Origin of the sequence: Proteiniphilum sp. X52 (assembly GCF_003712195.1) — a bacterium.
In the GTDB taxonomy this organism is placed as follows: Bacteria; Bacteroidota; Bacteroidia; order Bacteroidales; family Dysgonomonadaceae; genus Proteiniphilum.
The window spans coordinates 57672-115342 of record NZ_RDSD01000013.1 but is presented as its reverse complement, the minus strand read 5'-3'; the positions used below and the strand labels follow the sequence as shown (position 1 = coordinate 115342).

Sequence of the window (57671 nt, the reverse complement as noted above, 5' to 3'; positions counted from 1 at the left end):
TGAGCAGACCGAAGAAACAAGCACAGACAGCGATGGACTGTTATAATCGGGACATATGTATGGACCCATAAAATTCATTGTCTCATTAAACTTTTTGATATATTTTAGTCAATACATAGCAAGATACCGTTATCAAATGAAGATGATTACGAAACCGAAAGGTTCCATCTCGTATAAATAGTTTAATCACAAAAATATGACAAAATGAAAAGAATTCTATTCTTCACTATGATTGCCATTTTCTCCACGGGAAGTATTCTCGCGCAGAAATCGGCTCTTAGAGATGCTAAAAGAGCATTAGGACGAGACGATCTGAAAGAAGCACGCACATTGATCCAGCAGGCCTCCACGAATCCGGAGACCGCCACTGATCCGGAAACATGGAAAGTGATGGGGGATATTGGCAATAAAGCTTTCGACAATGAGAGAACCAAAACCATGCTGAACCAGGAGGCTAAGGAGAAGGTGATGTATGATGGACTCCTGGAGTCTTATCAACCTTATCTGAAGGCCGATTCACTGGCTGAACTCCCTGATGACAAAGGTAAAGTGAGAAACCGGGTACGCAAAGATATCAGTAACATCGTGCGCGCCAATCATCCTTTTTATATCAACGGGGGAGTCTATTACAACGAACAGAAAGACTATAAGAAGGCGGCGGATTTCTTCGAGATTTACTGGAATATACCCGCGTTGCCCATGTTCGAAGGTCAGAAAGACGCGTTCGTGTTGGACAGCACCTATCAGACTATCAAGTATTACGCCATCATTTCCGCCATCTCTGCCGAGCAGCACGAAAGAGCTTTGGCTATGCTGGAACGCGTGGCTAAAGAACCGTTCATTGAGAACAGCGTATATCAGGAAAGTGATATTTACGAGTTGATGGCAAGCGAATACGAAAAATTGGGTGACTCTGTCAAATTTGTTGAAACACTTTATCTCGGTGCCGAAAAATTTCCCAAAAGCAAGTATTTTTTGCCCACCGTGATCAATGTGCTTATTCGGAATGGGGAAGGTGATAAAGCAATGGGATATCTCGATCAGGCCATTGTTAACGATCCGTCCAACTCGTGCGACCTGAACAGTGTGAAGGGAGCACTCCTTGCCGAAAAGGGAGACTATGCCGCTGCTGAGGCCGAGTATAAGAAAGCCCTGGCACAAGATCCCAATTGTGAGAGAGCCCTGGAAAACCTTGGAAGGAATTATATTATTCAGGCGCAGGAAATAAAAGAAGAAACCGCTACCTTGTCCAGCAGACAACAGCAGCTGGAAAACGATAAAAAAACAGTGGAGTTATACCAGCAGTCACTTCCTTTATTGGAAAAATTGGAACAAGTTACAAAAGCAAGGAATGCTTCGCAGCAAGAAGTGAATGGAGTGCTTATGTTGCTTAGGAATGTATATTATAATTTAAGTGTATTGGGAGTCGATAAGTCCGCGCAACTGAAAGTTATAGAAGATCAACTCAATTTGGAGAATTAAATAATTCGAGTTTCGCGTCTAAGCTTGAAATGTATGCAACTAAGTTGCAACCATACCACGCTGGAGCCCGGTATCGCACCGGGCTCTTTTCTTTTGCATTTTTTTATTCCGTCATTGTCATGGGAGAATCACGAATCCATCTATCCTTTGAAGCGGCGGGGACCGGCCAAGCGAAGAGAATGGGAACAAGCGAGGAGAACGCCAACAATATATTAAACATAATAGTTATTATAGGAAATGAATTGGGTTATTTTATTGGCTACCGGCATATTGACCCATTGACACATTTTTATTACTTTTGTACCCATATATCCGGACAAGATATCCGGACAAGATTAAAAAATAAATTCGTGTACGCGATCTATCACTTGGAAACAACTAGAAACAACAGTAATCCAACCAAAGTGTGCGGTAAGAGTACCGGCCTGTTTTCATCATAAACGAAATCCGAAAAAATTATCCAATATATAAAATGAATGACTGACAATCAAAGATATATACAGAGAGGAGTTTCGGCATCCAAAGAAGATGTGCATAATGCCATCAAGACAGTCGATAAGGGCATTTTTCCGAAAGCATTCTGTAAGATCGTACCTGATTATTTGGGTAACGATCCTGAATATTGCAATATCATGCATGCCGACGGTGCCGGCACCAAATCATCGTTAGCCTATATATACTGGCGTGAGACCGGCGATATTTCCGTATGGAAAGGTATAGCACAGGACGCATTGATAATGAATATAGATGACCTCCTTTGCGTGGGCGCCACCGATAATATCCTGCTCTCTTCCACCATCGGCAGAAATAAAAATCTGATCCCGGGAGAGGTGATCTCGGCCATCATTAACGGCACCCATGAATTGTGCGAAGAACTTTCAGGACTGGGGGTGCATATTTATCCCACAGGCGGTGAAACAGCCGACGTGGGTGATCTTGTACGTACTATTATTGTGGATAGCACGGTTACCTGCCGTATGAAACGCTCCGATGTCATTGATAATGCCCGCATTCAGGCCGGCGATGTGATTGTCGGACTTTCCTCATCGGGACAGGCAACCTACGAGAAACAATACAACGGCGGTATGGGCAGCAACGGGCTTACTTCGGCACGCCACGACGTGTTTGCCAATTATCTGGCACAAAAATATCCGGAGAGTTATGATGCCTCCATCCCCGCCCACTTGGTCTATTCCGGCCGGATGAAGTTGACGGATGAAATGGATGATCTGGGGATTGACGCCGGAAAACTGGTGCTTTCCCCTACCCGCACCTACGCTCCTGTCATATCTCTGATAATCAAAGAATTAAGGCGGCATATTCACGGAATGGTTCACTGCTCCGGAGGAGCGCAAACCAAGATACTCCATTTCCTGGGAGAACGACTCAAAGTGGTGAAAAACAACCTATTCCCTCTCCCTCCGCTCTTTGACCTGATCCAAAAGCAGTCCGGCACGGCATGGGACGAAATGTACAAAGTATTCAACATGGGGCACCGGATGGAGATATATCTCTCTCCCACACACGCGCAACAGGTGATGGATATCTCCCGCTCGTTCAATGTAGACGCCCGGATTGTGGGATATGTCGAAAAATCGGATGTCCGTGAACTGGTGATCGAAAGTGAATTCGGACAATTCCGTTACAGATAAACACTATATGTCGCAAAACTCATTACTTGATAAATTAGAGCATTTGGTCACCCGCTTCGAAGAAGTGGGAACATTGATTACCGATCCGGAAGTGATTTCCGATATGGATCGTTACGTGAAACTGAACAAAGAATACAGCGACCTTCAAAAGATTGTGGAGGTGCGGAATGAGTATAAGGCCGCGTTGGAGAGTATCTCCGAAGCGAAGAATATTCTGGCCAACGAGTCGGATGCCGATTTAAGGCAACTAGCCAATGAGGAACTCATGGTTCATACCGAAAAACTACCCCTGTTGGAAGAGACGATTAAATGGTTACTCATTCCCGCCGATCCCGAGGATGCCAAGAATGTGGTGATGGAGATCCGTGGCGGTACCGGAGGCGACGAAGCCGCCATTTTCGCGGGAGACCTTTACAAAATGTACACCAGATATTGTGAAGGCAAGGGGTGGACCACTCAACTGGTCAGCTTTACCGAAGGTACATCCGGCGGTTATAAAGAAATCATTTTCACAGTGAGTGGTACCGATGTGTATGGTACGTTGAAATATGAATCGGGCGTGCATCGCGTGCAACGTGTACCGCAGACAGAAACCCAGGGGCGCGTGCATACTTCGGCGGCTACCGTGGCCGTATTGCCCGAGGCGGAAGAATTCGATGTGGAACTTAATCCGGCCGATATAGATTTTCATACCGCCCGTTCGAGCGGTGCCGGCGGGCAGAACGTGAACAAGGTGGAAACCAAAGTGCAGCTTACCCACCGGCCGTCGGGGATCGTGGTAATCTGCCAGCAGGCCCGCTCACAGCTCAAAAACAGGGAGATCGCCATGCAGATGCTGCGCACCAAACTTTATGACATAGAACTCTCCAAACGGCAGGGGGATATCGCCTCACGACGAAAGACGATGGTCTCCACGGGCGACCGGTCGGCCAAGATCCGTACTTATAACTATCCCCAGGGACGGGTTACCGATCACCGTATCAATTACACGATTTATAACCTGTCGGCCTTTATGGAGGGTGATATACAGGGTGTTATTGACCAGCTGATGGTGAGCGAAAATGCGGAAAGGATGAAAGAGGCGGAATGATAACGTATGGTTTCTTTCCTGCTTGTCCAATAAAATAATTTAAGAATTGTATACCCGCAATGCGAAACAACGTTCGACGACCGAATGCGAGTCAATTCCATGCACCGAAATAAAAAATACAATAACCGTATAAAATATATGACCAAACAACAACTCTTTGCACAGATCCGCAAGAAGCAATCCTTCCTCTGCGTGGGACTCGATGCGGATATAAAAAAGATTCCGGATCACCTGCTGGAGGCGGAAGATCCGATCTACCAATTCAATAAAGCCATTATCGATGCCACAGCACCTTACTGCGTGGCTTATAAGCCCAATCTCGCCTTTTATGAGAGCGAAGGGGTGAAAGGATGGATGGCGTTTGAAAAAACCGTTGCCTATATCCGCCAGCGCTATCCGGATCAGTTTGTCATTGCCGATGCCAAACGAGGCGATATCGGGAATACCAGCCAGATGTATGCCCGCGCTTTTTTCGATGAAGTGAAAGTGAACGCGGTGACGGTGGCTCCTTATATGGGAGAAGATAGCGTAAAGCCGTTCCTGATCTATTCCCAACGGTGGGTGATCCTGCTTGCTCTCACCAGTAACAAGGGATCGCATGATTTCCAATTGACCGAGGACCGTGAAGGCGAGCGCCTTTTCGAAAAAGTACTGCGTGTCTCGCGGCAATGGGCGACCGATGAGCAGATGATGTATGTGATAGGCGCGACCCAAGGTAGACTCTTTGAGGATGTGCGGAAGATCGTGCCCGGCCATTTTCTGCTGGTTCCCGGCGTGGGGGCGCAGGGGGGGGCGTTGGAAGAAGTGTGCCGGTACGGAATGAACAAATGCTGCGGCCTGCTGGTTAACTCTTCACGGGGAATTATTTATGCCGATGACGGTGAGGATTTTGCTTATGCTGCCGGACAAGAGGCGAGAAACCTACAGCAGGAGATGCGGGAGATGCTCAGGAAATATCTGTAGACCCAGGATTATCCGGAAAAATAATTCTGAAAATTATACCCATATCGCGCAAAAAACTATTTCAAAATATCTCTCAGATGAATATGTTTCAGAAAAGGAAAATTATCAATGATCCGGTGTTCGGATTTATCCATATCCCGAATGATTTCATCTATAAGATCATTCAGCATCCTTTTCTGCAACGGCTTAACCGTATCCGGCAACTGGGATTGGCACCCTTTGTATATCCCGGTGCGCAACATACCCGCTTTCATCATTCTATCGGAGCAATGTTTCTGATGGATGAAGCTCTCAAGACGCTGAAAGAAAAAGGGCACGATATATCGAAAGAGGAAACCGATGCCGCCTTGACGGCTATCCTGCTGCACGATATCGGCCACGGCCCCTTTTCGCATGTGTTGGAACACACCCTGGTCACGAATATCCGCCATGAGACCATCTCGTTGCTGCTTATGGAGCGGATGAATGAGGAGTGGCATGGGCGCCTGCAAATGGCTATCGATATTTTCACGGACAATTATCCCAAGCGGTTCCTTCACCGGCTGGTGAGCGGACAACTGGATGTGGACCGGCTCGATTACCTGCGCCGGGATAGTTTCTTTACCGGCGTGGTGGAAGGAAATATCGGTTCCGCCCGTATTATCAAAATGCTCGATGTGAAAGAGGATAAACTGGTTGTGGAATCCAAAGGAATCTATTCCATTGAGAACTTCCTGATGTCACGACGACTGATGTACTGGCAGGTCTATCTGCACAAAACCGCGGTGGCGGCGGAGAAGATGATGATCAATACGCTTCGGCGCGCCAAGGAGTTATCCATGATGGGCGAAAAACTGTTCGCCTCCCCTGCTCTCTCCTATTTTTTGTCGAAAGAGAGCACTATGGCTGATTTTAAAGATAATGGAGAGGCTTTACGGCATTTCGTTGACCTGGACGATAACGATATCTGGTCTGCGCTGAAAGTATGGGTTACGAACCCGGATACGGTATTGGCGGTGTTAAGCGACGGTATGGTTAACCGCAGGCTGTTTAAAATTGAGATCACTGAAGAAAAGAGCAGTGAGGAAAAAATGTCAGCTTATATGGCGTCGTACATGAAAAAATTCGGTATTACCGCGCGCGAAGCGGCCTATTTCCTTTCGTCGGATATGCTGACGACTGACATGTATAGCGAAGAAGACGACAGTATCGATATCATCTACAAGAACGGTGAAGTGAAAGATATTTCCAAAGCGTCGGATATGCTCAATATCGAACTGCTGTCGAAAAAAGTAAAAAAATATTATTTCACCTACCTGAGAGATTGATTATCTCTCTATCTATCCATTTATCCTCTATCGCGCGAAGCATATCATTCCTGTTTCGCGTTGGGCACAAAGAACACCACAACGATGCAGCCGACAATCCCGAGGGAAATGATTACCCATCTGAGTGTGCCGGGACCGATTACTAAAAATGAGGAAAATAACACCATAATCGACATAAAAGCAAGCACACCTGCTTTTCCTCTCCGGGTAATGCCTTTCCGGCGTTGGTAATTTTTGATCTTGGGACCTAATATTTTGTTGTTCAACAGCCAGTGATATAATTTTGGGGAACTTTTGGCATAGAGGAAAGCCGATAACAGCGCCAGGGGAGTTACCGGAAGACCCGGCACCACGATTCCCAAAATGGCAAGTACAAGTGAGACCGTACCTCCAATGACATAGAGGAGACGTATGATTCTGTTTTTTTTGATCTCCAGTTTGACCTCTTTTTCAGATACGGCGATGGAGAGATCCTGTGAAACAGGACGATTATGCAGACCCGGAATTTTATCCATAAATGTATTCCTTTTTAGTTGAACTTAAAAACCAGCCTACCCTGCAAAGCAAAGAGTGCTTTGGGGGCTTGGCTTATTTTTTCCATAAGAGATTGAGGAGGCAGTGTTGGCCACGAACCCGGCTTAAATCACCAGCCTATGGTGGCGGATAGCCGGATTTAAGTATTTCCACACTCATAAGAAAAACCTGAACTGCAAATTTAGGCAAATAATATGGTATAGTGATGAAAGAACCGGATAGATTTTAATATGGAGTTGTTGGAAACATAATTCTTTACACCTATCATTCTTTTATCCACAAAACCTCATAACTGCGAAAGTGATAAGAAATTGCGACGGAGTAATCGTGTTGGTCAGAGAGAATCAATGAATGGGGAATATAATTTTTGTACTTCACTGAATTTCCCTTATCTTTGCGGATATTGTTAAGGTTATGAAAAATCTGTTTTAAATATAAATGATGGCTTCTACAGAGGGAAAGAAAAAAAACATCCGCTTGCTTTTTGTTTGTCTTGGGAATATCTGCCGTTCACCGGCTGCTGAAGGCATTATGGCGACTATCGTGGAGAAGTACGGCCTGCAGGACATTATTGAAGTGGATTCGGCCGGTACTTCCGGATGGCACGAAGGTGAACTCCCCGATGAGCGTATGCGGTCGCATGGTGAAAGAAGAGGATACACCTTGGATAGTCCCGCCCGAAAATTCAGAAAATCCGATTTTGATGATTTCGATCATATCCTGGTGATGGACAGGCAGAATTTCACCAATGTGAGAGGAATGGCTACGAGTCAGCGGCAAACCGATAAGATCCATATGATGACCGAGTTCTCCCGACAATACACTCATCACGATCATATTCCCGATCCCTATTACGGAGGAGCATCAGGATTCGAGCTGGTGCTCGACCTGCTGGAAGATGCCTGCGAAGGGTTGCTGCAAGCCATCAAAAAGAAACACAGCCTTTAGAAGACAAAAAACTGGCCATATTCGTGGTTGTATCCAATAAAATTATAAACGATTGACTTACCCGGAGTAGACGGCCAATTATCCATATCATAATGCCTTTTCAACGGAAGTGTTTCCCTTACCGATACTATTTTATGATATGAGAAGTAGGTGAAAAGGATCTATCTACAAAAAAAAACGGCTGAGAAATCAACCGTTTTTCCCTACCCTTTGTTCCGGGCATCAATAAGTCATCTTCGGTTCTATTTTCCCCGCCTCTTCAATCATTTTGGTGAGCTGTCCCAAAGACGGCATGCGGCGAACCAGTTTCTTGACTTCGTTTACTTCCTGCATTTTGGCAAACAGGTTTTCGGCATTCCGATTCCGAAATTCTTTCACTGTATCCACGCCGGCTGCCTCCAGCAGTTCTGAAAATTCCGGCCCGACACCGGGTATACGAAAAAGATCGGCATGGTTGGTCCATTTCAGGATGAATTTTTCATCGATGCCTGTCTCTTTCGCCATAGCGGCACGACCGGATTTACCGGCACATTTTTCGAGTAAGCTTTCTGGGGTGGTGACACCGGCAGCCCTCAACTTTTGCCCGTAAACAGGACCTATTCCCTCAATTTCTTCAATTTTGTAAGCCATAACGAATGATTTTTATAGGATTTAACTTCAAATTGATTCCTGCCCAAATATAGTCACATTTTTGAAGTCACAGACTCAGTTCTGTTCGAGTTTCAGGGAATGTGTGGAAAAAATACCTACAATTTCACACCACATACAATGAACTGATGGATTCGTTGTTGCATACCCTCATGATGGAGTCGGCAAACATGTCGGCCACGGAAAGTATTTTTACTTTTTCCGATTTTTGGGAATAGGGAATGCTGTCGGTGAAAATGATTTCTGTCAGTTTTGACTGGTCGACCCTCAGGGAAGCAGGATCGGACATCACTGCGTGGCTGGCAATAGCCCTCACCGAGTTGGCCCCGTTCTCCATGATAAGGTCGGCCGCCTTGGTAATGGTGCCGGCAGTATCCACAATATCATCGATGAGGAGCACGTCCATACCCTGCACATCACCGATGATCTGCATGTCCGATATCTCATTGGCTTTCTTCCTCAGCTTATAGCAGATCACCATCGGGCATCCGAGGAATTTGGAGTAGGCGCTGGCACGTTTGGTGCCCCCCACATCGGGAGTAGCGATGACCATATTACGCAGGTCGAGCTGTTTGATATGTTCTACAAAAACGCCGGAAGCATAGAGGTGGTCCACCGGTGTGTTGAAAAAACCCTGGATCTGATCGGCATGAAGGTCCATCGTAATCAAACGGTTGATTCCCGCGGCAGCCAGCATATCGGCGATCAGCTTCGCTCCGATACTTACGCGGGGCTTGTCTTTTCTGTCCTGACGTGCCCAACCGAAATAGGGAATTACAGCGACAATCGATTTTGCTGAAGCGCGTTTAGCCGCATCAATCATCAGCAACAGCTCCATCAGGTTGTCGGAACTGGGGAAGGTGGATTGGATAAGAAACACCTGCTTGCCGCGGATCGACTCTTCATAGGAAACAGCGAATTCCCCGTCGGCAAAGTGTTCAATGATCATGTTACCCAACGGGCAACTCAGACTGTTACATACCTTTTCCGCAAAGTAGCGTGACTTAGTGCCCGAAAAGATTTTAAATGGTTTCTCCTGCATTACTGATAGTTTTCTGAAAAATAATTATTTGGATCTTAATATGATTCTTCTCTCTAAAGCAAATAGCCTACTGAAAATCCCAACAAAAGTACAAAAAAGTCAACTTAATAAATAATATATTAAGAAACTGTTTTGAATTTTACGAGTAATTATTTCACGCTTATTTTTCCACTCTTTCATATTGTTTTTTGCTCTTTTTCGCGCCTTTGAACTTTCATTTCTTTTAAGTGGCCCGCCACATTTCAATCAATGAAAATCCAAATCCATCAAAAAATGGCTAAAAAACAATGGATGAAAAAATTCAAAACAGCATCTAAGAAAAAGAAATTCTGTAAATTTCTCCCGAATAGGGATCGAGTGAAATTCTGACCGGTGAGCCCGACATGAATGGCAATTCTTTGCCATTTTCGTGTAGCAGAGGTGTCAAAACTCCCCTTCCTGTATCCGTTATTTCGAAAAATGTGAGAGCATGTCGAGGAATATGCACGGTGCACTCCTGTATGGCGTCATCGAAATTGGTGATCACCAGCAGCAGCTCTTTTTTGTCACTCCGCAGAAATGCAAAGAGACGGGAGGAGTCGAACTCCCGGTTTTCATAATTCGACGGCATCAGGTCGTAGAAAAGGCCGTCGGCAAGGGCTGCTTCCTTGTTGCATAAGGTGATCAGCCGCCGATAGAATTGCTGTAACTGCTTCTCCTCCCCGGAGAGTAGCGCGTCATCCCATCGGCCGTTGTTATTCCATCGCCGCAGCGTGTCTACCGACCAATAGTCGAAGATGGTGGTACGTCCGTCCCTTCCGCTGAATCCCTCTTCATCCATTCCCCTTTCTCCCAGCTCCTGCCCGGCATATATCATTACCGGATTGGTATTGACGCAACAAGTGGCGATCATGGCGGCTTTCCCCTTGCTTCCCTCCTTTAGGAAATAGTCGGATGCCAGCCGTTGCTCGTCATGATTCTCCATGAAATTGAGCATCCTGTGCTGGATATCGCCCACATCGTTTAAGGCGTAAGTGATGTCGGAAGAGGGCCTATGGCCGCGGGAGACATCTCGCAACACATCATACAGTCCCACTTTATCGTAGAGATAGTCGAAAACATTGTCAGCCAGAAAATCGCGGTATACCGAAGGGTTGTATATCTCTGCCAGGAATATGATATTCGGGAATTGTCCTTTTACCTGAGGGATTGCCCACCGCCAGAAAGCCAACGGTACCATCTCCGCCATGTCGCACCGGAAGCCATCGACATCCTTTTCTGCCCAGTAGAGGAGGATATCCCTCATCTTTATCCATGTGTCGGGAATGGGATCAAAATGCGGTTTTCTCCCGTTCAGGTAATCCACTCCGTAATTGAGTTTCACCGTTTCATACCAGTCGGACTGGGTCGGTCGGTGGGAAAAACAGTCGTTGCCGGTCGCTTTCGCGGGAAACTCATTGTATGCGGGAGCGGTCGATTCCCTGTGTGAGCGGTGTATTTCTAACGGTTGACCGGGGATGTAATAAAAGTTGTTTTGAGGCGAGAAAGCCTGTGAGGTATCATCTCCTTCGCCAAAGTCTTTTACTCCACTCGGCTTGTTGACGGAGCGGTAATTCCTGGCCACATGGTTGGGCACGTTATCGATGATCACCTTCAGGCCGGCGGCATGTGTCCGCCGGATCAACGCCTCGAATTCCGCCATCCTGCCGGGGACATCCACCGCCAGGTCGGGATCAACATCGTAATAGTCCCTCACCGCATAGGGCGATCCTGCCTTGCCTTTGATGATCTCCGGGTATTCCGCCGGCAACCCGTACGCGGTATAGTCGGTGGTGGAAGCATGGGCCAATACCCCTATATACCAGACATGGGTGTAACCGCTTGCTTTTATCTTTTGCAATACGGTATCGGAAATATCATTGAATTTTCCTGTTCCGTTCTCTTCAATGGAGCCATTGGTTTTATTGTCGGCGGCCTTATTACCGAATAGTCGCGGTAACAGCTGATAGATAAACATTTTCCGGTTCATGAGACGTTTGGGTTTTCGGCAACACAGGCATTTTCCGGGTGTTGTGATTCATTCCACCCTTTGATCCATTGAAGCTGTTCACGTACTTTCCTGGTGAGTGCGTAGTGCCTGTGGCATCTTCTCACGATTTCCAGCGATTCGTCTTTATTCATTGCCTCTATGGCGCAATGATATCCTGCTTCCATGATCTTTAGCTGATTCTGCAGATCGAATATGGAGTACTTTTCTATTCCTTGGGTCTCGATGAGTATATCACAATAGGCCTTGTCGATGAGGGTGTTGGAGTTCGACATCAGATTAAATGTCCGTTCCAGCATCCTGCGAATATTGGTTTTTTCCGGAGGAGGCAGGATGAGGGATACATTTACCCCGATCACATATTTACAATTTTTCCGGATGACCGAGACAGGGAAATTTTTCAGCAGTCCCCCATCCACATAGGGTACATCATGGATCACCTGGGGCTGGAACACGATGGGGATGGAACAGGAGGCCACTACCGCTTCCACCAGATCGTCGCCATGGGAGAAGGTGACGGTGCAAGCCCTCTCCCAGTCAGTGGTCACCACATGGAAAGGCATCTGGAGTTCCTCAAAACGTTTGGCTCTGAGGTTTTTCTTTAAAAACTTGTGCAATCCGGTACTTTTGAAAAAACCGGCTGTGGGAATGGTGAACTCGACAAATTCACGGAATTCCCTTTTACGGAAGAGTTCCACAATCTCATCCGGATGGTAGCCGTCGGCATAGAAAACGCCGGCGAGCGCTCCCGCGCTGGTGCCCGCGATCACATCGGGTTTCAATCCGCATTTTTCCAATACTTTCAATACGCCGAGGTGGGCGAACCCTTTGGCACCGCCTCCGCTCAGGGCATAACCTAAATAATGATCGTAACTTTTACTGAAGATTGCCATGATCTCATCTCCTTTCCGATGTTTCGTGACACAAATATGGGACTTTTTTTCGATTATTCCTTGCCGATTGTCCACTTATTCACGTTTCGCAGGTAAGTTTGAAACCTATGCAGGAGTGAGCCGACAGGGATTAATGGCCGAACTGTCCGCGGTGTAATTCCTCCCATAATTGTCGTATCGGTTTTCCCAATAGTGGATGAATAAGATCGGGCGCGATTTCGCGCAAAGGATCCAGGACGAAAGAGCGGGTATGAAATCGCGGATGTGGAACGGTCAGCTCAGGCGTATCGATCACCAGATTACCGGCCAATATCAGGTCGATATCTATTATCCTGTCCGCATACCGCCCGTTCTTACTTTTGTGGCATCTGCCTATCTCTTTTTCAATGTCCCGAGTGATTGCGAATAACTCATAAATATTGATGTGGGTGGACACTTCGCACACACCATTCACGAATATGCTCTCCGATTGAAATCCGACGGGGGATGTCAAATAAAAAGCGGAAAGGGAAGTAATCTTTCCTATCCGCTCCTCAATTTTATCCAAAGCCTCGTCTATATTTTTCTGCTTGTCGCCGAGGTTGGATCCTAATGCCAGGTAAACGGTATACTCATTCATTCCGTTCATGCGATTTAACTAGTATGTCGGGCGCGGAAAACCTACCCTTACGAGGTTTTGAACACTAATCCACAATCAGCATTGCATCTCCGTATGCCCCGAAAGCATATTTCTTTTTGATGGCCTCTTCATACGCGTTCATCACCTTTTCATATCCTCCGAAGGCGCAAGCCATCATCAGTAATGTGGAATAAGGCAGATGAAAATTGGTGATCAAGCTGTTGGTGAGTGTGAAGTCATAGGGAGGAAAAATGAACTTATTGGTCCATCCGTCCCTTGGTTTGAGGTGGCCGTCGGTACTGACAGTGGTCTCCACCGCGCGAAGCACGGATGTGCCGACCGCACAGATATTTTTCTCCGCGTCTTTAGCCCTGTTCACCTTTTCACACAATTCCTCGGTAATAATCATCTGTTCCGACTCCATCTTGTGCTTGGTCAGGTCTTCCACATCGATCATTCGATAAGCACCTAAGCCGTTGTGGAGAGTAAGAAAACCGAAATCGATATCCCTTATCTCCATTCTTTTCATTAGTTCGCGGCTGAAGTGCAGACCTGCGGCAGGAGCCACCACCGCTCCCTCATTCTGGGCAAATATATTCTGGTATCTGTCCACATCCTCCGGTTCCGCGCTCCGTTCCAGATACTCCGGAATAGGGGTTTCCCCGATCGAGAACAACTGCTTTTTGAATTCGTCGTATGGGCCGTCATAAAGAAAACGTAAGGTGCGGCCACGCGAAGTGGTGTTGTCAATCACTTCCGCCACCAACTCTTCATTTTCCCCGAAATATAACTTGTTACCGATACGTATCTTGCGTGCCGGGTTGACAAGCACATCCCACAGATGTTGGTCGGGGTTCAACTCCCTCAACAAGAAGACCTCTATCTTGGCGCCGGTCTTCTCTTTGTTTCCGAATAAACGCGCGGGAAAGACCTTGGTGTTGTTGAAAATAAAGAAATCCCCTTTATTGAAGTAATCTAACACCTCTTTGAAGGCCTTGTGCTCCAGTTGGTCCGATTTCTTGTGGACAACCAATAACCGGGCTTCATCGCGATGTGCCGTAGGGTATTTCGCGATAAGCTCTTCCGGCAAATTGAATTTAAATTGAGAAAGCTTCATAAGTTAAAAAATCCTGTATCAATTATATTTTATCCGTCCAAAAACTGATCTACATCATCTATATTCAGACAATCATCCACCGTTACATCCCCCACCCTTGTACGCCGTAAGCCGGTAAGGTGCGCGCCGGTCTCCAGCGCCTTGCCGATATCCCGGGCCAACGCCCTTATATAGGTGCCCTTACCGCATACCACACGGATGGTGATATCCGGCATATTATAAGAAATCAATTCGATACTATCTATAACCAATAATTTGGGTTTTAGTTTAATATCCTCATTTCTTCTGGCCAACTCATATGCCCTTTTTCCATCGACCTTGACAGCCGAAAAAACAGGTGGAACCTGTTCTATGGTGCCTGTGAAACGGCGAAGCACATCCTCCACCATCTTTCTGGTGATATGGGCCGTGGGATATTCGGCATCGACCTCTGTTTCGAGATCGAACGAAGGGGTGGTTGTTCCGAGGCGAACATGCGCGATATACTCTTTCGTCTCGGCCTGTAATGACTCTATAAGCTTGGTCTTTCCCCCGGTGCAGAGGATCATCACTCCCGTGGCCAGCGGATCAAGCGTCCCGGCATGCCCCACCTTCAGTTTCTTTATTCCCAGCCTGCGGCATAATTTGGCGCGGACAACCCTAACCACCCGGAACGAAGTCCAGTGTAACGGTTTATCGATATATAGAATTTCACCTTCGATAAAATCCATGTCTTTTATACCATAGTCAGGCTTACACCTGAAAAAACCAAAACGAGTAGTATGCCACCTACAATGATACGGTACACACCAAAAGCCTTGAACCCATAACGGGTGAGAAAATCAATAAAAAAGCGGATAGCCAGGATTGCCACCGCGAATGCTGCCACGTTACCGATAACGAGCAGTAACATATTCTCCTTCAGCAAGTCAGCGCTGACAGGATCTTTCAGCAGTTGATAAAGCTTGTATCCTGCCGCCGCCGCCATAGTAGGTACGGCCAGAAAGAATGAGAATTCAGCGGCATTCCTGCGGGTAAGTTGGGTGGTCATCCCCCCTACAATGGTGGCCATGGAACGTGAAACACCGGGAATCATGGCGATACACTGGAAAAAGCCTATCGTAAGCGCCCGCTTCCACCCTATCGATTGTTCCTGAGACGGCTTGTTGAACCATCTGTCCACGAATAACATAAAAATCCCCCCCAGCACAAGCATTACTGCCACCACAGTTACATTTTCGAGCAGTCTGTCGATCTGATCACCGAGAAGCAAACCTATCACTCCGGCCGGTATGACCGCAATGAACAGTTTCCAGTAAAAATCGAATTTGTAAATGAACCGGGTCAGGTAAGTCCACATCCTTTTTCCGGCAGACATGCCACGCACTGCTTCTTTATCGAAGACAATCATCGGATTAAGACGAAAAAAACGTTTCCAGTAGAGGACTATTACCGACAGAATGGCACCGAACTGAATAATCACAGTGAATGCTTTCACAAAATCAGTGCTCTCCATTCCCAGTAAGGCCTGGGTGATGATCATATGGCCGGTGGACGATACCGGAAGAAACTCTGTGAGCCCCTCCACAATTGCAATGATGATTGCTTCTAATATGCTCATGGATAATATGTTTTCAGTATCCGGTGATGGGATTATTTTCCGGTCACGCTGCTTTTTTCTTTCGAGGGATACAGAATGCCGACTACCATCAGCACAAAACCGGCAAGACAAACCACGGGAGCCAATTTTATTCGCCTGGCGCTGAAGATATCGGGTTCAAATCCACCTTCAAAAGTAGTGGCCGGCCCTGTCATCAGGAGAAAACCGGCAATGATAAGAAGAATGGCGATGCCACAGATAATCAGGTTTGTTTTACTTAAAGCAATACTTTTTTGAGACATATTGGGTGATAGTTTTTATACATAATACAACTGGTCCGACTTCATTTTCACATATCTGTTGACCGCGAAAGCAGTGGCTATGGTGGAGATAACCACTCCCAGCAGAATCACGATGGCGAATATGATGATCAACTCCATCGAGTTGACAATGGGTTGTATTTCAGCGTACTCTCTGCTGAAATAGGTGATGATGCCAAGGATAATCAGATTTGCGATAATACCCGCGATGATGCCCGTGAAAATGTTATTCACCACGAATGGCCGCCTGATAAAGCTGCCGGTAGCCCCCACCAATTTCATAGTATGGATGATGAACCGTTTTGAGTAGACGCTCAGGCGGATGGTGTTACGGATGAGCGTGAAGGATATCAATAACAGTATGGCGGCAAGAACCAGTAAGACAGTCATCACTTTCGAGAGATTGTCGTTGATCAGGTCAATCGCCTCCTGCTGGTAGAGCAGGTCTGTCACATTGCTATTCTGCCGGATCACCTTGTTGATGACCGCGATACTGTCGCTGTTGGCATATTCCGAATGGAGAAAGATCTCAATACAGTCCTGCGCCGGATTGTACCCCAGCAGTTCTTCCGGGTCTTCACCCAAATCCTTGATGAGTTGCTCCTTGGCTTCTTCCTTGCTGATAAATCGTGATGACTTGACGAACGGCCGGGCATCCAGATGATTCCTGATCTTTGATATCTCGGCATCCGACACCTCTGAGGAGAGCATTACGTTAAAACTCATGTTCTCCTTTACAAATCTGGACAATCCGTTTCCCATGAAAAGAATCAGTATGGTAATCCCCAACAACACCAACACCAGCGAGATACTGATAGTGGAGGTGATCTTAGCGTTTAAGAATCGAGCGGTAGACACCTTTTTTTTGCCAGTCATACGAGTTACAGATAGTGTGCAAAAACGCACAGAATGCACTTTTTCCAAATAAACTGCAAAGTAATAAAAATTATCGCAGAAAAAGGAACGTATGTGAAATATTAAGGTCTTTTCACTATCGTGGTTTTTTTGTCGTGGCCCGCCATAGTCTTGGAAAAATAGACAGTGTCTTCATTCCCATGAAAAATCACTTTCCCACTCTTCTCTCCACTTTGGGGGTAAGCCCCATATCCGCGGCTTTTTTTAACATAAACTGAAAAGCAGCTTCCCGTTCGTTAGGTATCTCCCCTTCCAATATGGCTTCTTTTATCGCGGATTTCAGCAAGCCAATCTCACGGCATTGGGGAAGACCGAAGATCTCCATGATCTCGTTACCATCCACCGGTGGCTGGAAATTACGTACCCGGTCTTTCTCCTCGATCTCTTCCAATTTCCCGCGCACGATCTTGAAGTTGTTCAGAAACCTGCGCACTTTCTCGGGATTCTTCGATGTGATATCAGCTTCACACAATGTCATCAGGTCGTCGATATCGTCGCCGGCATCAAAGAGCAGGCGGCGCACCGCCGAGTCGGTCACCACCTCCTCCACCAGTTGCATGGGGCGCATATGGAGTGATACCATCTTCTGCACATATTTCATCTTTTCATTCTGCGGCAATTTCATCCTCCGGAAGATTTTAGGCACCATCCTCTCCCCTATGAAATTATGGTTATGGAAAGTCCAACCCAGCCGTGGATCCCATCTTTTGGTGACGGGTTTGGCGATATCGTGAAGAAGCGCGGACCAGCGCAGCCAAAGGTTATCCGTTTGCCGCGCGATATTATCCAGCACTGTGAGCGTATGGTAAAAATTATCTTTATGCCCCACTCCATCTTTCGTTTCGGCTCCTTTCAGGGCGGTCAATTCGGGGAAAATAATATCGAGGAGACCTGTCCTTTCCAATAGAATGAATCCGATGGAGGGTTTAGGTGAGAGAATTATTTTGTTAAGTTCATCGATCACCCTCTCCATCGAAAGGATGCTTATACGCTCCTTGTTCCGGCCGATGGCGTCGAATGTGTCGGGATAGATATCAAAACCGAGTTGGGAGGCGAACCGGATGGCGCGCATCATCCGCAGGGGATCGTCGCTGAAGGTGATATCCGGATCAAGAGGCGTGCGGATGATCAAATCCTCCAGATCCTGCATCCCGTGGAAAGGGTCGGACAATTCCCCGTATCGCTCCCTGTTCAGAGAGAAAGCCATGGCGTTGATGGTAAAATCACGCCGCCGCTGGTCATCTTCCAGCGTGCCGTCTTCCACGATAGGTTTACGGGAATCCAGCCGGTAAGACTCTTTCCGGGCACCCACGAACTCAATTTCATACTCTTTGTACTTTATCTGCGCCGTGCCGAAATTTTTAAAAACCGAGATCCTGCTTTTCTTACCCATCTTTCCCAGTTTTTCCGCCACTGCTTTCGCCAGTTCGATCCCCTGGCCGACCGCTACCACATCGATGTCTTTCGACGGGCGGTATAGAAAGAAATCACGCACATAACCGCCGATCAGGTAGCATGCTACTCCCATCTCATCGGCCGTTTCCGAAATCAATCTGAATATCTTCTTGTCTAAATGCGCCTGTATCTCTTCCCTGGATATCTCCATAAATAATAATAGTTTTTAGCCCGGTTTGTCGTCATTCGCCATGTGCCCGTATTGTTTGACGGACACGTTTCCTTATTGGATGTGGAATGTACGTTAGACCGAAATGATTACATTACAGTGTATTATCTGTTACGAATTGCAAAATTACAATAATTGTGCTTTATAACAGCTTTTGATGAGGAATATATTTGTAATTTTGCAGAGGTAAACAAGGCCGCAGGGCAATCCTCCGCGTGCATAAAATACTATTATTGAGATGCGTTTTTCTTTTCAGGCCACCGTAGTGTTCTTTTCCGTGCTTCTCCTTTTTTCCTGTTCGGGAAAAAACAGAGGAGCAAAAGAATATCTTTCCCAAGCGGGAAAAGCATATCAGGAAGGCAATTATCCGCTGGCCAAGTTGAAGATCGACAGCATTAAAATTCTTTTCCCTAAATCTTTTGATGAAATCAACGCCGGATTCGCGCTTATGCAACAGATACGCATGGCGGAAAACAGGCGAAATATTGTGTATTGCGACTCGATGCTTGGTGTAAAATACGCCGAGCTCAATGGCAAACTCAGCCGTTTCGATTATGTGCGCGATGAGCGGTACCAGGAATTCGGTGAGTACTACCCCAAGGCATACCCGCATCAGTCGTCTTTAAGCCGAAACGGCTTGCGTTCAGGTGTTCGGGAAAAAGGGGTGCTCTTTATCGAAAGTATCCTTTCGGGGAGTACCGTCAGGCATAATAAGGTCAAGGTGAGCACTGCCGACGGAAATTATGCCGAGACGCTGCCTGTTACTTCCGACGGGTTGAATTACCGGTTCAACACACAGGACAAGGCCTATGAGATTGTCCGATACAGTGGAAACAGTGAAAACGGAGTTGCCGGATTTATCTATACCTTCCGGAATCAACCGATCTCCATTCAATTTATCGGTAAGCGGAGTGTCACAGTCACAATGACCGATGCCGCCAAAAAAGGTGTCAGTGACTCTTTCGAACTCTCCTCCCTGTTGCTGGACATTGAACGGCTGAAATTAGAAAAAGAAAAAAGCGAAGCATTGGTCCGCTACTTGGAGGGCAGGAATCAATAAACCGGGAGACGCCCCACCCTGTAAACCGGCTGGGTTATACCTTTATCTTCTTTTTTTGAAAATTTATTGAATAATATCAAAAAAACAACCTATCTTTGTATTGAATTTTGGTGTTGTTCATTTCAAATGGCTTCGAAATGAATAATGAAAAGGGAATCAGGTGCGAATCCTGAACAGACCCGCTGCTGTAAGCTCAACCAAAGTCCTTGTGCAATGCTCAAATCCACTGGCCCCGCAAATCGGGCCGGGAAGGTGGCACAACGGACGAGCAAGTCAGAAGACCTGCCAAAATACAAATGTTTCATAGCTTTCGGGGATTGGAGCTTGAAGTACTAAAACACACGCCACGGCGGTTTTCCATTTTATTATTTCACTTACTCACTTTTACAAAAAACCACTTGCTTGGTGGGTTGACTCTACTTCCAAACCTCATTTCCCGAGGGCTGAATTTTCGGCAAGATGAATTTGCTTGTCCATAGTTTTTCCTTTGGCCGTACTTATTACGGCCTGCGGTTGTCATTGCGTGTTTATCAGTGATGCGGTTCAGGATATGTGCGTTGCCAATGGGAAAGCGCGTTTATTAGCCCAAAACAGGAATAACATGGGAGGCGCGGGCCGTTTTGTTGTATCTATAAAACATTTTTGATTCAGTGATAAAAGATAAGCTTTTTTTATTTTCAACGACCCTATTCATGACATCGGGTGTTGCCGCACAGTATAAAACCGACAGCCTGCAACACCTGCCCGAAGTGGTGGTAACGGCTGACGCGCCCAAAGAAGTGATTCCCGGACAAAAACTCTCCGGAAAAGAGTTGGAAAAACTGGGCGGCTTCTCCGTCGCCGATGCCATCCGTTATTTCTCAGGCGTACAAGTGAAAGATTATGGAGGCATTGGCGGTCTGAAAACAGTGAATATCCGTAGTATGGGAACCAATCATACGGGAGTATTCTACAATGGAGTTCAATTGGAAAATGCCCAGAACGGACAAGTGGATTTAGGCAAGTTTTCGTTGGATAACCTTGAATACGTCTCTTTGCATAACGGGCACAAGAGCAGCATATTTCAATCGGCAAAAGACTATGGCGCAGCCGGAACCATTTACATGCAGACCAAACGGCCTTTTTTTGAGGGCGATAAAAAAACAAAAATCAATGTCCGTGTGAAGGGTGGCTCCTTTATGTTGTTTAATCCCTCTTTATTATGGGAACAAAAGTTGGGAAAAAGTTATTCGTTCACGTTGAACAACGAGTTTGTTTCGTCCGATGGAAAATATCCGTTCCGATACAAAAGAGTTTTCAAAGACGGCACCGTCGCTTATGATACCACGGCAACACGCAAAAATGGCGATATAACGGCAGTACGTACCGAAGCATTCCTTTTTAAGGAAAGAAAAGATGAACGGTGGAATCTGCACGGATACTACTATTATTCGCACAGGGGACTTCCGGGATTTGTCGTGAAGAATGTATGGGGGCACGGTCAGCGCATGTATGACGAGGATTATTTCATACAAGGACGCTACGAAAAGAAATTCAGCAACCTTTACGCTACTAAGCTAAATGCCAAATATGCCAATAATTATAACAGATATGTGGATGGCGATTGGACAAGCCCTACTTATGTGGACAATCAATACCTGCAAGAGAGCTGGTATGTTTCATCGGCAAATAAATTCCGGGTGCTGCCTTATCTGCAATTCAACATTGCCGCCGACTTTACGCTCAACACGATGAAATCCAACATCGTCGATTTCTCTTACCCTACCCGACACTCCCTGCTCACGGCCGCCGCCGCCGAACTGAGCTTTGACCGGTTTAAGCTGCAAGCAAGCGGGTTGGGTACTTTTGTGAACGAGAAAGTGAAAAAGAATGCACCCGCTCCAAGTAAAAAGATATTGACACCGGCCATAGTAATGTCCATAAAACCCTTCAAAAAACAGGATTTCAACATTCTGGCATTTTATAAAAAGATTTTCAGGATGCCTACATTCAACGACTTGTATTATACATTCATCGGGACACGTGCCTTAAAGCCCGAATATGTTGTGCAATTTAATTTGGGAGCTAATTATCGCTTAAATACCAAGTCGTCCGTGATAAAGTATGTGTATGCGCAAACGGATATTTATTACAATCAGGTTACGGATAAAATCATCGCCATGCCTGCCAATAACCCTTATTTCTGGACAATGGTCAATTTGGGCAAAGTAGACATACGCGGGTTGGAGATAAAAACAGATGTTGCTTTTGAACCGATAAAAGATATGGTGTCCACCGTAAAACTCAATTATACCTATCAGGAAGCCATAGATGTGACGAGCGAAAAAGATAAAAACTACCGACACCAAATTCCCTATATTCCGTGGCACAGTGGATCGGCGATAGCTTCGATTGAATACAAATCGTGGGGGATGAATTACAGTTTCATCTATGCCGGAAAAAGGTACAACGCCAAATTCAACAGTTTAGACACACAAATGCAACCGTGGTACACCAATGACATAAGCTTCCGAAAAGACTTCCCGGGAAGAGGGAAAATGAAATATAGGGTTGCATTTGACATCAACAATCTGCTCGATCAACATTACGAAGTAGTATTAAGTTATCCCATGCCGGGACGTAATTATAGACTAACGCTCAATATGACATTGTAGAAATGAATGGAAAACAAATAATCTTATCCGGGGCAATATCATTTATCCTTTTGCTCTGTGGATGCAGGGAAGAATACGAAATACTCTACTCAACGTCCATTGAGACAAAAGTCACCGAAGAAAACACGGGAAACCTAAAAGGGTTCTATCTGCTCAACGAGGGAAACATGGGCAGCAACCGCGCCACACTCGATTATTTTGATTTTTCAACCGGGAAATACAAACGCAACATTTATGCGGAGGCGAATCCAACGGTGGTCAAGGAGTTGGGCGACGTGGGAAACGATATCGGCATTTATGGGAGCAAATTGTATGCCGTTATTAACGTGTCGAACTATATTGAGGTGATGGACGCCAAAACGGCAAAGCATGTCGGGGAAATAAAAATACCCAATGTGCGTTACATTAAGTTCCACAACGGCAAAGCATACGCTTCGTCTTATGTGGCACCCGTCAAGTTCGACCAGAATGCCCGCATGGGCTATGTGGCTGAAATCGATACGGCTTCTCTTGAAGTATTGCGTACCGTTAATGTGGGATATCAACCCGAAGAGTTGGCAATTGTGAACAATAAGATATACGTGGCCAATTCAGGTGGTTATATGTTCCCTAATTACGACCGCACGGTGTCGGTTATCGACCTCGAAACATTTAAAGAAGAAAAGAAAATTGATGTGGCTATAAACCTCCACCGATTAAGGGCCACCAAATACAATGAGTTGATTGTAAGCAGCAGGGGCGACTATTACAACAATCCCTCCAAATTATTCTTTATTGACTTGGAAACAGAAAAAGTTACCGGCTCGCTCAACATGGCTGTGAGCAATCTCGATATTTTGGGAGACTCGGCCTATGTCTATGCTGTGGAATGGAGCCACAATACGCAACGCAACACCATTACCTATGGTATTTTCAACATAAGGACCAAAGAAGTCGTGTCGCGCAATTTCATAAAGGACGGCACAGATAAAGACATCGTTATTCCTTACGGGGTAAAAGTAAATCCCGTAAACAAAGACATATATGTGACCGATGCTATTGATTATGTAACGCCCGGAACATTATTCTGTTACAACAAATTCGGGAAATTGAAATGGAAAGTGGATACGGGCGACATACCCGGCCACTTCGCTTTTTTATATGCTCAAGACAACTAAGAAGCTGTTTTGAATTTTTTCATCGATTGTTTTTTAGCCATTTTTTGATGGATTTGGATTTTCATTGATTGAAATGTGGCGGGCCACTTAGTGGAAAAACAAGCGTGAAATAATTACTCGTAAAATTCAAAGTTTCTAAAATTTTCATACAATAAATAATCAAACTTAAAAATCTATGAGGAGTAAACATTTGATCATCGCAGGGATGGCGGTTTTTATCGCGGCAATCACATCGTGTCGCAAGATAGAAACCGTATTGCCCCCCAAAATTGAAATGGAAAAAACCGAGTTTACCGTGAAGCCCAACCGTAATTTGTTGATTGAACCCACTGTTGAGAATGCCGGGACAAACACTGTCTATTCATGGACGCTCAACGGAAAAGTAGTCGGCACCGAGAAGAATATCACCTTCAAAGAAAAAAATCTGGGCACTTACTTCTTAACTTTAAAAGTCGTAAACGAAGATGGGACGGCCCAAAAAGAAGTAAAAGTAAACGTTACCGAATTGGAACTGCCTATTATTGGAATGGAGGGAGGAAACGACATTATCCTGGAAACCGGGGAAAAACATGTTTTCAAGCCGGAAATAGCCAACAAAGAGGGCTTAAAGCTCAGTTGGATAATGAACAATAAAGAAGTTTCAAAAGCCGATGAATATACGTTTGCATCCAACGAGGAAGGAATATTCTTCGTTAACTTGAAGGCTGAAAATGAAGACGGTGAAGACGAATACCTGATAAAAATTCTCGTGGTAAAAGATGCCCCCTTAATCATTTCGTTTACTTATCCCGAACAATCGGCTTCGTTGGGAAGGACCATCCGCCTCATTCCCTCCATGCCGAGCACGAAAAACGTCACATTCCAATGGTTTGTCAATGGCGTGGAAGACAAGACGCAAACCACGGATAAGTTCGTGTACAAACCGGCAGCGCTCGGCAAAACCGAAGTGAAAGTGGTGGCGCGGAAAGATGAAAAGAAAGGAGAAACTTCCATTATTGTCAACACGGTAAACCCCGAACAATACTTCCGTCCTTTCTCGGCAAACAGCAGTCCGTATTCAACAAGCGTTTTCGAGTTTCTTGCCGCACCCGGCCAGTTCGTGAACGAACGCTACACGGCATACACCATGGAAGAGGCTAACAAATATGCCGAAGAGAGGCTGAAACCCGGAAACCAGTATGTATCGTTAGGCGCTTTTGGCGGATATATTGTAGTTGGGTTTGATCATAGCATCAAAAATACCGGAACATGGGATTTTGCCATTTATGGCAACTCTTTCTCGGGAAGTTCGGAACCGGGCATTGTTTGGGTGATGCAGGATGAAAACGGAAACGGCTTGCCCGACGATAACTGGTATGAACTGAAAGGCAGTGAAACCGGAAAACCGGAAACAATACAAGATTACGAGGTAACCTATTACCGTCCCTCCACACCCAAATCAAACGTCCTGTGGACAGACAATTTAGGCCAAAAGGGTGAAGTTGACTGGTTGAGCTTTCACCAACAAGACTATTATTATCCCAACTGGGTGAAAGAAAATACTTATATGCTGCGCGGCACTTGCTTAGCATCAAGGACCGAAGACTTGTCGGGACAAGGCACCTATTGGGTGAACAAGGAATTCGACTGGGGATATGCCGACAATTTCAGCCCCATCGACCGGTTGACGGACGACACCAACTACAATGCCTCGGCAAATGCAAACCATTTCAAAATAAGCAACGCCATCACACACGACGGTAAAGATATTCATTTGAAATACATCGACTTTATAAAAGTGCAAACAGGCTTGAATGTGAAAGCCGGATGGCTGGGAGAGAACTCCACCGAAGTATTCAGATTTATGGACATACAAGTAAAATAATAGACAATGAAAAATATATACAAAACACTATCCGCAATACTATTGGCTGTAACCTTGTTTTCGTGCAATGACGGCAGCCCCTTCAGCGGAACGGATAACCGCCTCTTGTCGCTGAATCTGACGGTGGGCGGCCAAGAATATCCAGGCGTGATGGTTTCCGGAAACACAATAAACATCACCGTTCCCTTGGAGTTGGATTTAAACAACGCGAAAGTAGATTATTCCATTAGCGAGCAGGCGCGTGTTGTGCCCGATCCGGCAAAAATAACCGAATGGAACAACGAACAGGTTTTTAATGTGATCGCGTATAATGGCGAAAAACGCACCTATATCGTGCGCATTATCAGGCAAAAAGAAGAAACGGGCAATACGGTGCTCCTGGCTACCGACGATGATGTGAAAGCGTTTGCCGAAAAGGGTATTTCGAGAGTGGGCGGCAACCTGGTTATCGGAAGGGAAACCGGCACGGATTCCGTCAGCAACATCGATGCCCTGACTTATCTTACCAAAGTAGATTATAAAATTATCGTCAATCCCACGTATAAGGGCAAAGATTTGTCGGGGTTGCGAAACCTTGCGGAAGTGGGTGGCATCCACGTGAAAAATAACAAATTCCTCAAAACAATAACGTTGAAATCATTGCGAACCGTATATGAAGATTTCGTGACAAACACCGATACGCTAAGAGAGATACATCTTCCGGAACTTGTAAAAGTGATTGGCAATATGGATATTCAAGCAAATGACATTACGGGGCTCGATTTTCCTTCATTGCAACAAGCAGGTGGTTTTTTTGTGAAAGGCAATAAGTTAAGCATGCTGAAAGTGAACAACCTGAAAGAAGTTTTCGGAAATTTCTCCCTGACTCATCTTCCTGTTTTGCAGAGAGCCGATTTTTCGAAGCTTCAACACGTTTCCGGCGCCTTTGTCGCCACCAATTTAAACACATTGGGAACGTTCACATTACCCCTTCTGGAAAAAGTGGAAGGTGATTTCACGATGGAAAACTCCAAGGGGCTTGCCGAGTTTTATCTTCCGATGTTGGAACAAACAAAATCCGTTCGAATATACAACAACGTGAAACTGGCGCGCATAATGGCGCCGAAATTAAAATTGGTGGATGGCGATTTTATGTTCTACGGTTGCCCCGTGAGAAATATAGATCAGGTAACTGTGGAAGCTGTCAACGGAACGCTGACCCTTAGCCAGTTAACCAGCTTGCAAAATGTAAATCCATTCTTCAAATCGTTGAAAAAGGTTTCAAATATAGAACTGAACTTTATTCTGGTGGACGGGACATTGGATTTGAGCCATATTGATTTCAGCAATAACCTCATGGTGCAAAACTGTTCCAATCTCGAGTACCTAAAGCTTCCCGAAGAATTGAACGAAATAGTTGTTCAAGGAGCCCGGAATTTCAGGCAAAAAACAGTAGTCCAGCTTTCAGGATTAAAAAAGGCCAAAAAGATCCATTATCACACACTTACTCTGGACACACCGCAGGACTTTACAATAAAAGACCTGAAAGAGGTGACCGGAGAGCTGTGGATTTCAATAGGCAATATCACCGGCATATCCATACCCGATATGGAAACAGTTGCCGATTTGCAATTCAATGATCAAGGCGACAAATCACTGAAAACCATCACAATGGACAACCTCTTGACGATATCATACAAAGCGATTCTTTTTTCAACAACCTTGCAAACATTTAACGCGCCAAAACTCAAAGAGATAACCGTTCTCCTGGCTATCAGCAGTGGAAGCAATGAAGAAAACCTGGCTATGCAAAACCTGAACGGGCTACCATCGCTCGAGCATATAACCGAATTCAGTTTTAGAAACTTGAAAGCTTTTTCCGATTATTCCTTCTTGAAGAAATCCATTGAGAAGGGTATTATGACGGAAGCACTATGGCAGAAAAATGTGGACTTGTTCAATGTGGGTTATAAACCCGATTTCCAAGATTTAAAAGAAGGACGATACGTGAAACCATAAAAGATAAATTCGACAAAGATGAAACACTATAAACAAAGCCTTTGGGCAATAATGCTTGTTCTTTTCACATTTGCGGCATGTGAAAAAGACCCCTTCAACGGAACGGACAACCATATGCTGGAGTTTTCCCTGCAACAAGCCGATGGCACAACCTACGGTGGTGAGATCGCGGGAAATACCGTACAGCTGTACATCCCCTCGAGCGTGGACAAGGCTGATCTAACCGCCAAATACGTGCTGAGCGAGTTGGCAACCGTCTCGCCCGACCCCGCCACCGTGAAAGATTGGAGCACGGAACAAACCTTCACGGTTACTTCGTTTAATGGCGCCCAACGGCAATATAGCGTGAAAGTGGCGACCAAAGACGTGATGCTGGGGGAAAGCGTTTACCTTCGCACCGACAAGGACGTGGAAGAATTTGCCGCGAAAAAGATTGAAATCATCAACGGCAACCTGATAATCGGCGCCCCGGCGGGAACCGATTCCATCAGCAACATAGACGCGCTGGCGGGATTGAAGGAGGTGCGGTATAAGTTAACGGTAAATCCCACATATAAAGGCGATTTGCAAGCGTTGCAAAACCTGAAATCGATAGGCAGCTTGCTGGTAAACGGAAGCCCCAAACAACTTAAAACCATTGAACTGCCCAAATTGGAGTACATCAGGGGAGCGCTTTCGCTGCAATCGGACAGTATTGCCAAAATCGGATTTCCCGCGCTGGTTTCCGTGGAAAATATATCCATGACATCCGTGGGACTTACCGAGTTTTCAACGCCCGAGTTGCGGGTTATGGACAATTTCAATTGTCGCCTGCCCCAATTGGACAAACTGGACATGAAAAAAGTGGAAACCATCGCCCGGGGATTCAACCTGAATGGAGGATTCTCGTGGCAGGATTACAAACAGGTGACGCCAACCATCAAGGAGCTGCTTCTTCCCGCGTTAACCCGATGCGAAGGGATGACAATCGGAACTTTCCTTGCATTGGAAACCATTGATGTAAGCAAACTGACACAAACAAACGCGATTACGTTCTCCAATCTCCCGGCCGTGACAACCATCAAGCTCAATGAACTTAACACAATCACAACCAATTTGCACGCCGAAACCAATATGAGCACGCACGCCAATCCGCAATTGGCAATATTTGAAGCGCCCAAACTGGAAACAGTGGGCGGTGAGATGAATCTGGAAGCATTCGTGAACCTGAAAACGGTGAAGTTTCCCATGCTGAAAACCGCCGACAAATTTAGAATTCTTACTTCCGTTCAACATTGGGATATGGGTAAACTGGAAGAAGTGGGTATTCTATATGCTTATAATTATGTTCCGTCCATTTTTAAAAACCTGAAAAAAATCGGTTCTTTAAGCATGGACAAATCGCCATACGAGGGCGAGATGGATTTATCGCACATAGAATTCGGGAACAGTATTTCCATTATCATGCGCGACGCGGGCATTACAGCCATCAAACTTCCCAAAACATTCAATGGAAATGAAGGCCTGTTCGAAATAAATCTGGCTTCGAATCCATCCATAAAAACCTTGCCCCAGATAACGGGGCTGGAAGAATGCAAGAGATTTCAAATCAGCAATGCTCCGGGTGTCGATGAAGTGGTTTTGCCGTCATCCCTCAGAAAAGTGAGCGAACAGTTGAGCATTTCCGCTGGCGCGCGCTCCGTCTCGGGCGAAAGGCTGCAAGAGATCGGAGCCTTAACCCTATCCGCCAATAATTTGACTTCCATGTCTTTTCCCAATTTGGAAACAGTTACCGGCAAGTTAAGTCTGTTCGGGAAATTTTTAGAAAGTATTCAACTGCCTAAACTCACTTCCGTCGGACGCTTGGAAATAGGAGGCTCCTATTCCGGCTGGCAAAACGAAAAATTGACAAACCTGAACTTCCTCTCGACCCTCTCCTCCGTGGGAACATTGGAAATCAAGTTTTGCAAGTTTTTGACCGATTATTCCGGTCTGAAAAAAGCCCTGGATTCGGGAAGTATTACCGCCGAAAATTGGACAGCCAAAACAGTTCACGACAACGCATACAACCCAACCTTTGAAGATTTGAAAGCCGGGCGGTATGTGAAACCGTAAAATATTATCAACAAAATATGCTTGACGGTTCATAATAACAAAATAAACATATTTCTCATTCTATAGTTAAAACAGTTAAAAAATACACGTATGAATAAAAAACTGACCCTGCGTTTTTCCGTCGTGACGGTAATGATCCTGCTGGCGGCGCTCAGCCGCCTGCTCCCCCACCCGCCCAACTTCGCGCCCATCGGCGGCATGGCATTGTTTGGCGCGGCGTACTATACGCGCAAGGGGTGGGCATACCTGATACCCATTGTCGCCATGTGGATCAGCGACCTGCTCTTGAACAACGTAGTGTATGCCGAATACTTCGACCGGTTCGTCTGGTTCCACTCCGGCTCGCTGTTCACTTACGGCGCGTTCGCGCTCATCGTGCTGATGGGCACATTCACGTTACGCAAAGTGCGTGTGCCGCGACTGCTGTTCTCGGCTTTGGGGGCGTCCGTCGTCTTCTTTGTGGTATCCAACTTCGGCGTGTGGCTCTCATCGGGCATGTATCCGCACACGCGGGAAGGCCTGACGGCCTGTTACGTTGCCGGCCTGCCCTTCTTCAAAAACACCCTGCTGGGCGACCTGGTTTATTCGGCAGCGCTGTTCGGCTTGTTCGAGGTGTCGCTCTCCTGGTTTCCCGGGCTGCGTACCCGGCATGAAACGTATGCCGAAGCCCGGAAAATCGTATCAAAAAGCAAATGAATGCGGGAATGATAACAACTTCTCCGTTCAAACAAATAATAGAGTTTATATCGAATAATATTTGAGATATTTGATTATCAACATTCTTATTCCTTAATCAATGAGTCCCCTCCGAAAAGTCTTTTTTACCCAAATTTCCCTCAAAACGACTATTGATTTTCAATGAGTTGGAAACCTGTGAAACGGGTTCTTGGGCATTTCGGAGTAGACTCATCAATATAATGTCTAATATTAATCCTTTATTTTTTATGGTTATTTTTTATGGTTATGAAAGAGGTAAAAAACAAAAAAAGAAGTGCAGAGATGCGTCATGACGTATCTTCTCCAACGGATGCGGCAGAATCCTACATTGCTCCTGAAATCGAAATCATCGACATCGAACTCTCGCAAAACATTTTGGCTGGCAGCCTTCCTCCGTCGGAAGGTGAACCATGGACATCGTAAGTGGAATTATAAAACTGATTATCAATCTTTTTAGAAAATATGAAATGAAACAAAGAATATTTTTCGCACTGTTTTTGGGCACGATTATCCTTGCAGGTTGTGCAGAAAACGAAGTCATTGATACAATCCAGCCGGGACACACATTGCAGGAAAAAACTTTTACCATCACGGCAACTATGCCCGGCGACGCCCCGGACACGCGTATCGGCCTTACACCCGGTCAGGGAAATTATCCGGCTGTGACCCTCAGGTGGGAAGAAGGCGACCAAGTTGAGCTCTGCCTCGTGCAAGCCGGGAAAAAAGTCAAACAAACGGTTACGGTAAAAAACATATCTCAGCCCGATGGAAAAACGGCCGAGTTTGAGGTTACCGTCCCGTCCGACTTTACGGCTTCCACGTTCGACGTTTACGGAATTTACGGCGGTGGCGGATTAAGCGATACCAACCCGGCCCAAGCCAATATATCACCGGCAAACATACCGGTCAACTCTCCCGTGGCGTTAACCGGCGAAAATTCCCTCCAATCGGAAAAGATGGTCGCGCTCACTTTCAGCCAAACAGGGGTGAGCACAGCATCGCCCGATGTGGATGCCTCTTTCGCCCATTTGGGGAGCATGATCTGTCTGCGGCTGAAAAACACGGGGAGCGAATCGCTCGATACCGAAGGTAAGGTTTTTGTATTAAGCAGCAGCAATTCTTCCCAATGGCAGGTTTACGGGAACTACTCGTTCGACATAACCGCCGGAGCCAATTTTACCGGCGGAGAAACCGACGTCCAATTCGCAAGCGAACAGGCGATTGCTTCCGGACAGACGGCGGAGTTATGGACATGGATAGTTCCGACAGGAAACAAAACCGGTTCACTCGACTTCTGGATGTACGATGCCGCCAATTCCGCTTACAAACGTTCCAAGAACTTTCTTCCCGGCAGGGACAACCTGCAAGCCGGCAGAACCTATTACATAAATGCGGAGTGGAACGGAAGCGAGTTCACGTTTCCCGGCGGCATACAAAAGCCCAACACCCACACCATCACGTTCGAGGAAAGTTATTACCAGCTTTTTATCGATTATACATTGGAAAAAGGAAAAGCTACGCAAAGTGTGGTGGTGCCTTCCTGGGGAGGCAGTCCCCATCCTGATAATCCCTACCCGTGGGTGGATCCTGTTACAAAATTGACTACGTTACAGCCAACCCTCAGTTGGGGATCGGGGTATCCGTGGATATTGTCTCCGTATAATTCGAAAAACAACATCGCTTTCGGCGACTACTTGCATGATTTATACGTATATCATCCCACCCACGACGATGCCACCGCGGGCGGAGGCAATAATGGTTCTAATCATTTTATCACAACTTTTGGTTATCAGGAAACAGGTAATCCATACATGCCGGATGACGGACGTCCCATATTTAGTTTTTCCGACGGAAAAGCACGTACCATCGAGAGTTGCTACGTAAACTCCACCTGCTACTTCCTGAATGTGGCGGCTAACGGGAATTCGTTGTCGCCGGCATTGGGCGAGGGAGAAGATGTGATACTGCATGCCACCGGATACGATGCCGATGACAACGAGACAGGCACGGTAACCATGACTTTTGCCACCGTGAATAAACTCATCACCCGATGGACGAAATGGGATTTATCGGCTTTGGGAAAGGTGGTGAAGTTGAAAATCAACATGACGGGAGGAACCGACAACGGCTACGGATTTTCCCTTCCGGCGTATTACGCCATAGACGACATAACCGTTAATCTGGAGTAACAGCGCGCTGCCGTTCCACCATGCGGGCGAACTCGCCGCCCTGTTCCATCAGGACGGCGGGGCTGCCCTGCTCGGCCACGGCGCCGTCCTTGATCACCACGATTTTATGGGCTCTGGCCACGGTGCGCATCCGGTGGGCGATGATCAGCACGGTTTTGTCCTTCACCAACTCCGAGATGGCGGCCTGTATCCGGGTTTCGTTCTCCACGTCGAGGCTCGCCGTGGCCTCATCCAACAGCACGACGGGGGCGTCCTTGAGCAGGGCGCGGGCAATGGATATGCGCTGGCGTTCACCGCCGGAGATGGCGGCGCCGTTCTCACCGATAAGGGTGTCGTACCCCTGCGGCAGGCGCCCGACAAACTCGTCGCACCGGGCCAGCCGGGCCACGCGGCGCACCTCCCCGTCGGAGGCCTTGGGTCTGCCGATCCGGATATTGTCGGCCACGCTGGCGTTGAACAGCATCACGTCCTGAAAGACCACCGCATAGTTTTTGAGCAATGCCTCGGGGTCGATTTCAGAGATATCCTGTCCGCCGAGGGTGATTTTGCCGCTGTCGATATCCCAAAAGCGGGCGGCAAGCTTGGCGGAGGTGCTTTTGCCTCCTCCCGAGGGGCCCACCAGCGCCGTCACCTCCCCCTGCCGGGCAGTGAAAGAGACGTCCCGCAGCACTTGTTTGCCTTCCTCGTACGCGAAACACACGTCCTGGAAAACAATATCGTAATTCTCCACTTCGCATTCGGTTTTTCCCTGCTGCGCGGGCATTTGCTCCATTTCGCGCATGCGGTTGATGCGCACGTCCAGCAACGTAAGCACGGCGATGTTGTTGAACACATCCATTACCGGATTGTAGATGCTGGCGGCTATCATCAGGAAGACAAGGTAGGTGAACAGGGTGATGCCGCCGGCCGAAAGCAGGTAGGCGCCCGTGAGGATGACCGACGCCAACCCCAGTTTCAAGACGATATACGACGTGTTGACAAGCGCCCCGCCAATTAACTCACCCCGCAGAAGCGTTTTCTCGTATACTTTCAGGTTTTCGTCGAAACCGCGCAGGTAAGCCTGTTCGTTGTGGTACGATTTGATTTCCTGAACATTCTCCAATCCCTCCTGGATTTGCTCGGTAATGCCCCGTTTCACCTTGTAAAACTTGAGGTTGGCGTTGTCCAGGAGCTTCTTGCCAGCGAAAATTATCGCCGTGGCCACCGGCACCACCCAGAACAAAGCGAGCGACAGCTGCCAGTCGTAAAAGAACAATCCCGCGGCGATGAGCAGGATGCTGATCACGGAGGCAAACAACTGCGGCACGGCGTGCGAGAACAACTGCTCGATCATGGAATTGTCCTCCATGACGGTGGAGGTCAGATCCGACAGGTTCTTTTCCCCGAAAAACGCCAACGGCAGTTTGCGCAGCTTCTCGGCCATGCCTATGCGGCGGTTGGCGCTTTCCGTGTAGACGTTGGTATAGGTGTGGGTGTATTGAAACATCGCGATGGTAAAAGCGATGACCAGGAACACCGCGGCTATCAGCACGTAATACCAGAACCCGTTTGTGGCGGTGCTTCCCGGGTCGATGGCGGGTTGCAGGTAATCCGTGAGGAACAGGAAGATGTACAGGGCGGGGAGCATCAGCGCGATGTTGAGCAGCACGGTGAAGAGAATTCCGCCCATAAATGATCGGGCCCCTTTTTCCGAAAGGACGAAACGGCTTTGGAAGTATTTGTTGAGTGTCATGATGTTGAGTTTTTGATTCGAAAGACGGAAGACTCATACCGTCCATTCTACCGATTTCTGATATTCTTTCCACATTCTGTTGTAAGTGCCGTTCCGGCTCAGCAACTCCTCGTGCGTGCCCTGTTCCGCGATTTTCCCATCTTCAATGACCAGGATAGAGTCGGCCTGTTGTGTGCTGGTAAGGCGGTGGGCTATCATCAGCACTGTTTTTCCTTTCATCAGCTCGCGCAGCGCCTGCTGGATGAGGTGTTCGTTTTCGGGGTCGGCAAAGGCGGTGGCTTCGTCGAGTATCACGATGGGGGCATCCTTGAGGAGGGCCCTTGCCAGCACTATGCGCTGTTGCTCGCCCCCCGAAAGGTAGGTGCCCCCGGCGCCGATCTTCGTGTGAAGGCCTTGCGGCAGGCGGTCGATAATCTCGCGGCTCCGCGACAGGTCGATAGCCCGTTGCACGTCCTGGTCCGAAGCCAGGGGATTGCCGTACCTGATATTTTCCGACAGGGTGGTTTTAAAGAGTTTGGTGTGCTGGAAAACGAACGAAATGTTACGCATCAGCTCTTCCTGGGCGATGTGACGGACATCGACACCGCCTATCCTCACGCTTCCGCCCGTCACATCCCAGAAGCGGGGGACAAGGCGGGCAAGGGTTGTTTTTCCGCCACCCGACGGGCCCACCAACGCATACATTTTCCCCCGGGGAACGGAAAAACTCACGTGGTCCACCGCGTTTTGCCGGGTGCCGGGGTATGCGAACACCACATCCTCAAAATCGATGCCGTAATCCGACAGGGTCCCGGGGTTCGCGGCCACGGGCAGCAGATCGGCGTCGGTCAGCTTCTCGATGCGCGTGATGGCTTCGTCGGCAAGGTAGAGGTTTTGATTGAGGTACATTATTTTCATGATGTTGGTGGCGATGACGGGGGTTATCAGCACATACAGGAACATGTCGGCAATGATGGGGGCGTGACTGCCCGCGCGCCCGGCAAGCAGGATGGCCACCGGAACCAGAAAATAAGCAAACCCGTGTATAAGTGCGGTATAGAGCGACATGGGCCTTTGCCACGCGAGCGTATATTTCGTCACCAGGTCCTTGTAGGTGATGATGCTGTCGAAGAAACGTTTAAAGGAGAACACGGTTTGCTGGAAGACCTTCACCACCGGTATCCCGCGAACGTATTCCACGGCTTCGGCGCTCATCCGTTCCTGCGCGTCCATGTAAAGCTTTCGGAAATCGTTGTGTTTGGGATCCATCATGTATCCCATCAGCACGGCTGCCGAGACGAGGGGGACAAGGCAAGCGACGCCCAATGGCCAGTTGAAAATAAAAATCAGCACGATGACAGTCAGGGGCGAAACGATGCTCGCCGCCAAATCGGGCAAGATATGCGCGAGGAACGTGTGCGTGCTGGAAGCGTCCTCATCGATGATTTTACGCATGCGGCCGCTGGTGTTGCTGTCGAAAAAGCCGAGCGGCAGGGCCAGTATTTTCCGCATGGCCGAACGGCGCAGATTGGTTTCCACGCGGAAGGCCGCCAGGTGCGACAGCATCAGCGAGACGAAGTAAACCAGCAGCGAGGTTATGGCGGCGGCCACCGCCGCCCACGAGTAGGTGTTCACCGGCGTGTCGCGGGCGATGCCTCCCGTCTCCAACAGGGTCCGTACGATTAGCCACACGAAAAGGTAGGGCAGCAGGGATACTATGCCGTTTAACGCCGACATCACGAGCGACAGGGGCAACAGGACTTTGCGGTTGCCCATGTAAACGTTGAATTTTCTGAGTGTTTTGTTCATATTCCTTAATTCCTGTTTTCATCCACGATCAGCTGTTGATGGCCCTCGCAGCAGTTGTAACCTATTTGCAGGACGGAATGGCCGATGCCGTGGCTCCGCAGGCAGGCTTCTATCTGCCCGCGCATCTCCGTTGCCTGCACCATGTCTATATTTTCGGCCGTGTTGACATGCGCCTCGAAATGCACCTGGTCGTCGTTCAGCTGCCACAGGTGCAGGTGGTGAATGTCGCGCACATGGGGGATATTGCCGATTTCGGCTACCAGGCGGTCTATGTCGACATGCGGGGGCGTTCCCTGCATCAGTATGTCAATGGCCTGTTTGAGCACCGACCAGGTATGGTAGATAATGTAAACACCCACCAGCACCGTGATTACAGGGTCGAGCCATACAATTCCCCAGAGCCAGATGGCCGCCCCGCCCACGATGACGGCGACCGAGGAGAGGGTGTCGCCCATCAGGTGCAGGTAGGCCGCCTTGACGTTTATGTTGCGGTCCTTCTCCTTTTGCAGGATCAGCACCGACACCCAGTTGGCCGTCAGGCCTATGACCGCCACGGCCAGCATCAAAGCGCCCTTAACGGGTTCGGGCTCCATGAGGCGGTGGTATGCCTCCGCGAAGAGGAAGAGGCATATCACAATAAGTGTCAATGCGTTGAGGAAAGCCGTAAGTATCTCCACGCGCTTATAACCGAAGGTGCGTTTCCTGTCCGCCTTTTTGTTGCCCAACCTGTTGGCGATCCAGGCAAAAAAGAGCGCCAGCGAATCGCCCAGGTTATGCGCGGCGTCGGAGAGCAGCGAGAGGCTGTTGGAAAGCAGCCCGCCCGCGATTTCCGCCAGGGTGATCATAAAGTTGAGCAGGGTCACCCATAGCAGTTTTTTCCCATGTGCCCCGGCATGGCCGTGGCGGTGATGGGCGCAATGTTGTGAATGTGTGTGCATGGGAAGTCATATATGTTTCAATGCGGGTATTATCCCTCAATACCTGTACTGTATCTCAATTCGCTTTATTTCCTCTTCCAGGAAAGCGACCAGCTCCTCCTCCTTTTCTCCCGCCGCGGCGGCAATATTCCCCACGGTGGCGAGATAGCCCGGCGACCAGGGTGACACGGGCTTGTTCAAACAACCGAACCGGTTGTTCCTTTTAATCAGCAGGGGTATCAACTGCGGATAGGCAGTCGTGATTTTGTGAATGGGCGTGTACTTGTTTATTGTCATCTTGATGATATTTAAAAACTGTATTTGGCCTTTATCCATAGCTCCGAATTGTTTTTGTAAACACCGAACAATCCTTCGTTTCCTCCGAACCAGTCGTCCGTTTTCATCCGCATCGGGTCGTTTTCGAGGAAGTAACTGTCCCACGAGTCGTTGACATTCATCCACTGCAAGCCGTAAAAACCTGCGGCAAACAGGGCGGTGAAGGCGGCAATCACCCACCAGCGCCTTCTTATAACCCGTTCGCCCATGCGGGTAAACCATCGGTTGATTTGTTTTATGCTCATATCCCTTTTGAAATCGTTTTTGTATTCAATTTGTCATCGGTGTCCTGTAAAAACCGTCATCCATTCTTTTCATCCCGGCAGCGCCGGAGGCCATCGCGTTTCCTCACCAACCGGCTTCAAGCGGCGCTTGCACGGGCGGGCGCTCCATCATTCAAACGCGTGCATGAACACCGGATTGCCGGCGGTGGCAAGGATGTGTTGGACATTGCTTCCGTCGGAATTGCAGGTAAAGAACCCCACCTTGCTATCGCCATACGCGCCGAAGACGACCCGGTTTTTATAGGTGTCGATAAACACGCTGTGCCCGTCGGTGAGAGGAATACCGTCAATTTTCCGGATTGTCTTTGCCTTCAGGTCGACAAGTACCGCCATCGTATTGCGGGCGGTGTACATATTATTCGGGTCGGTCAGTTCCGCAATGCATACGTATGCGGCAACCTTGCCATTGCCAAGGTACTTGCAGTTATACACCGACGCGGATTTGTAGTTCGCGGGGGCGGTGCCTTCGATGACCGTTTCCGAAATATCCCACGATTTGGAGGCGTCGAACTCGTCTTTTCCGGCCGGGATGCATACAAAACCGTTTTTCTTGTTGTCCGGTGAGAATCCGAAATAACCGGTGCATGCCATATAGAGGTCGTTCTGCTCATCGGTGAAAATCATGTTTTTAAGCATCGGGCGGGTGGGGAAAGTAAGCCCAGTGGTTTTCTCGGAAGCGATTTTCACCACCTTGTCGGTCTTTGTGTCGATGACGGCCACGTCCACCTGCTGGTAATCGTCATACGGCATGTATTGTTCGTTTATCTGGTCCAAAGGCAGGAAGTAATATCCGTCGCGGACAAGGCCGTAAGCCGGCTCGGGACTTGCATCGCGGTGGGCATGAGAGGTAAGGTCTATCTCACCCGTCTTTTGCATGGTCTGCGGGTTGATAATCCACACCCTTCCTATCGTGTAGAGGGGAATATACGCTTTGCGGTCGTCCACCCGGACAACGCTGCCGGCCATCGAATTGGGCGGCAGGCCGAGCGTCACGGGGGTCTCCAGCGTCTGCCCGGGGCGGTAAGTGTATTTTATGGCCTGGTGGGTGGCGTCTTTCCCCATGCTTGACAGGACAAATATGTCGTTGCCGATTACCTCGATGGGAGAAGCAAACCCGACCTGTATGGCGTTGGAGTTATCCACACTCCCCGACAAGGAGGGAAGAAGCTGGAAATAGGAGGATCCGCTCATCCCATCGGGGTTTTTGACCGTCGTCCCGATGAGGAACTTGCCCGTACCTCCCTTGGGGACCGGTTTGCCGTTTTCTTTCTCGCAACCGGTCATCACACACGCAGCTAAGCAAGCTGCCAGTATCATTTTTTTATTCATCGTTTTGTTTGTTTATGGTGTTGTCTGATTCCTGCATTCCTACATCGGTGCCGCCGGGGCGGCCCCATTCATCTCATCTGAAAACATACCTCAGTTTCACGCCCAGGCTGCGTCCGGGTAACGGGCGGTTGAATTCCGACAGCACGCGGGCATCGGTCAGGTTCTTGATTTTTCCGGAGACAAACAGCCGGCTGTCCAGGAAACTGTGCTCAAAACCCAGGTCGATGGTCGTGCTGCGCGGGATGCGCCGCTGGTTGCTTGTCATTTCGAAATCGTAGAGATATTCTTCGATAAACGAGCAGTCGGCAAAAACGCGGGTGTTTTGGCCGTGCCCGCCGAAGAGGTTCTCTTTATGGAATTCCAGTCCGGCATTGGCCAGCAGGTAGGGTATGTTGGGCATCCGCTTGCCTTTGGTGGGATTGGGGACGGTGCTGTTTTCCTCAAACGGGCGCACATCCCTCAAATCCTGGTACGTGGCATTCACATAGCCGTAGAGGAAGGGGAACATGTCGGCCTTCACTTCGGCTTCGACCCCCAGCGTGCGCATCTGCCCGAAGTTCTGGTATTGGGCGCCGATAAAACCTTTGGTAAAGCGTATCATGTCTTTCAGATACATGTAAAAAGCGTTCACCTCGAGCTGCAAGTTGCTGCTTTTTTTGCCCGACAGGTCGTATAGCAGCCCGATATTGACGCTGGTGTTGCGTTCGGGCATAAGCGACTCGGCGGGCGTGATGGAATAACCGTCGCCCAGCAACTCGACGTCTGACGGAATCCGCACATCGTAGCCGGCGGAGAATTTTCCCATCAAATCGGGCAGAAAGCGGTATCGAAAGGCGTTGCTCACCCCGAAATCATGCTTGCTCACGTCGATGTCCCGCACGGGACCGCCGTAGATGTCGCCCTTGCGGGTGTTCATCGCGTAGACATAGTAGCGGGCCGTGAGCGAGTTCAGCAACTTGTCGTCGCGGGTGCGGAAGTCGTAGGTCAGTCCGCCCACCCAACTGCGCATCCGCGAATCGAACAGGGTCTGTTTGCCCAGGCTGAGGTCGCGCGTATGGTCTTTCGGATAGCCGTTGGCAAGGGTGAAGAACGAGTTGAAGTTCAGCGAATGTTGTTTGTTGAGCAGGTATTCGAGGTTCAGCTTGTGCATCAACACGAATTTCTTGTCGTTGGAGTTTGACGCGAAGCGGTTGCCCAGCTCGCCGCCATGGAGCGAGGGCGAGGGATAGGCGTTGCCCTGCCAGTCGTGCCACTGTTTAGCCGTGTCCACGAGGCTGTAGAGCGTGTAGGCCACACTGGCGGACATCTCGAAATCGAGGCCCGGGGCCAGGAAATCCGTTTTCTCCAGCTTGTTGGCAAGCACGTAGGCGCGCGACCTTGTCTCGGCTTTCCGGATATCGGTCTCCACGCCCTGTATCTGGCGGCGGGTGTCTATGAACACGGGTTCGAATTCCACTTCGTCGAACCACCATTTGCGCGCCTTTAAAGAGCCGCCCAGCAACCATTTCTCGTACCGGTCGTGGTTGCGTTTTATCTTCAGCCCGCTGATGTAGGGCGACTCCATCACGTAATCGTTGTCGGAATAGGTATATCCGCCGCCCGCCCCGAAAATGAGTCCTTTCTGCTTCAGGTTCCGTTTGGTCACCAGTTGGGCCTTGTGCGTGTTGAACGACTCGAGCGAGTAACTCACGTCGGCATACCTGCTGGGGTATTCCTTGATGACGATATTGACGGCGCCCCCCATGGAAGAGCCTCCGAATTTGGCGGGTACCACTCCCTTGTATATCTCGATGCGGTCTATCATGTCAATCGGGATGTCATTGACATCGACAAAATCGGTATTGTCGTTCATCGGTGTCTCATCGATAAAGAATCCGATGCGTTTGCCTTCCAAGCCGCGCACCGAAACGCGGGATGCCCCGCCCACCCCGCCCGAAGCGCGCAGGGTGACGCCCACGGTCTTGGCCAGGATGTCGGTAATGCTGTTGACCGTGCCCTGCAACTGATTCATGGAAATGACGGATATGGGCATGGCCTGCTCGCGCAGTTGCCGGGCCTCGCTTTTAGCGGTGACAACCACTTCGCCCAGCGATTTGGCTTCAGGGCGGAGGCGGATGGTCATGCGCTTTGCCTCGCCCGCACGGAGGGTTATCTTTTCGGTCTGCGCGTGGTAGCCCATATATGAAACTACAAGGGTGTAACTTCCGGCTTTGAGCGCGGCAAGGGAGAACTCTCCGTTGCGGTCGGCGGCCGTTCCCTGCCCGGTTTCCTCTATGAAAACGGTCGCGCCGGGCAGCGGCTCCTCGCCTGAGGCGTCGATCACAATGCCCGACAGGCGTCCTGCCGGCGGCTGGCCCATCAGCAGGCAGCCTGTCGTCAAAGCCATCAGCAGTGTGAGTAATTTTCTGTTCATTGTGGTGTTGGCGTTATTTAATTGTCAAGTGTGCGGGAGTTGGGTTGTTCAGAAAAAAAGCGGGGCAATCCCGGCGGAACCGCCACGCTTTCACTTGAAAAAATAGAAATTATGAAAAAATGAAAAAGTCATTATATCGTTTTTACCCGCAAAATTACGACACATCGACCGTGCCGTCAATCGCCAAAAAGAGGGAATTTTCAGCTAAAAAATCATAATAAATGAGGATCGTCAGGATAGTATGAGATATTGCTTATCACCGTTTTGACTTTCGTTTTTGGCATCTACTGTGCTTTCCGGTCACCGTTTTCTTTTACCAGCCCCCCCCACACACTTCTATCGATATATCCCCGGAATAAAGGAGAGCACATCATCATTCGTGGTGATCGTGCTGAATTCGGGGTCGCAATATTCCGGACATCAAAAAACAATCTGTTATTGCAAAACAATTGGAAGTGTGGTCATCGAGAACAAATATGCCGGAAATTTGTTTGAAATTATACCCCCTTTAGAAATGAACGTGAGAATCAAGAGTCGGGAATTTGATGGATGTGACGATTTACTGCTTAACGCTCCCGGCAAGTCGGGATAACTTGCCCCGATCCTTCGGGGACCGGTCCCGATTAATCGGGAAGTGATGATTGGAAATTCAATCACGTGCATTCACAAATTAGCCATTAGTGTAGTCCTTTTTCTTGATTCTATCAGTTTTTGACTCCAAAAGTCTTGACTCTGAAAGAGGTATATAAAGTATAAATCCATTTTTCAACGATGATACAAAAAATTCTAATTGCAAATCGGGGCGAAATTGCTGTGCGTGTGATGCGCACATGCAAAGAGATGGGTATCCGCACAGTGGCCGTCTATTCCGAGGCCGACCGCACCTCGAGGCACGTCTCTTATGCCGACGAAGCGGTATGTATCGGTCTGGCCTCCTCCCGGGAGAGCTATCTGAATGCCGAAAAAATCATCACAGCCGCGAAACAATTCAAAGCAGACGCTATTCATCCCGGATACGGGTTTCTGAGTGAAAACGCCGGTTTTGCACGTCGTTGCAAGGAAGAGGGTATTATTTTCATTGGCCCGTCGGCAGAAAGCATCGAAGCCATGGGCGATAAGATATCGGCTCGCCGGCAGATGATAAAAGCCAAGGTGCCTGTGGTACCCGGCACATCGGAAGACCTGAAGCCAAGAGACCTGTTCCGTGTCTGCCGCAGGATAGGACTTCCGGTGATTATTAAAGCAACGGCCGGAGGCGGCGGTAAAGGTATGCGTCTGGTCTATGAAGAAAAACAATTGCACGAGGCCTACCAAGCCGCAAAGTCGGAAGCAAGGGCCTCATTCGGGAACGACTCGATATATATCGAAAAATATATCGAATCGCCCCACCATATCGAAATACAGTTCCTGGGTGACGCCCACGGAAATGTGATTCATCTGTTCGACCGTGAATGCTCGGTACAGCGCCGCCACCAGAAGATCGTGGAGGAAAGCCCCTCCCCTTTTATCGATGACAAGACCCGCCAGGCCATGGGGGCCATCGCCGTCAAGGCGGCCAAGTCTGTCGGCTATGTCGGGGCCGGCACAATAGAATTTCTGGTGGATGGCGATATGAACTTCTATTTCCTGGAGATGAATACCCGCCTTCAGGTGGAACATCCTGTTACTGAAGAGGTGCTGGGTGTCGACCTGGTAAAAGAACAGATACATATTGCCAACGGAAAAAAACTGCGTTTACGCCAGAAGCACCTACATCAACGCGGTCATGCCATCGAATGCCGCATATGCGCTGAAGATCCCGAAAATAACTTCGCACCCTCGCCCGGTATTATCCGGCATATTCAAACACCCGAAGGCATAGGTGTGCGGGTGGACAGTTTTATTTACGATGGATACGAAATCCCGGTCTATTACGACTCGATGCTCGGTAAACTGATTGTGTGGGCAACCAGCCGCATCTATGCGCTGGAACGGATGCGCCGCGTGTTATACGAATATAAGATCACAGGGGTAAAGACCAATATCGATTACCTTCGCCGCATTATGGACACCCGTGATTTCGTAAAAGGAAATTACACCACCCATTTTATCGAAGACAACAGCAAGAAACTGCGGGAAAGTGCCGCGAATGACAACGAAATAGAAGACATGGCCATCATCGCGGCCTATATAGACCATATAGTGAACAGCAATGACGCACCTTCATCATCGCCGGCCGATAATCTTCCCATAAGCCGCTGGCGCGCGTTCGGTAAACAAAAAGGAGTTTTGAGGATATAATCCCCCGCCAATGTGAAAAATAACCATTTGGATTGAAACTGAGTTGAAAACAGAATGTTTTAATGATTGGAATCTGGAATCTGAAATATTGAATATTAAATATTGAATGAAAGCTAAAATAGGCAACAGGAGATGCGAGGTGGAGCTGATATCCAAAGAGGGAAACAGGGTCGAAATCTCAGTGGACGGAAAAATATATGATATCGATGTGGTAATGCCGGAGAGCGGATTCTGTTCCATTCTTCACGAAGGACGTTCCTACAACGCCGAATCGGTGCGCCATTCGGAAGGAAAATATACCATCACCACCAATTTTCGTTACTTCGACATCGAATTGTCGAATCCGCAGAAAAAATATATCAGGGGACGTCAATCCACTCCCGAAGAAGCACAGGAAACCATTACCTCCCCTATGCCGGGAAAGATCATAAAAATAATGGTTTCCGAAGGTATGGAAGTAAAACGGGGCGATCCCCTCATCGTGGTGGAAGCCATGAAGATGCAGAGCACTTATACGGCGGCCCAGAACGCCATTGTGGATAAGATCCACGCGGAGGAGGGCGATTCCGTGGTCCGCGATCAGTTACTCATATCTTTCAAGACCCATTAAAGGCAATTAAAATCACAGCAATGGCACTACAGGAAATATATCAGGCTTTCGAAGAAAAAAACAGGGCTGCCGAAGCCGGCGGCGGAGAGAAAGCCATCGCGAAACAAAAGCAATCCGGAAAACAGACCGCGCGTGAGAGGATCGATATGTTGCTGGATGACAGCACTTTTGTGGAGATAGACAAATTCATACTTCACGAATGCGGCCACTATGGCATGCAGAACAACCGTATTCCCGGCGACGGCGTAGTGGCCGGTTATGGAAAGATAGACGGCCGGCTGGTGTATGTCTATGCTTACGATTTCACGGTATACGGCGGTTCGCTGAGCCGTACCAACGCCAATAAGATTGTAAAGGTACAGAAGCTGGCAATGAAAAACGGGGCGCCGATCATTGCCCTGAACGATTCGGGCGGTGCGCGCATCCAGGAAGGAGTGATGGCCCTCAGCGGCTACTCCGATATTTTTTACCAGAATATCAAAGCTTCAGGGGTTGTGCCCCAGATTTCCGCTATCCTGGGCCCTTGCGCCGGCGGGGCCTGCTATTCCCCGGCGCTTACCGACTTCATCTTTATGGTGAAAGAGAAAAGCTATATGTTTGTCACCGGCCCTGATGTGGTGAAAACAGTCACGCATGAGGAACTGACCAAGGAAGAGCTGGGCGGGGCAACCACCCACGCATCCAAGAGCGGGGTGGCCCATTTTGTGGGCAAGGACGAGGAAGAAACGCTCATGATGATGCGTGAATTGCTGAGTTTTCTTCCTTCCAACAATATGGAGGATCCTCCCGTAGTGGCCACAAACGACAGTATCTATCGAGAATCGCCCAAATTGCAGACGCTGATTCCCGACGATCCCAATATTCCTTATGACATGAAGAAACTCATTGAAGAGGTGGTGGACGAACATTACTTCTTCGAGACCATGTCGCAATTCGCGCAAAATATCGTGATAGGATTCGCCCGCATGGGGGGCCGCACAGTAGGGATTGTGGCTAATCAACCGGCTTATCTGGCGGGCGTGCTCGATATCGACGCGTCGGACAAAGCGGCACGGTTCATCCGTTTCTGCGACTGTTTCGACATCCCCATCATTACTTTCGAGGATGTGCCGGGATTTCTTCCCGGGCGTGACCAGGAGCATAACGGTATTATCCGTCACGGAGCCAAGATCGTGTTTGCCTATGTGGAAGCGACCGTCCCGAAGATCACCCTTATAACGCGTAAAGCATATGGGGGCGCGTATGTTGTCATGGCATCCAAAGAGTCGGGAGCAGATGTGAACTTAGCCTATCCGAATGCCGAGATTGCGGTAATGGGAGCGGCAGGGGCGGTGAATATCCTGCATCGTTCATCCCACGAGACGGAACGGCAGAAAGCGCTGAGCGAATACGAGCAACTGTTTGCCAATCCTTACCGGGCCGCGGAAAAAGGATATATCGATGAGATCATCCTGCCGAAAAATACCCGGTTCAAATTGATCCAGGCACTGGAAATGACGGCCAACAAAACGGAGAACAACCCACCCAAAAAGCACGGGAACATTCCGCTGTGAGGTGGAAAACATGACTGATGAATGTGATATGACACAACCGCTGTCCGCCAGAGCGGGCATTCCAATTATTCAGGCTGCAACAACCAATTGACGCTGCCAAAGATGCGGTGTGCTATCCTATCAGGTCGGGTTTCGTATGGATGGTAAAACTGTATTTGTCGCCCCTGTATAACGAGTATTCTATCTCAATCGTCTCGGACTTGTCGTTTGAAGCAACGCTTCCGAGAATAAAAACCGACAAGGGGCTCTCATTTCTAAAATAGTTGTCTTGGTCATCACCATACACAATTTTTGTCGTGATGGTTCTTTGGATATCCTTTAGTTTGACTTTATACACTTTCTCATACAGGTTTATCAATGAATCCTTCATTTCAATAATATGGATATCAGGGCAGATATTCATTGAAATGTACTTGATTTCGTCTTTCATGAGTATGTCATTGGCATATCTCAGGCGATGCAGTTTCAAAACCTTGCCTTCAATAACGTAGTTCTTGTTGTTTATGTTTACCGAGATGCCATCGTTCAGTACTGTCTTTTCAAGTAAGATATCTTTGGGCGTTAAGCCTTCCTTTATCAAATTATTCCTAAAACTTTCTTTCATCGCATCAAACGATCCCAGGATGCGGTTAAGGTGCATATCCTTCGACCGGTTAATCACAAAGGTACCCTTGCCTTTTATTTTCTTCACCCATCCATGGCTTTCAATATATGAAAGCACTTTACGTGCGGTAGTGTTACTTATCCCATAGTTGGCTATCAACTCATTTTCCGAAGACATTTTATCCCCGGGCTGCAATTTCCCGGACTCGATTTGGGAAATTACCTCATTGCTGATCGCAATATATTTAGGTATCCTGTCCATAAATTTTTGAAAGTTTCAAACAAAAATAATACAAAAAAACTTTTTTTTGAAAAAGTTTTTTATATTTGCATCCTAAACTTAGTGCGTTAGGATTTTTATATGAGGCACAAACACATGAAAATAATTTGGATGGTTATCCTGATGTGTGCTTTGGCAACAGGGCTAAGTTTTCTGGACAGGCAAGTCCTTTCCATATCCATCCTTAAGATTAAGCGCGAGTTAAGCATCAACGATACCGGCTACGGAATTATCAACACCTCTTTTCTGGTTGGTTATGCCATCATGTTCACGTTGGGCGGTATCCTGATCGACCGTTTCGGAAGTCGAAAAGGATTGGCGTTTTCAGTCGCATTGTGGTCGGCGGCTACTTTTATGCACGGTCTTGCCGACAACTTATATGAGTTTGCGCTGTTGCGGTTTATTCTGGGGGTTGGAGAAGGAGGGGCTTTCCCCGGAGTAATTAAAGCGGTTGTAGAATGGGTGCCCAGGAAAAACAGGGCCTTGGCAAACGGATTGGCCATTGGCGGTTCGGCTTTCGGTGCGGTAATTGCCCCGCCGTTAACGGTAGCTTTAATGGACAGTGTCGGTTGGCGCGGCGTTTTTTTTGTTGTGGGAGGGGCAGGTATAATCTGGACCTTGATCTGGTTATCGTTCCCCAAGGTAAAGCCGGGGAATTCCGGCACAAATAAAGAGTCGCGCAACAATAGGACTGATATGCCGCCTTTAAGAAACCAATTGTTGAATTTACTGAAATCGAAAGAGGCCGGCATCTTTATCCTGATCCGGTTTTTGCTCGATCCCATCATTTATTTTTACATGTTCTGGATACCCAAATTTCTGAACGAAACCCGCGGCGTCTCTTTGGAAATAATCGGGAACTTATTCTGGATACCCTATTTAGCGTTGGGGGTCTCCAATATTTTCGGAGGGTTCGTTTCGGATATCGTTTTGAAAAAAACCGGGGATCTCAATTTTTCCAGAAAAACGGTGATGGGATTTGCAGCACTGCTTACCGCGGCAGCCATTTTTGTGAGATATGCGGATTCCGTGGGAGTGATTATCCTGCTGTTAAGCCTGGCATTTTTTGCACACGGCTTGTGGATTACCAATTACATTACCTCCATCGGGGATATCTTCGGCAAAAATTCAAGTTCCAGCGTAGTGGGACTCTCGGGTACTGCCGGAGCTTTATCTTCCCTCATTGTGAATCCGTTCATGGGGGTAATAATATGCAGATTTTCCTACAATCCGCTGTGGATTTATGCCGGAGTAATGTATTCCGTGGCATTCATCATATTCACGTCAGCTATTCCCAGCATAAAATCGATTCACAATTAATAAGACTAAGGAGATGAATGAAGGTGACAAATTTTTCTCTTCCAAATTAAACGGGGAACTCCATGTCGGTTTTTTCGGAGTAGGTTATGATTTCTATTGGGAGCAATTTCCGGGATTGTTGGAAGAGTTGATGGAAAAACATCGGGTTATCATGGATAAAGTACCCCGGAAATCGGTGAAAGTCATTGATTTTGGAATGGTTGACAATCCTTCCAAGGCATACGGAACCGTGTTGAAGATGCAAGCCGCCAATCTCGATATACTCTTTTGCAATATGCTCACTTATGCCACTTCAGGCACATTCGGTGTTATCGTGAGGGCTGTCGATGTGCCCATAATATTGGTTGCTTTGCAGCCGAGAAAAGCGCTGGATTATTCAAAAGCCTCTACCTATATGCAGCTTGCCAACGACGACATATGCTCCTTGCCCGAATTTACCGGTGTCGCCGCAAGGATGGGGAAAAGAATTCCCGAGGTGATAATCGGCACACTGCGCGACGACCCAGAGGCCGACAGAAAAATAGCGGAGTATTGTCAAATTGCAAGAGTCCTCAAAGGGCTGAAACAAGCTCATTTCGGGCATATCGGCCATCCGATAAATGCCATGCTGGACATGCATACCGATATAACCATGCTGACATCCTTTTTCGGATGCCATGTGGTGGAGTGTGAAGCCAATGAAATTGTGGATCAATATGTGAATTGCCGGGAAAATGAAATTGAAACAACCGCAAATATCATTTTATCGTTCTTCGATACTCCCGACCCCCTATCCGACCCTATTTCGATGAAATTACGAAAAGAAGACCTGCGAACCGCCGCCCGGGTAGCTGTGGCATTAAAGAAATTCATTGAATATAAGCAGATCGACGGACTGGCCTATTACTATAACGGAAGATCGAACAGCTCGGAAGAGCTGGTAATGTCAAACCTGATAGTCGGTAATTCGCTGCTCACCTCATCCGGATTTCCGATGTGCGGAGAGTCCGACTTGAAAACGTTGGTTGCCATGATGATCATGAATTTACTGGATATTGGAGGAAGTGTTGCCGAATTTCATCCGGTGGATTTCAATGAAGGGTTCGTATTGGTCGGACACGACGGGCCACACAACATCTCCATCGCCGAAGGGAAACCCGTGTTGCGGAGTTTGATGAAATATCACGGCAAACCGGGATGTGGAGCCGGTGTGGAATTTAAAATCAAAGAAGGGCCCATAACCATGCTGTCCATCAACTCAACCTGTGACGGGAAATTCAAGTTTGTCATCGCTGAAGGGGAATCGGTAAAAGGCCCGATACCGCCGACGGGAAACACAAACACCCGGGGATATTTCAAGCCGGATATCAGGACTTTCTTGTACCGATGGATGAGCGAAGGCCCCACCCATCATTTTGCCTTGGGAGTCGGACATAAAGCCCGTTTAATAAAAAAAGTGGCCGATTATCTGAATATCGAATCTGTAATAATTTCACAATAATGCCAGTAGTCATACAATAACAGACAAAACGGATCATGAAAAAGTTACCATTCCTGTTTTTAGTTCTCGGTTCCCTGTTTGGCAGTCAACTTGTTTTGTCACAGAACAGATACGATGCCCTGAAAAAAGGGTTTGAAGCGCCTCCCGATTATGCGCGTCCCAAAGTGTATTATTGGTGGTTGAACGGACATGTTGATGCCGGCAGGATCAAGGAAGAAATAAAAGCGATGCGTGATGTGGGGATAACGGGTTTTGATATCTTCGAGATAGGTGTCAATGCCGCCGATACAGTGACCCCCGCGGGACCGGCTTTTTTAAGTCCGGAATCCCTGCACGCCATAAAAATCGCGTTGGATGAAGCAAAGAAATACGGGATGGAGGCCGGGCTAAATATGGCAAGCAGCTGGAATGCGGGCGGCAGCTGGGTAACTCCCGAATTTGCGTCGAAAGCAATTTATATGTCGAAAACAAAAATAGATGACACAAGGAAACAACAAAAAATTAAATTGCCTTTTCCCGAAGTACCCCAAAAGGATAACCGGGGACAAGAAACGATAATCAAATTCAATCGCAACGGGAAACCGGTATATTATAGAGAGATAGCGGTTGTCGCTTTACCCTCGAATGAGGTGATCGCCGATACGGCAGAAATTATTGACGTAACCCGGTTTTTTGATCCTCAGAGTGAGACTTTGAACTGGCAGGTTCCGGAAGGCGATTGGGATGTTTACCGTTTCATTACGTCCAACTCAACGGAAAAGCTGCTGCTGCCCAGTCCAAATTCAACCGGGCCCATTATCGACCATTTCGATGCCGACGCCACCCGGATGCACTTCGACCACGTCATTGAAAAGCTCAAAACCATTGTGCCCGATTTTCGGGAATCCTCGTTGAAAAGCCTTTATTTAGCGAGTTATGAAGCCCGGGGAATGACCTGGACACCCGGCTTGCCGGCTGTTTTCAAGGATATGCACCGTTACGACATCTATAAATTCCTGCCTTTGCTTTTCAACGAAGATCTGTATCATCCTTCCCTGGCTGAAAGGTTTAAAACCGATTTCCGGAAAACATTGTCGGAACTCATGATCAATAATTTCTATCGCAAAGCCAAGGAAATCGCCAACAGCCATGGATTAAAGGTCAATTCGGAATCGGGCGGTCCGGGTTATCCGCTTCATAACGTTCCGGTTGAGCCTTTGAAATCTTTGGGCGCCGTGGATATTCCCAGAGGGGAATTCTGGATCAATCACAACAGGCTTAACAAAGACGGCATCGATGTGTTGCGGATGGTCAAGGAGGTCTCCGCGGCAGCGCATATCTACCGGCGAAAAATTGTGGAACAGGAAGCTTTCACAACCTTTCAGCACTGGCAGGAAGCCCCTTCCGATATGAAACCCTACGGGGACAGGGCTTTCTGTGAAGGGATGAACAAGGTGGTCTTCCACGGCTTTACCCATTATTCCGGTAACATGCAAGAACCAGGAAGTGTTTATTACGCGGGCACACACTATAACGATAAAAATATCTGGTTTTCCAAAACCAAACCGTTTAACGATTATTTGTCAAGGGTTTCCTACATACTTCAGGAAACTGACTTTTACGCGGATGTGCTCTATTATTACGGTGACAGAACCCCCAATTTCACGGGCCACAAAAACGGCCGTTTTGCTGTAGGTCCGGGCTATGACTATGAAGTGATCAACACGGAGATTTTCACCCGGCTGACGGTGGAGGACAAAAAGATCAAATTGCCCTCGGGAGCCGTTTTTGAGTTGTTGTATCTGGAGCCGGAAAAAGAAATGCACCCGGAGGTTTTGAAGAAAATCGAAGACCTCTTGCGGCAGGGCGCACAAATTATCGGCGAGAAACCTCCGCGGGTATCGGTTGGAGACGATAACGAAACAAAACAACTTATCGATAGATTATGGGACAGGAACAACAAAAGTGGTTTTGTGATCACCGATGAAACTCCTCTGGATTTATTGCGGAAAATGAATGTTCAACCGGACATAAGCTATCCCGGATTTGAGTTTAACGATTTGGATTATACCCATTACCAAAAAGATGGGTTGGATTTTTATTTTGTCAGAAACACAAGAGACAAGTGGGTTGACAAAAAGGTGAGTTTCCGACAACAAAATAAAATTCCCGAAATATGGGATCCCCTATCAGGTGAGACCTATTCTCCGGATATTTACAGCCTGAATAGTGCTTCCGTGGGCATACCCCTGTCTCTGCCTCCCTACGGGGCGCTCTTTTATGTGTTCAGAAAAGGAGAACCCCGGGCGAAGTACGATCGGATAACCAACTTGAACCAGTCAGACAGTCGGGTGTTCACCTACCGCAACCGGACCTACATGTTGACCGACGGAGTGTTTGAATTAAGTAAAGGCAATCAAAAGTATGTCTTTGAGAACCAAGTTGCCACGCAGGCGGTGGACGGTGCCTGGGAACTTTTCTTTCCCGGAGTATTTGACACGCCCGAGAAAGTCATCTTGCCCGAGTTAACCTCCTGGACAGAGAGTGAAGACGAGAAGATCAAATACTATTCCGGAACGGCCACTTATAAAAAAACATTCCAATACGACATCAATTCAACTTTTAAAAAAGAAGGCCAGAAAATATTTCTCGATTTGGGAGAAGTGTCCAAAGTGGGGAGTGTGACCTTGAACGATGTGTCTCTGGGTATTGCCTGGACAAAACCTTATTGGTTTGATGTGACCGCCATAATCCGGCCGGGGGATAATACGTTGGTGGTTGAAGTAGCCAACACTTGGTCCAACAGGTTGACGGGCGATGCGATCACAGGTGGAAATTATGTGGATACAAATATTAATGCGACCAATATTCCCGGGTTAAACAAGGTTTATCTGCCCTGGTCCCAAGTTCCGTTGATTAAATCAGGATTGCTGGGACCGGTCACCCTTAAAACCGTGAATCCGGTGGAGTGAAGAAACACGACCTTACCTCTTTTTTCCTTTCAGATTATTAACATCAGTAAAAAACAATAATGCCTATGGAGAAATAAAAAATCGAACAACATGAAAAGATGAATGATGCGGCCACATCATCCGGCTGAAAAAATTTATTTACCAGTCATTAACATTATTAAGCAAACAAATTTATGAAAATTTTTTTTAATGGAAATCATATTATTGCTCATTGTGGTAATATTCCAAGAATCATGAAACTGTTGGCATTCTCACTTTTTCTTTGCACTTTTTCAACAGCCGCGGAGAATATATATCTTCATCTGACCACTGGTGAAACAGAACTTTTTCTTAAGAAAGTCGAAGAGAGAATCGTAAATCCTTCCCCGAGAAAAACAATCACAGGGGTCGTACGGGATGTAAAGAACGAACCCATTATTGGAGCCAATGTCATTGAAAAAGAATCGGCTGGGAACGGAACCGCGACCGGTGTCGATGGTAGGTTCACCCTAGAGGTGGAAGAAAACGCGGTTATCCGTGTCTCTTTTATCGGATATGTAGATCAGGAAATAAACACGACCGGGAGAAATCAATTCGACATAACCCTTCTCGAAGATGCCGAATCGTTGGACGAAGTGGTGGTGGTTGCCTACGGTACACAGAAAAAAGCGACCTTGACCGGTGCCGTGGCAGCCATCAACACCAAAGAAATCAAACAGAGCCCGGCTGCAAATTTGGCGGTAACCCTGACCGGTCGTCTGCCAGGGTTGATTGCCATTCAGCGCAGTGGCGAACCCGGACGCGATGCCGCTTATTTGTATATGAGAGGAAGGGGTACTATGAACGGACAAGATCCGCTGATTTTGGTCGACGGCATCGAACGTGATCTAACTTCCATCGACCCGAATGAGGTGGAAACAATTTCGATTCTGAAAGACGCCTCATCCACCGCTCTTTTCGGAGTCCGCGGAGCCAACGGGGTTATCCTGGTAACGACCAAAAGAGGCACAAGCGAGATTCCCGACATCAGTCTGAATGCGGAAACAGGATGGCAGACATTCACCCGGTGGCCCACTTCATTGGACGCGTATGACTGGGCGACGCTCAAAAACCAAGCCTGGCATAACGACAATCCCAATCCCGGCATCAACGACAAACCGCCCTATTCCGAGTATGCCTTGGAAAGATACCGGCTAAACGACTGGCCCGAAGTATACGGCAATCATAACTGGATCAAGGAACTCATGAACGAATGGGTACCGCAAACGCGCTACAACCTCACATTAAACGGGAAAGGCTCCAATGTAGGATACTTCGTCAACGTGGGGTATCTGCATCAGGGTGGTCAGTGGAAAATCGATCCGGAGCCCAAGACGTACGATCCGCAGAATTATATGGACAGGTATAACTTCCGGGCAAATATTGATGTGGCTTTGAACAGAAAAAAGACACTCAAGGCGTTGTTGAACGCCGCCGGTTATTTCGAGTCGGTAAATGGCCCGAGAATCGGTTCGTCGGAAATTATCGGGCGTATTTTGACCCGATGGCCTTCCATTCAACCGGGTCCATTGACTCCGGATGGAGAAGTTCTTATCGGAAGTGGAGCCTACCAGGAATCGCCCTGGGCTCAGATCAACCGATCCGGATACTTGAAAGAATCGAGAAGCAGCGTCAACGCTTCGTTCGGAATGGAGTATGACTTGAGTGAATTTGTTCAAGGTCTCTCTACCAAATTAATCGCCTCTTTCGATACAAAATCCATCAACTATTTGACAGGCTCCAGGAGCTACCAATATTGGGAACAGGTGATTGATCCGAACCAACAAGGTCCGGATGGACGCGACTATATCACATACCAGAGAATACGTTCCGATTTCGACAACACCCCGCTTTCCGTGTCCAAAAGTGCCACATTCCAGTCATTCTACGATATACAGTATCAAATAAACTACAACCGCGTTTTCGAAGAGAAACATGCTGTTACCGGCTTATTTCTCTATCAGCAGCAGTCACTGATCAAAGCGAGTGAAACACTCCCGTTCAATGTACAGGGATTAGCGACACGACTGTCGTATGCCTACGACAACCGCTATATTCTGGAATTCAACGCCGGATATAACGGGTCCGAACAATTCGCTCCAAAAAACAGGTATGGATTTTTCCCTTCGGCATCCGCCGCGTGGAACATTTCGGAAGAATCGTTCTTCAACCCAATAAAAAAGACCATGGACAAGTTGAAGCTAAGGGCGTCTTATGGCCTTGTCGGTAACGATAAAATGGGAAGCACCCGTTTCCTGTACCTTGACAATGTGACAAGAACGGGAGGCGGATATTCCACATTGATATCAAACAACCACACCATCCAGGAAACCTTCTTCGGAAACCCGAACTTGAAATGGGAAACTGCGAAAAAATTAAACCTGGGATTGGAAGTGGGATTACTCAAATCGCTAAATGTGACGATTGACCTGTTCAATGAGAAAAGAAACAACATATTGATCAACAAGCAATCGACACCACAGCTGATTGGCGTTGCCAGTTCTACGATCGCCCCATTTAATCTGGGTCGGGTCAGAAACAGAGGATATGAAATTGAAGCCACTTATACCAAATCACTGACAAAAGACTTGTTTGTCGTGGCGAAAGGAAATATCAACTATAACGACAACAAGGTCCTCTACATGGATGAGTTGGAATTGGACGAGACCTATGCATACCGATACCGTCAGACAGGCTATTCCATCGGACAACAATGGGGGCTGAAAGCCATCGGATTCTTCAAGGACCAAGAGGAGATTGACGCATACGCCACATACGACGGTGTCAAACCCCGTCCCGGCGATTTGAAATTCGAGGATCTGAACAGCGACGGCATCATCAACGACAAAGACCTGATGCCGGTTGGCTATTCAGATGTGCCGAAATATACATGGGGATTAGCCCTTAGCATCACGTATAAAAATTTCGACATTTCGGGATTATTGCAGGGAGCTTTTCAAGTGAGCGGAAGCCTCGGGGGGAACGGCCCTTGGGAATGGTATGATTTCAGGAATTATCACATGAAAGCCTGGACTCCCGAGAGGGCTGAATCGGGCGAGGAAATCTTATTCCCCGCTTTATCCTTAGCCCAGTCGGCCAGTGAGCTGCGAGGCAGCACTTTCTTCAACCAGGACCGCTCGTTCGTACGGTTGAAAAACTTGGAAATAGGATATAACCTGCCGAAGAAATGGAGCGCCCTCATCCATGCGAAAAATGTACGGTTCTATACAAACGGATACAATTTAATCACCTGGGACAAACTCAAATTCAAGGACTGGGACCCGGAAATCACATCGAATACGGCTTATCCCGTATTGAAAGTCATCAATTTCGGAGCCAATATCACGTTTTAATCACCATCTTACAAACATAACATCATGAAGAAATCAATCATAAAATCCATTCTGGTTGTTCTGACATTGACCACGTATTGCGGGTGTTCCGATGTGTTGGACATCACGCCCGACGGACGAATGACGCTCGACGACGTTTTCAGCAACAACGACTATACGGAATCATACCTCAATTCGGTCTATGAATATGTTCGGAAATACGGACACGGCTACCACTATTACACCTTTCTTTCTTCCTATACCGACGACGCGACCGACAGTCAAGCCCCACAAGATACCTGGTTACAACTCCATCAATGGAATCAAGGTAACTATAGCGCCAGCAATCTGCCATTTATGGAAGGAAACCAGACTTTGAGATACAACGACCGGGATTTCTGGGGTACTGCCTATGCGGGAATCCGTAAGGCGAATGTCTTTTTGGAAAGGGTCAACGAGGAGAACATTCCCGTTGCCACAAGACGCGGACAATACCTTGCAGAAGCAAAAGTACTGCGGGCACATTACTATTTTGATCTGATCAAGAATTACGGAGGCGTTCCGCTGATTGACAGAGATATCACCATTGAAACAGATTTTACGCACCTGACACGGGCGTCGTTCGACGAAATTGTTCAATTCATCGTCAAGGATTGCAATGACGCAATCAATGAACCGAATCTTCCGTTCCGTACAACCACAAGCCCCGAACAAGGACGGATGACGAAAGCGGTCGCCCATTTTATCAAGGCTTCCGCCCTGCTTTTCAACGCAAGTCCGCTATGGAACCCCACCAACGACAAAGCCAAATGGCAGGCTGCGGCGACAGCCGCAAGAGAAGCTGTAATAGCGCTTGAGGCAAACGGATATATGCTTTATCCGCGATACGAGGAATACTTCATCACGCGTCCCGACAAGTCGGAAAATCCAAACGATAAAGAGACCATTCTCGAAGCCATCGACTCCTGGGGATACGGAAGTCAAACCTACAGACGGTTCGGCGTCATCACTTACCTGATGCACATGATTCCCTCCTTCCCATCCGAAAAATCCGGAATCTGCCCCTCCCAAGAACTGATCGACAGCTATGAAATGAAAGACGGATCCATTCCGATTATGGGATATAACGACGCAGACCATCTCCAACCCATTATCAATACGGCTTCCGGATACGACGACCAGAATCCCTATATAGACCGAGACCCGCGTTTCTATGCATCCATCTGGTACAACGGAGCTTATTTTGGGAAAAAAGACGGAGAAGACATTTATATCGAATCTTTCGTCGGTGGCATACACGGCATCTCCGGCATCAAGCAACGCTCCCCCACCGGATATTATACCCGCAAATATATTGATCCCTCGCAACGGTCGGCCGGCGCAAGCACAACATTATGGAGAATATACCGCATGGGCGAACTATACCTGACATTGGCCGAGGCGGAAAATGAAGCGAACGGACCTACGGATGTCGCCTACAATGCTGCCAATAAAGTCAGGACAAGAGCTGGAATGCCCGACCTGCCCACAGGCCTGTCAAAAGACGAATTCCGAGAGCGCATCAGGCGGGAAAGAAGAGTGGAGATGGCTTTCGAAGAAAACCGTTTCTACGATATACGCCGTTGGAAAATCATGCCGGAAAATTCAAGGTTAAAAACAGGCATGAGATGGGTGAAGAATGACGACGATTCATTGGCAAATACAAGGATCGTATCCGTCAGGTGTGAACCGACTGCTGACGAAAAATACTATTTACTACCCATTGCGTTGAGTGAAACCATCCGGATGCCGTTGGTCACCCAAAATCCCGGATGGTAATATTTTCAATGACTGTACTTGAGCTATATTGCTTCTGGGACGGTCCTCAATAACAATTAAAATGAAAACAACCAATTTTCGTATCGTTCTGGCAATGGCATTCCTTTTTTTCTCCTGTGGGGAAAAAAGGGAAGT

The 57671-nt window shown here is 47.8% G+C and carries 45 protein-coding genes and 1 riboswitch (2 of these 46 cut by a window edge); of the genes, 25 read left to right on the top strand and 20 right to left on the bottom strand.

What is annotated here, in order from left to right:
- The 6 genes from gyrA to D7D25_RS11485 form a co-directional block, all read left to right on the top strand.
- Positions 1-46: the 3' portion of a DNA gyrase subunit A gene (gene gyrA, locus D7D25_RS11515; RefSeq protein WP_122969102.1), read on the top strand. The gene continues 2498 nt to the left of window position 1, outside the view; only the last 46 of its 2544 coding nucleotides appear in the window; its start codon lies beyond the left edge, outside the window; its stop codon occupies positions 44-46.
- A 158-nt stretch (positions 47-204) separates the two neighbouring features.
- Positions 205-1482, top strand: coding sequence for a lipopolysaccharide assembly protein LapB (locus D7D25_RS11510; protein ID WP_122969101.1), 1278 nt, complete (start codon positions 205-207; stop codon positions 1480-1482).
- A 476-nt stretch (positions 1483-1958) separates the two neighbouring features.
- Positions 1959-3134 carry an AIR synthase related protein gene (locus D7D25_RS11500; RefSeq protein ID WP_122969099.1) on the top strand — a complete coding sequence of 392 codons (1176 nt, stop codon included), beginning with the start codon at positions 1959-1961 and terminating at the stop codon, positions 3132-3134.
- 7 nt (positions 3135-3141) lie between these two features.
- Complete coding sequence (prfA, locus tag D7D25_RS11495; RefSeq protein ID WP_122969098.1) at positions 3142-4224, top strand: peptide chain release factor 1; 1083 nt, start codon at positions 3142-3144, stop codon at positions 4222-4224.
- A 138-nt stretch (positions 4225-4362) separates the two neighbouring features.
- Positions 4363-5187 carry an orotidine-5'-phosphate decarboxylase gene (pyrF, locus tag D7D25_RS11490; protein ID WP_122969111.1) on the top strand — a complete coding sequence of 275 codons (825 nt, stop codon included), beginning with the start codon at positions 4363-4365 and terminating at the stop codon, positions 5185-5187.
- Positions 5188-5270: 83 nt separating this feature from the next.
- Positions 5271-6494 (top strand): HD domain-containing protein, encoded by a 1224-nt coding sequence (locus D7D25_RS11485; RefSeq protein ID WP_122969110.1) that lies wholly within the window; start codon positions 5271-5273, stop codon positions 6492-6494.
- Positions 6495-6538: 44 nt separating this feature from the next.
- On the opposite strand, the gene D7D25_RS11480 is transcribed toward D7D25_RS11485, so the two are convergent.
- The gene (locus D7D25_RS11480) at positions 6539-7009 is read right to left on the bottom strand and encodes a YbaN family protein (protein WP_255417277.1); all 471 of its coding nucleotides are present in this window, start codon (positions 7007-7009) and stop codon (positions 6539-6541) included.
- Positions 7010-7466: 457 nt separating this feature from the next.
- Here D7D25_RS11480 and D7D25_RS11475 point away from each other — a divergent pair, with 457 nt between their 5' ends.
- A complete protein-coding gene (locus D7D25_RS11475) occupies positions 7467-7976 on the top strand; it encodes a low molecular weight protein-tyrosine-phosphatase (protein ID WP_185140251.1) in 510 nt (169 codons plus the stop codon).
- 222 nt (positions 7977-8198) lie between these two features.
- Here D7D25_RS11475 and D7D25_RS11470 read toward each other — a convergent pair whose 3' ends face one another.
- The 11 genes from D7D25_RS11470 to D7D25_RS11420 all read right to left on the bottom strand — a co-directional run bounded on the left by D7D25_RS11470 (position 8199) and on the right by D7D25_RS11420 (position 18741).
- Positions 8199-8606 carry a DUF4332 domain-containing protein gene (locus tag D7D25_RS11470; RefSeq protein ID WP_122969097.1) on the bottom strand — a complete coding sequence of 136 codons (408 nt, stop codon included), beginning with the start codon at positions 8604-8606 and terminating at the stop codon, positions 8199-8201.
- A gap of 124 nt (positions 8607-8730) precedes the next feature.
- Positions 8731-9666, bottom strand: a complete 936-nt coding sequence (locus D7D25_RS11465; RefSeq protein WP_122969096.1) for a ribose-phosphate pyrophosphokinase — start codon at positions 9664-9666, stop codon at positions 8731-8733.
- A 313-nt stretch (positions 9667-9979) separates the two neighbouring features.
- On the bottom strand, positions 9980-11674 hold the full coding sequence (locus D7D25_RS11460) for an alpha-amylase family protein (protein ID WP_122969095.1): 1695 nt from the start codon (positions 11672-11674) through the stop codon (positions 9980-9982).
- Positions 11671-12585, bottom strand: coding sequence for a patatin-like phospholipase family protein (locus tag D7D25_RS11455; RefSeq protein ID WP_122969107.1), 915 nt, complete (start codon positions 12583-12585; stop codon positions 11671-11673). The genes D7D25_RS11460 and D7D25_RS11455 overlap by 4 nt, the downstream gene beginning before the upstream one ends.
- Before the next feature lie 130 nt (positions 12586-12715).
- A complete protein-coding gene (folK, locus tag D7D25_RS11450; RefSeq protein ID WP_122969094.1) occupies positions 12716-13213 on the bottom strand; it encodes a 2-amino-4-hydroxy-6-hydroxymethyldihydropteridine diphosphokinase in 498 nt (165 codons plus the stop codon).
- Positions 13214-13268: 55 nt separating this feature from the next.
- Positions 13269-14321, bottom strand: coding sequence for a tRNA preQ1(34) S-adenosylmethionine ribosyltransferase-isomerase QueA (gene queA, locus D7D25_RS11445; RefSeq protein ID WP_122969093.1), 1053 nt, complete (start codon positions 14319-14321; stop codon positions 13269-13271).
- 29 nt (positions 14322-14350) lie between these two features.
- Positions 14351-15031 carry a tRNA pseudouridine(55) synthase TruB gene (gene truB / locus D7D25_RS11440; RefSeq protein WP_122969092.1) on the bottom strand — a complete coding sequence of 227 codons (681 nt, stop codon included), beginning with the start codon at positions 15029-15031 and terminating at the stop codon, positions 14351-14353.
- A gap of 5 nt (positions 15032-15036) precedes the next feature.
- Positions 15037-15921: an undecaprenyl-diphosphate phosphatase gene (locus D7D25_RS11435; RefSeq protein WP_122969091.1), complete on the bottom strand. Its 885-nt coding sequence runs from the start codon at positions 15919-15921 to the stop codon at positions 15037-15039.
- A gap of 32 nt (positions 15922-15953) precedes the next feature.
- Positions 15954-16202: a DUF3098 domain-containing protein gene (locus D7D25_RS11430; protein WP_019540618.1), complete on the bottom strand. Its 249-nt coding sequence runs from the start codon at positions 16200-16202 to the stop codon at positions 15954-15956.
- Positions 16203-16217: 15 nt separating this feature from the next.
- Positions 16218-17096, bottom strand: a complete 879-nt coding sequence (locus tag D7D25_RS11425; protein WP_122969090.1) for an ABC transporter permease — start codon at positions 17094-17096, stop codon at positions 16218-16220.
- A 187-nt stretch (positions 17097-17283) separates the two neighbouring features.
- Positions 17284-18741 (bottom strand): CCA tRNA nucleotidyltransferase, encoded by a 1458-nt coding sequence (locus D7D25_RS11420; protein ID WP_122969089.1) that lies wholly within the window; start codon positions 18739-18741, stop codon positions 17284-17286.
- 256 nt (positions 18742-18997) lie between these two features.
- Between D7D25_RS11420 and D7D25_RS11415 the strand changes: the two genes are divergently transcribed.
- The 9 genes from D7D25_RS11415 to D7D25_RS11375 all read left to right on the top strand — a co-directional run bounded on the left by D7D25_RS11415 (position 18998) and on the right by D7D25_RS11375 (position 32492).
- On the top strand, positions 18998-19819 hold the full coding sequence (locus D7D25_RS11415) for a hypothetical protein (RefSeq protein WP_122969088.1): 822 nt from the start codon (positions 18998-19000) through the stop codon (positions 19817-19819).
- Between the two features lie 91 nt (positions 19820-19910).
- Positions 19911-20124, top strand: a riboswitch (cobalamin riboswitch).
- 387 nt (positions 20125-20511) lie between these two features.
- Positions 20512-22473, top strand: coding sequence for a TonB-dependent receptor (locus D7D25_RS11410; RefSeq protein ID WP_122969087.1), 1962 nt, complete (start codon positions 20512-20514; stop codon positions 22471-22473).
- 2 nt (positions 22474-22475) lie between these two features.
- Positions 22476-23630, top strand: a complete 1155-nt coding sequence (locus D7D25_RS11405; RefSeq protein ID WP_122969086.1) for a YncE family protein — start codon at positions 22476-22478, stop codon at positions 23628-23630.
- 175 nt (positions 23631-23805) lie between these two features.
- Positions 23806-25494 carry a PKD-like domain-containing protein gene (locus D7D25_RS11400; RefSeq protein ID WP_122969085.1) on the top strand — a complete coding sequence of 563 codons (1689 nt, stop codon included), beginning with the start codon at positions 23806-23808 and terminating at the stop codon, positions 25492-25494.
- 6 nt (positions 25495-25500) lie between these two features.
- The gene (locus D7D25_RS11395) at positions 25501-27492 is read left to right on the top strand and encodes a hypothetical protein (RefSeq protein WP_148038917.1); all 1992 of its coding nucleotides are present in this window, start codon (positions 25501-25503) and stop codon (positions 27490-27492) included.
- 18 nt (positions 27493-27510) lie between these two features.
- The gene (locus D7D25_RS11390; protein ID WP_148038916.1) at positions 27511-29586 is read left to right on the top strand and encodes a hypothetical protein; all 2076 of its coding nucleotides are present in this window, start codon (positions 27511-27513) and stop codon (positions 29584-29586) included.
- A 90-nt stretch (positions 29587-29676) separates the two neighbouring features.
- Positions 29677-30282: a DUF6580 family putative transport protein gene (locus D7D25_RS11385; RefSeq protein WP_122969082.1), complete on the top strand. Its 606-nt coding sequence runs from the start codon at positions 29677-29679 to the stop codon at positions 30280-30282.
- Between the two features lie 303 nt (positions 30283-30585).
- Entirely contained in the window at positions 30586-30726 is a 141-nt protein-coding gene (locus tag D7D25_RS18035) for a hypothetical protein (protein ID WP_158602602.1), read from the top strand.
- Between the two features lie 44 nt (positions 30727-30770).
- The gene (locus tag D7D25_RS11375) at positions 30771-32492 is read left to right on the top strand and encodes a DUF4465 domain-containing protein (protein ID WP_158602601.1); all 1722 of its coding nucleotides are present in this window, start codon (positions 30771-30773) and stop codon (positions 32490-32492) included.
- Here the strand turns inward: D7D25_RS11375 and D7D25_RS11370 are convergent.
- The 7 genes from D7D25_RS11370 to D7D25_RS11340 form a co-directional block, all read right to left on the bottom strand.
- Positions 32479-34224: an ABC transporter ATP-binding protein gene (locus tag D7D25_RS11370; protein WP_122969079.1), complete on the bottom strand. Its 1746-nt coding sequence runs from the start codon at positions 34222-34224 to the stop codon at positions 32479-32481. The genes D7D25_RS11375 and D7D25_RS11370 overlap by 14 nt on opposite strands.
- Before the next feature lie 33 nt (positions 34225-34257).
- Positions 34258-36012, bottom strand: a complete 1755-nt coding sequence (locus D7D25_RS11365) for an ABC transporter ATP-binding protein (protein ID WP_122969078.1) — start codon at positions 36010-36012, stop codon at positions 34258-34260.
- A 5-nt stretch (positions 36013-36017) separates the two neighbouring features.
- Positions 36018-36950, bottom strand: coding sequence for a cation diffusion facilitator family transporter (locus D7D25_RS11360; RefSeq protein WP_122969077.1), 933 nt, complete (start codon positions 36948-36950; stop codon positions 36018-36020).
- A 36-nt stretch (positions 36951-36986) separates the two neighbouring features.
- A complete protein-coding gene (locus tag D7D25_RS11355) occupies positions 36987-37226 on the bottom strand; it encodes a DUF1858 domain-containing protein (RefSeq protein WP_158602600.1) in 240 nt (79 codons plus the stop codon).
- Between the two features lie 11 nt (positions 37227-37237).
- Positions 37238-37510 carry a hypothetical protein gene (locus tag D7D25_RS11350; RefSeq protein ID WP_122969075.1) on the bottom strand — a complete coding sequence of 91 codons (273 nt, stop codon included), beginning with the start codon at positions 37508-37510 and terminating at the stop codon, positions 37238-37240.
- A 147-nt stretch (positions 37511-37657) separates the two neighbouring features.
- Positions 37658-38878, bottom strand: a complete 1221-nt coding sequence (locus D7D25_RS11345) for a hypothetical protein (RefSeq protein ID WP_122969074.1) — start codon at positions 38876-38878, stop codon at positions 37658-37660.
- Positions 38879-38951: 73 nt separating this feature from the next.
- Positions 38952-41291 (bottom strand): TonB-dependent receptor, encoded by a 2340-nt coding sequence (locus D7D25_RS11340; RefSeq protein WP_122969073.1) that lies wholly within the window; start codon positions 41289-41291, stop codon positions 38952-38954.
- A gap of 771 nt (positions 41292-42062) precedes the next feature.
- On the opposite strand from D7D25_RS11340, the gene accC reads away from it, so the two are divergent.
- From accC to D7D25_RS11320, 3 genes are all read left to right on the top strand, one after another.
- Positions 42063-43571, top strand: a complete 1509-nt coding sequence (gene accC, locus D7D25_RS11330) for an acetyl-CoA carboxylase biotin carboxylase subunit (RefSeq protein WP_122969071.1) — start codon at positions 42063-42065, stop codon at positions 43569-43571.
- A gap of 106 nt (positions 43572-43677) precedes the next feature.
- Positions 43678-44181, top strand: coding sequence for an acetyl-CoA carboxylase biotin carboxyl carrier protein subunit (locus tag D7D25_RS11325; protein ID WP_122969070.1), 504 nt, complete (start codon positions 43678-43680; stop codon positions 44179-44181).
- A 20-nt stretch (positions 44182-44201) separates the two neighbouring features.
- Positions 44202-45734: an acyl-CoA carboxylase subunit beta gene (locus D7D25_RS11320; protein WP_122969069.1), complete on the top strand. Its 1533-nt coding sequence runs from the start codon at positions 44202-44204 to the stop codon at positions 45732-45734.
- A 112-nt stretch (positions 45735-45846) separates the two neighbouring features.
- Here D7D25_RS11320 and D7D25_RS11315 read toward each other — a convergent pair whose 3' ends face one another.
- Complete coding sequence (locus D7D25_RS11315; RefSeq protein WP_122969068.1) at positions 45847-46599, bottom strand: GntR family transcriptional regulator; 753 nt, start codon at positions 46597-46599, stop codon at positions 45847-45849.
- Between the two features lie 114 nt (positions 46600-46713).
- On the opposite strand from D7D25_RS11315, the gene D7D25_RS11310 reads away from it, so the two are divergent.
- The 6 genes from D7D25_RS11310 to D7D25_RS11285 form a co-directional block, all read left to right on the top strand.
- Positions 46714-47937 (top strand): MFS transporter, encoded by a 1224-nt coding sequence (locus tag D7D25_RS11310; RefSeq protein WP_255417276.1) that lies wholly within the window; start codon positions 46714-46716, stop codon positions 47935-47937.
- A 13-nt stretch (positions 47938-47950) separates the two neighbouring features.
- Positions 47951-49417 carry an L-fucose/L-arabinose isomerase family protein gene (locus D7D25_RS11305; protein ID WP_122969066.1) on the top strand — a complete coding sequence of 489 codons (1467 nt, stop codon included), beginning with the start codon at positions 47951-47953 and terminating at the stop codon, positions 49415-49417.
- Between the two features lie 35 nt (positions 49418-49452).
- The gene (locus tag D7D25_RS11300) at positions 49453-52368 is read left to right on the top strand and encodes a glycosyl hydrolase (protein ID WP_122969065.1); all 2916 of its coding nucleotides are present in this window, start codon (positions 49453-49455) and stop codon (positions 52366-52368) included.
- Positions 52369-52601: 233 nt separating this feature from the next.
- Complete coding sequence (locus tag D7D25_RS11295; RefSeq protein WP_122969064.1) at positions 52602-55739, top strand: TonB-dependent receptor; 3138 nt, start codon at positions 52602-52604, stop codon at positions 55737-55739.
- Between the two features lie 24 nt (positions 55740-55763).
- Entirely contained in the window at positions 55764-57536 is a 1773-nt protein-coding gene (locus D7D25_RS11290; protein WP_122969063.1) for a RagB/SusD family nutrient uptake outer membrane protein, read from the top strand.
- A 61-nt stretch (positions 57537-57597) separates the two neighbouring features.
- A protein-coding gene (locus D7D25_RS11285; RefSeq protein WP_122969062.1) for a glycoside hydrolase family 5 protein crosses the window boundary here: on the top strand, positions 57598-57671 show its start. The gene runs 1087 nt beyond the window's last position; 74 of the gene's 1161 nt are visible here — the first part of the coding sequence; its start codon is at positions 57598-57600; the stop codon falls past the right edge of the window.

What these genes read in the sequence shown, in the direction of transcription:
- D7D25_RS11420 (WP_122969089.1), bottom strand. Translation starts at nt 18,741, where the DNA reads ATGGAGATATCCAGGGAAGAGATACAGGCGCATTTAGACAAGAAGATA.
- D7D25_RS11315 (WP_122969068.1), bottom strand. Translation starts at nt 46,599, where the DNA reads ATGGACAGGATACCTAAATATATTGCGATCAGCAATGAGGTAATTTCC.
- D7D25_RS11370 (WP_122969079.1), bottom strand. Translation starts at nt 34,224, where the DNA reads ATGACACTCAACAAATACTTCCAAAGCCGTTTCGTCCTTTCGGAAAAA.
- D7D25_RS11300 (WP_122969065.1), top strand. Translation starts at nt 49,453, where the DNA reads ATGAAAAAGTTACCATTCCTGTTTTTAGTTCTCGGTTCCCTGTTTGGC.
- D7D25_RS11390 (WP_148038916.1), top strand. Translation starts at nt 27,511, where the DNA reads ATGAAACACTATAAACAAAGCCTTTGGGCAATAATGCTTGTTCTTTTC.
- accC (WP_122969071.1), top strand. Translation starts at nt 42,063, where the DNA reads ATGATACAAAAAATTCTAATTGCAAATCGGGGCGAAATTGCTGTGCGT.
- D7D25_RS11385 (WP_122969082.1), top strand. Translation starts at nt 29,677, where the DNA reads ATGAATAAAAAACTGACCCTGCGTTTTTCCGTCGTGACGGTAATGATC.
- D7D25_RS11435 (WP_122969091.1), bottom strand. Translation starts at nt 15,921, where the DNA reads ATGAGCATATTAGAAGCAATCATCATTGCAATTGTGGAGGGGCTCACA.
- D7D25_RS11405 (WP_122969086.1), top strand. Translation starts at nt 22,476, where the DNA reads ATGAATGGAAAACAAATAATCTTATCCGGGGCAATATCATTTATCCTT.
- D7D25_RS11365 (WP_122969078.1), bottom strand. Translation starts at nt 36,012, where the DNA reads ATGAACAAAACACTCAGAAAATTCAACGTTTACATGGGCAACCGCAAA.
- D7D25_RS11375 (WP_158602601.1), top strand. Translation starts at nt 30,771, where the DNA reads ATGAAACAAAGAATATTTTTCGCACTGTTTTTGGGCACGATTATCCTT.
- D7D25_RS11360 (WP_122969077.1), bottom strand. Translation starts at nt 36,950, where the DNA reads ATGCACACACATTCACAACATTGCGCCCATCACCGCCACGGCCATGCC.
- D7D25_RS11340 (WP_122969073.1), bottom strand. Translation starts at nt 41,291, where the DNA reads ATGAACAGAAAATTACTCACACTGCTGATGGCTTTGACGACAGGCTGC.
- truB (WP_122969092.1), bottom strand. Translation starts at nt 15,031, where the DNA reads ATGGATTTTATCGAAGGTGAAATTCTATATATCGATAAACCGTTACAC.
- D7D25_RS11345 (WP_122969074.1), bottom strand. Translation starts at nt 38,878, where the DNA reads ATGAATAAAAAAATGATACTGGCAGCTTGCTTAGCTGCGTGTGTGATG.
- D7D25_RS11455 (WP_122969107.1), bottom strand. Translation starts at nt 12,585, where the DNA reads ATGGCAATCTTCAGTAAAAGTTACGATCATTATTTAGGTTATGCCCTG.
- prfA (WP_122969098.1), top strand. Translation starts at nt 3,142, where the DNA reads ATGTCGCAAAACTCATTACTTGATAAATTAGAGCATTTGGTCACCCGC.
- D7D25_RS11500 (WP_122969099.1), top strand. Translation starts at nt 1,959, where the DNA reads ATGACTGACAATCAAAGATATATACAGAGAGGAGTTTCGGCATCCAAA.
- D7D25_RS11470 (WP_122969097.1), bottom strand. Translation starts at nt 8,606, where the DNA reads ATGGCTTACAAAATTGAAGAAATTGAGGGAATAGGTCCTGTTTACGGG.
- D7D25_RS11475 (WP_185140251.1), top strand. Translation starts at nt 7,467, where the DNA reads ATGATGGCTTCTACAGAGGGAAAGAAAAAAAACATCCGCTTGCTTTTT.
- D7D25_RS11310 (WP_255417276.1), top strand. Translation starts at nt 46,714, where the DNA reads ATGAAAATAATTTGGATGGTTATCCTGATGTGTGCTTTGGCAACAGGG.
- D7D25_RS11485 (WP_122969110.1), top strand. Translation starts at nt 5,271, where the DNA reads ATGTTTCAGAAAAGGAAAATTATCAATGATCCGGTGTTCGGATTTATC.
- D7D25_RS11395 (WP_148038917.1), top strand. Translation starts at nt 25,501, where the DNA reads ATGAAAAATATATACAAAACACTATCCGCAATACTATTGGCTGTAACC.
- D7D25_RS11415 (WP_122969088.1), top strand. Translation starts at nt 18,998, where the DNA reads ATGCGTTTTTCTTTTCAGGCCACCGTAGTGTTCTTTTCCGTGCTTCTC.
- D7D25_RS11295 (WP_122969064.1), top strand. Translation starts at nt 52,602, where the DNA reads ATGAAACTGTTGGCATTCTCACTTTTTCTTTGCACTTTTTCAACAGCC.
- pyrF (WP_122969111.1), top strand. Translation starts at nt 4,363, where the DNA reads ATGACCAAACAACAACTCTTTGCACAGATCCGCAAGAAGCAATCCTTC.
- D7D25_RS18035 (WP_158602602.1), top strand. Translation starts at nt 30,586, where the DNA reads ATGCGTCATGACGTATCTTCTCCAACGGATGCGGCAGAATCCTACATT.
- D7D25_RS11430 (WP_019540618.1), bottom strand. Translation starts at nt 16,202, where the DNA reads ATGTCTCAAAAAAGTATTGCTTTAAGTAAAACAAACCTGATTATCTGT.
- folK (WP_122969094.1), bottom strand. Translation starts at nt 13,213, where the DNA reads ATGAACGGAATGAATGAGTATACCGTTTACCTGGCATTAGGATCCAAC.
- D7D25_RS11460 (WP_122969095.1), bottom strand. Translation starts at nt 11,674, where the DNA reads ATGAACCGGAAAATGTTTATCTATCAGCTGTTACCGCGACTATTCGGT.
- D7D25_RS11290 (WP_122969063.1), top strand. Translation starts at nt 55,764, where the DNA reads ATGAAGAAATCAATCATAAAATCCATTCTGGTTGTTCTGACATTGACC.
- D7D25_RS11325 (WP_122969070.1), top strand. Translation starts at nt 43,678, where the DNA reads ATGAAAGCTAAAATAGGCAACAGGAGATGCGAGGTGGAGCTGATATCC.
- D7D25_RS11465 (WP_122969096.1), bottom strand. Translation starts at nt 9,666, where the DNA reads ATGCAGGAGAAACCATTTAAAATCTTTTCGGGCACTAAGTCACGCTAC.
- D7D25_RS11400 (WP_122969085.1), top strand. Translation starts at nt 23,806, where the DNA reads ATGAGGAGTAAACATTTGATCATCGCAGGGATGGCGGTTTTTATCGCG.
- D7D25_RS11425 (WP_122969090.1), bottom strand. Translation starts at nt 17,096, where the DNA reads ATGACTGGCAAAAAAAAGGTGTCTACCGCTCGATTCTTAAACGCTAAG.
- D7D25_RS11320 (WP_122969069.1), top strand. Translation starts at nt 44,202, where the DNA reads ATGGCACTACAGGAAATATATCAGGCTTTCGAAGAAAAAAACAGGGCT.
- D7D25_RS11410 (WP_122969087.1), top strand. Translation starts at nt 20,512, where the DNA reads ATGACATCGGGTGTTGCCGCACAGTATAAAACCGACAGCCTGCAACAC.
- queA (WP_122969093.1), bottom strand. Translation starts at nt 14,321, where the DNA reads ATGAAGCTTTCTCAATTTAAATTCAATTTGCCGGAAGAGCTTATCGCG.
- D7D25_RS11350 (WP_122969075.1), bottom strand. Translation starts at nt 37,510, where the DNA reads ATGAGCATAAAACAAATCAACCGATGGTTTACCCGCATGGGCGAACGG.
- D7D25_RS11355 (WP_158602600.1), bottom strand. Translation starts at nt 37,226, where the DNA reads ATGACAATAAACAAGTACACGCCCATTCACAAAATCACGACTGCCTAT.
- D7D25_RS11510 (WP_122969101.1), top strand. Translation starts at nt 205, where the DNA reads ATGAAAAGAATTCTATTCTTCACTATGATTGCCATTTTCTCCACGGGA.
- D7D25_RS11305 (WP_122969066.1), top strand. Translation starts at nt 47,951, where the DNA reads ATGAATGAAGGTGACAAATTTTTCTCTTCCAAATTAAACGGGGAACTC.
- D7D25_RS11480 (WP_255417277.1), bottom strand. Translation starts at nt 7,009, where the DNA reads ATGGATAAAATTCCGGGTCTGCATAATCGTCCTGTTTCACAGGATCTC.